The organism is Jannaschia seosinensis (assembly GCF_001408515.1).
Lineage (GTDB): Bacteria > Pseudomonadota > Alphaproteobacteria > Rhodobacterales > Rhodobacteraceae > Jannaschia > Jannaschia seosinensis.
The window spans coordinates 1-51,923 of the sequence record NZ_CYPR01000121.1; the positions used below are offsets into that span (position 1 = coordinate 1).

General features: G+C 65.2%; 58 protein-coding genes and 1 tRNA gene. 17 read left to right on the top strand and 42 right to left on the bottom strand.

Features of this window, described 5'->3' with window-relative positions:
• On the bottom strand, window positions 1–567 hold a 567-nt coding region (locus tag JSE7799_RS09610), incomplete at its 3' end, for a GTP-binding protein (RefSeq protein ID WP_144431640.1).
• A 214-nt stretch (window positions 568–781) separates the two neighbouring features.
• A complete protein-coding gene (locus JSE7799_RS09615) occupies window positions 782–3,091 on the bottom strand; it encodes a DNA topoisomerase IV subunit A (RefSeq protein WP_055663466.1) in 2,310 nt (769 codons plus the stop codon).
• Between the two features lie 200 nt (window positions 3,092–3,291).
• Between JSE7799_RS09615 and JSE7799_RS09620 the strand changes: the two genes are divergently transcribed.
• The 6 genes from JSE7799_RS09620 (at window position 3,292) to JSE7799_RS09645 (ending at window position 7,353) form a co-directional block, all read left to right on the top strand.
• The gene (locus JSE7799_RS09620; RefSeq protein ID WP_055663419.1) at window positions 3,292–3,819 is read left to right on the top strand and encodes an SH3 domain-containing protein; all 528 of its coding nucleotides are present in this window, start codon (window positions 3,292–3,294) and stop codon (window positions 3,817–3,819) included.
• Between the two features lie 79 nt (window positions 3,820–3,898).
• A complete protein-coding gene (locus tag JSE7799_RS09625) occupies window positions 3,899–4,720 on the top strand; it encodes an SDR family NAD(P)-dependent oxidoreductase (RefSeq protein ID WP_055663420.1) in 822 nt (273 codons plus the stop codon).
• Window positions 4,721–4,765: 45 nt separating this feature from the next.
• The gene (locus JSE7799_RS09630) at window positions 4,766–4,969 is read left to right on the top strand and encodes a twin transmembrane helix small protein (protein WP_055663421.1); all 204 of its coding nucleotides are present in this window, start codon (window positions 4,766–4,768) and stop codon (window positions 4,967–4,969) included.
• A 2-nt stretch (window positions 4,970–4,971) separates the two neighbouring features.
• The gene (locus JSE7799_RS09635; protein ID WP_055663422.1) at window positions 4,972–5,544 is read left to right on the top strand and encodes a cob(I)yrinic acid a,c-diamide adenosyltransferase; all 573 of its coding nucleotides are present in this window, start codon (window positions 4,972–4,974) and stop codon (window positions 5,542–5,544) included.
• Between the two features lie 124 nt (window positions 5,545–5,668).
• On the top strand, window positions 5,669–6,427 hold the full coding sequence (locus tag JSE7799_RS09640) for an electron transfer flavoprotein subunit beta/FixA family protein (RefSeq protein WP_055663423.1): 759 nt from the start codon (window positions 5,669–5,671) through the stop codon (window positions 6,425–6,427).
• Window positions 6,427–7,353 (top strand): electron transfer flavoprotein subunit alpha/FixB family protein, encoded by a 927-nt coding sequence (locus tag JSE7799_RS09645; RefSeq protein WP_055663424.1) that lies wholly within the window; start codon window positions 6,427–6,429, stop codon window positions 7,351–7,353. Before JSE7799_RS09640 ends, JSE7799_RS09645 begins: the two co-directional genes overlap by 1 nt.
• Before the next feature lie 47 nt (window positions 7,354–7,400).
• On the opposite strand, the gene JSE7799_RS09650 is transcribed toward JSE7799_RS09645, so the two are convergent.
• On the bottom strand, window positions 7,401–8,222 hold the full coding sequence (locus tag JSE7799_RS09650; protein WP_055663425.1) for a DUF6473 family protein: 822 nt from the start codon (window positions 8,220–8,222) through the stop codon (window positions 7,401–7,403).
• Between the two features lie 162 nt (window positions 8,223–8,384).
• Here JSE7799_RS09650 and JSE7799_RS09655 point away from each other — a divergent pair, with 162 nt between their 5' ends.
• Complete coding sequence (locus JSE7799_RS09655; RefSeq protein WP_055663426.1) at window positions 8,385–9,260, top strand: 3-hydroxybutyryl-CoA dehydrogenase; 876 nt, start codon at window positions 8,385–8,387, stop codon at window positions 9,258–9,260.
• Between the two features lie 557 nt (window positions 9,261–9,817).
• Here the strand turns inward: JSE7799_RS09655 and JSE7799_RS09660 are convergent.
• The 6 genes from JSE7799_RS09660 to JSE7799_RS09685 all read right to left on the bottom strand — a co-directional run bounded on the left by JSE7799_RS09660 (window position 9,818) and on the right by JSE7799_RS09685 (window position 14,502).
• Complete coding sequence (locus tag JSE7799_RS09660) at window positions 9,818–10,087, bottom strand: HPr family phosphocarrier protein (protein ID WP_055663427.1); 270 nt, start codon at window positions 10,085–10,087, stop codon at window positions 9,818–9,820.
• A gap of 38 nt (window positions 10,088–10,125) precedes the next feature.
• On the bottom strand, window positions 10,126–10,518 hold the full coding sequence (locus JSE7799_RS09665; RefSeq protein ID WP_055663428.1) for a PTS sugar transporter subunit IIA: 393 nt from the start codon (window positions 10,516–10,518) through the stop codon (window positions 10,126–10,128).
• Window positions 10,515–11,435 carry an RNase adapter RapZ gene (gene rapZ / locus JSE7799_RS09670; protein WP_055663429.1) on the bottom strand — a complete coding sequence of 307 codons (921 nt, stop codon included), beginning with the start codon at window positions 11,433–11,435 and terminating at the stop codon, window positions 10,515–10,517. Before rapZ ends, JSE7799_RS09665 begins: the two co-directional genes overlap by 4 nt.
• Window positions 11,436–11,565: 130 nt before the next feature.
• Window positions 11,566–12,009 (bottom strand): HPr kinase/phosphorylase, encoded by a 444-nt coding sequence (locus JSE7799_RS09675; protein WP_083480439.1) that lies wholly within the window; start codon window positions 12,007–12,009, stop codon window positions 11,566–11,568.
• A gap of 9 nt (window positions 12,010–12,018) precedes the next feature.
• Window positions 12,019–13,770, bottom strand: coding sequence for a sensor histidine kinase (locus JSE7799_RS09680; protein ID WP_083480445.1), 1,752 nt, complete (start codon window positions 13,768–13,770; stop codon window positions 12,019–12,021).
• Window positions 13,771–13,800: 30 nt separating this feature from the next.
• Window positions 13,801–14,502 (bottom strand): response regulator transcription factor, encoded by a 702-nt coding sequence (locus JSE7799_RS09685; protein WP_055663431.1) that lies wholly within the window; start codon window positions 14,500–14,502, stop codon window positions 13,801–13,803.
• Window positions 14,503–14,801: 299 nt separating this feature from the next.
• On the opposite strand from JSE7799_RS09685, the gene JSE7799_RS09690 reads away from it, so the two are divergent.
• Window positions 14,802–16,397, top strand: coding sequence for a phosphoenolpyruvate carboxykinase (locus JSE7799_RS09690; RefSeq protein WP_055663432.1), 1,596 nt, complete (start codon window positions 14,802–14,804; stop codon window positions 16,395–16,397).
• Window positions 16,382–16,900 carry a DUF3859 domain-containing protein gene (locus tag JSE7799_RS09695; protein WP_055663433.1) on the top strand — a complete coding sequence of 173 codons (519 nt, stop codon included), beginning with the start codon at window positions 16,382–16,384 and terminating at the stop codon, window positions 16,898–16,900. The genes JSE7799_RS09690 and JSE7799_RS09695 overlap by 16 nt, the downstream gene beginning before the upstream one ends.
• Before the next feature lie 4 nt (window positions 16,901–16,904).
• Here the strand turns inward: JSE7799_RS09695 and JSE7799_RS09700 are convergent, their stop codons facing one another.
• From JSE7799_RS09700 to folK, 12 genes are all read right to left on the bottom strand, one after another.
• Window positions 16,905–17,663: a sulfite exporter TauE/SafE family protein gene (locus tag JSE7799_RS09700; protein ID WP_055663434.1), complete on the bottom strand. Its 759-nt coding sequence runs from the start codon at window positions 17,661–17,663 to the stop codon at window positions 16,905–16,907.
• 179 nt (window positions 17,664–17,842) lie between these two features.
• Window positions 17,843–18,565 carry a DNA repair protein RecO gene (gene recO, locus JSE7799_RS09705; protein ID WP_055663435.1) on the bottom strand — a complete coding sequence of 241 codons (723 nt, stop codon included), beginning with the start codon at window positions 18,563–18,565 and terminating at the stop codon, window positions 17,843–17,845.
• The gene (locus tag JSE7799_RS09710) at window positions 18,565–18,894 is read right to left on the bottom strand and encodes a DUF1491 family protein (protein ID WP_055663436.1); all 330 of its coding nucleotides are present in this window, start codon (window positions 18,892–18,894) and stop codon (window positions 18,565–18,567) included. Before JSE7799_RS09710 ends, recO begins: the two co-directional genes overlap by 1 nt.
• Window positions 18,891–19,811 (bottom strand): GTPase Era, encoded by a 921-nt coding sequence (gene era / locus JSE7799_RS09715; RefSeq protein ID WP_055663437.1) that lies wholly within the window; start codon window positions 19,809–19,811, stop codon window positions 18,891–18,893. The genes JSE7799_RS09710 and era overlap by 4 nt, the downstream gene beginning before the upstream one ends.
• Window positions 19,804–20,487 carry a ribonuclease III gene (gene rnc / locus JSE7799_RS09720; protein WP_055663438.1) on the bottom strand — a complete coding sequence of 228 codons (684 nt, stop codon included), beginning with the start codon at window positions 20,485–20,487 and terminating at the stop codon, window positions 19,804–19,806. The genes era and rnc overlap by 8 nt, the downstream gene beginning before the upstream one ends.
• Entirely contained in the window at window positions 20,484–21,275 is a 792-nt protein-coding gene (gene lepB / locus JSE7799_RS09725) for a signal peptidase I (RefSeq protein ID WP_055663439.1), read from the bottom strand. Before lepB ends, rnc begins: the two co-directional genes overlap by 4 nt.
• Before the next feature lie 73 nt (window positions 21,276–21,348).
• Window positions 21,349–21,762, bottom strand: a complete 414-nt coding sequence (gene acpS, locus JSE7799_RS09730) for a holo-ACP synthase (RefSeq protein ID WP_055663468.1) — start codon at window positions 21,760–21,762, stop codon at window positions 21,349–21,351.
• Window positions 21,763–21,960: 198 nt separating this feature from the next.
• Window positions 21,961–22,701, bottom strand: coding sequence for a pyridoxine 5'-phosphate synthase (locus tag JSE7799_RS09735; protein ID WP_055663440.1), 741 nt, complete (start codon window positions 22,699–22,701; stop codon window positions 21,961–21,963).
• Complete coding sequence (locus JSE7799_RS09740; protein ID WP_055663441.1) at window positions 22,694–23,380, bottom strand: DUF2062 domain-containing protein; 687 nt, start codon at window positions 23,378–23,380, stop codon at window positions 22,694–22,696. The genes JSE7799_RS09735 and JSE7799_RS09740 overlap by 8 nt, the downstream gene beginning before the upstream one ends.
• A gap of 9 nt (window positions 23,381–23,389) precedes the next feature.
• Window positions 23,390–25,567 carry a RelA/SpoT family protein gene (locus tag JSE7799_RS09745; RefSeq protein WP_055663442.1) on the bottom strand — a complete coding sequence of 726 codons (2,178 nt, stop codon included), beginning with the start codon at window positions 25,565–25,567 and terminating at the stop codon, window positions 23,390–23,392.
• A 22-nt stretch (window positions 25,568–25,589) separates the two neighbouring features.
• A complete protein-coding gene (gene rpoZ, locus JSE7799_RS09750; protein ID WP_055663443.1) occupies window positions 25,590–25,943 on the bottom strand; it encodes a DNA-directed RNA polymerase subunit omega in 354 nt (117 codons plus the stop codon).
• 33 nt (window positions 25,944–25,976) lie between these two features.
• Window positions 25,977–26,561, bottom strand: a complete 585-nt coding sequence (gene folK, locus JSE7799_RS09755; RefSeq protein WP_055663444.1) for a 2-amino-4-hydroxy-6-hydroxymethyldihydropteridine diphosphokinase — start codon at window positions 26,559–26,561, stop codon at window positions 25,977–25,979.
• A 129-nt stretch (window positions 26,562–26,690) separates the two neighbouring features.
• Between folK and JSE7799_RS09760 the strand changes: the two genes are divergently transcribed.
• Window positions 26,691–27,254, top strand: coding sequence for a LabA-like NYN domain-containing protein (locus JSE7799_RS09760; protein ID WP_055663445.1), 564 nt, complete (start codon window positions 26,691–26,693; stop codon window positions 27,252–27,254).
• Here JSE7799_RS09760 and JSE7799_RS09765 read toward each other — a convergent pair.
• The 9 genes from JSE7799_RS09765 to def (JSE7799_RS09805) all read right to left on the bottom strand — a co-directional run bounded on the left by JSE7799_RS09765 (window position 27,251) and on the right by def (JSE7799_RS09805) (window position 32,910).
• Window positions 27,251–27,862 (bottom strand): trimeric intracellular cation channel family protein, encoded by a 612-nt coding sequence (locus tag JSE7799_RS09765; protein WP_055663446.1) that lies wholly within the window; start codon window positions 27,860–27,862, stop codon window positions 27,251–27,253. The two genes, JSE7799_RS09760 and JSE7799_RS09765, sit on opposite strands and share 4 nt — an antisense overlap.
• A 4-nt stretch (window positions 27,863–27,866) precedes the next feature.
• Entirely contained in the window at window positions 27,867–28,340 is a 474-nt protein-coding gene (gene rnhA, locus JSE7799_RS09770; RefSeq protein WP_055663447.1) for a ribonuclease HI, read from the bottom strand.
• Entirely contained in the window at window positions 28,337–28,795 is a 459-nt protein-coding gene (locus tag JSE7799_RS09775) for a DUF3429 domain-containing protein (protein ID WP_055663469.1), read from the bottom strand. The genes rnhA and JSE7799_RS09775 overlap by 4 nt, the downstream gene beginning before the upstream one ends.
• Before the next feature lie 343 nt (window positions 28,796–29,138).
• Window positions 29,139–30,089 carry a 4-hydroxy-3-methylbut-2-enyl diphosphate reductase gene (gene ispH, locus JSE7799_RS09780; RefSeq protein ID WP_055663448.1) on the bottom strand — a complete coding sequence of 317 codons (951 nt, stop codon included), beginning with the start codon at window positions 30,087–30,089 and terminating at the stop codon, window positions 29,139–29,141.
• 125 nt (window positions 30,090–30,214) lie between these two features.
• On the bottom strand, window positions 30,215–30,451 hold the full coding sequence (locus JSE7799_RS09785; RefSeq protein WP_055663449.1) for a hypothetical protein: 237 nt from the start codon (window positions 30,449–30,451) through the stop codon (window positions 30,215–30,217).
• A 4-nt stretch (window positions 30,452–30,455) separates the two neighbouring features.
• Entirely contained in the window at window positions 30,456–31,370 is a 915-nt protein-coding gene (gene fmt, locus JSE7799_RS09790) for a methionyl-tRNA formyltransferase (RefSeq protein WP_055663450.1), read from the bottom strand.
• Entirely contained in the window at window positions 31,361–31,873 is a 513-nt protein-coding gene (gene def / locus JSE7799_RS09795; protein WP_245624849.1) for a peptide deformylase, read from the bottom strand. Before def (JSE7799_RS09795) ends, fmt begins: the two co-directional genes overlap by 10 nt.
• Entirely contained in the window at window positions 31,870–32,328 is a 459-nt protein-coding gene (def, locus tag JSE7799_RS09800) for a peptide deformylase (RefSeq protein ID WP_055663451.1), read from the bottom strand. Before def (JSE7799_RS09800) ends, def (JSE7799_RS09795) begins: the two co-directional genes overlap by 4 nt.
• 63 nt (window positions 32,329–32,391) lie before the next feature.
• The gene (gene def, locus JSE7799_RS09805) at window positions 32,392–32,910 is read right to left on the bottom strand and encodes a peptide deformylase (protein ID WP_055663452.1); all 519 of its coding nucleotides are present in this window, start codon (window positions 32,908–32,910) and stop codon (window positions 32,392–32,394) included.
• An 81-nt stretch (window positions 32,911–32,991) separates the two neighbouring features.
• Here def (JSE7799_RS09805) and JSE7799_RS09810 point away from each other — a divergent pair, with 81 nt between their 5' ends.
• Window positions 32,992–34,179, top strand: coding sequence for a MalY/PatB family protein (locus JSE7799_RS09810; RefSeq protein ID WP_055663453.1), 1,188 nt, complete (start codon window positions 32,992–32,994; stop codon window positions 34,177–34,179).
• A gap of 136 nt (window positions 34,180–34,315) precedes the next feature.
• Here JSE7799_RS09810 and JSE7799_RS09815 read toward each other — a convergent pair whose 3' ends face one another.
• Together JSE7799_RS09815 and JSE7799_RS09820 are read right to left on the bottom strand one after the other, a co-directional pair.
• The gene (locus JSE7799_RS09815) at window positions 34,316–35,896 is read right to left on the bottom strand and encodes an alpha-amylase family glycosyl hydrolase (RefSeq protein ID WP_222101735.1); all 1,581 of its coding nucleotides are present in this window, start codon (window positions 35,894–35,896) and stop codon (window positions 34,316–34,318) included.
• A gap of 92 nt (window positions 35,897–35,988) precedes the next feature.
• Window positions 35,989–36,065, bottom strand: a tRNA-His gene (locus JSE7799_RS09820).
• Between the two features lie 232 nt (window positions 36,066–36,297).
• Here JSE7799_RS09820 and JSE7799_RS09825 point away from each other — a divergent pair.
• Window positions 36,298–36,483: a DUF6324 family protein gene (locus JSE7799_RS09825; protein WP_055663455.1), complete on the top strand. Its 186-nt coding sequence runs from the start codon at window positions 36,298–36,300 to the stop codon at window positions 36,481–36,483.
• Between the two features lie 70 nt (window positions 36,484–36,553).
• Here the strand turns inward: JSE7799_RS09825 and JSE7799_RS09830 are convergent, their stop codons facing one another.
• The 3 genes from JSE7799_RS09830 to JSE7799_RS09840 all read right to left on the bottom strand — a co-directional run bounded on the left by JSE7799_RS09830 (window position 36,554) and on the right by JSE7799_RS09840 (window position 38,634).
• Window positions 36,554–37,036: an MmcB family DNA repair protein gene (locus JSE7799_RS09830; RefSeq protein WP_055663456.1), complete on the bottom strand. Its 483-nt coding sequence runs from the start codon at window positions 37,034–37,036 to the stop codon at window positions 36,554–36,556.
• A 238-nt stretch (window positions 37,037–37,274) separates the two neighbouring features.
• Entirely contained in the window at window positions 37,275–38,033 is a 759-nt protein-coding gene (locus JSE7799_RS09835) for an alpha/beta fold hydrolase (protein WP_055663457.1), read from the bottom strand.
• A gap of 10 nt (window positions 38,034–38,043) precedes the next feature.
• Window positions 38,044–38,634 carry a 2-hydroxychromene-2-carboxylate isomerase gene (locus JSE7799_RS09840; protein ID WP_055663458.1) on the bottom strand — a complete coding sequence of 197 codons (591 nt, stop codon included), beginning with the start codon at window positions 38,632–38,634 and terminating at the stop codon, window positions 38,044–38,046.
• 260 nt (window positions 38,635–38,894) lie between these two features.
• Between JSE7799_RS09840 and JSE7799_RS09845 the strand changes: the two genes are divergently transcribed.
• The gene (locus JSE7799_RS09845; protein ID WP_055663459.1) at window positions 38,895–39,920 is read left to right on the top strand and encodes a ribose-phosphate pyrophosphokinase; all 1,026 of its coding nucleotides are present in this window, start codon (window positions 38,895–38,897) and stop codon (window positions 39,918–39,920) included.
• Window positions 39,917–41,032 (top strand): THUMP domain-containing class I SAM-dependent RNA methyltransferase, encoded by a 1,116-nt coding sequence (locus tag JSE7799_RS09850; protein WP_055663460.1) that lies wholly within the window; start codon window positions 39,917–39,919, stop codon window positions 41,030–41,032. The genes JSE7799_RS09845 and JSE7799_RS09850 overlap by 4 nt, the downstream gene beginning before the upstream one ends.
• Window positions 41,033–41,060: 28 nt before the next feature.
• Here the strand turns inward: JSE7799_RS09850 and JSE7799_RS09855 are convergent, their stop codons facing one another.
• Both JSE7799_RS09855 and cueR read right to left on the bottom strand, forming a co-directional pair.
• The gene (locus JSE7799_RS09855) at window positions 41,061–41,903 is read right to left on the bottom strand and encodes a DUF6692 family protein (protein WP_055663461.1); all 843 of its coding nucleotides are present in this window, start codon (window positions 41,901–41,903) and stop codon (window positions 41,061–41,063) included.
• 641 nt (window positions 41,904–42,544) lie between these two features.
• Window positions 42,545–42,937, bottom strand: coding sequence for a Cu(I)-responsive transcriptional regulator (gene cueR, locus JSE7799_RS09860; protein WP_055663462.1), 393 nt, complete (start codon window positions 42,935–42,937; stop codon window positions 42,545–42,547).
• A 136-nt stretch (window positions 42,938–43,073) separates the two neighbouring features.
• On the opposite strand from cueR, the gene JSE7799_RS09865 reads away from it, so the two are divergent.
• Window positions 43,074–45,533: a heavy metal translocating P-type ATPase gene (locus JSE7799_RS09865; RefSeq protein ID WP_055663463.1), complete on the top strand. Its 2,460-nt coding sequence runs from the start codon at window positions 43,074–43,076 to the stop codon at window positions 45,531–45,533.
• A gap of 11 nt (window positions 45,534–45,544) precedes the next feature.
• Window positions 45,545–45,979, top strand: coding sequence for a c-type cytochrome (locus JSE7799_RS09870; protein ID WP_370736651.1), 435 nt, complete (start codon window positions 45,545–45,547; stop codon window positions 45,977–45,979).
• Window positions 45,980–46,214: 235 nt separating this feature from the next.
• Here the strand turns inward: JSE7799_RS09870 and JSE7799_RS09875 are convergent, their stop codons facing one another.
• The 5 genes from JSE7799_RS09875 to JSE7799_RS09895 all read right to left on the bottom strand — a co-directional run bounded on the left by JSE7799_RS09875 (window position 46,215) and on the right by JSE7799_RS09895 (window position 50,641).
• Complete coding sequence (locus JSE7799_RS09875) at window positions 46,215–47,525, bottom strand: PQQ-dependent sugar dehydrogenase (RefSeq protein WP_055663464.1); 1,311 nt, start codon at window positions 47,523–47,525, stop codon at window positions 46,215–46,217.
• Between the two features lie 239 nt (window positions 47,526–47,764).
• Window positions 47,765–48,853 (bottom strand): molybdenum ABC transporter ATP-binding protein, encoded by a 1,089-nt coding sequence (modC, locus tag JSE7799_RS09880; RefSeq protein WP_055663472.1) that lies wholly within the window; start codon window positions 48,851–48,853, stop codon window positions 47,765–47,767.
• On the bottom strand, window positions 48,846–49,544 hold the full coding sequence (modB, locus tag JSE7799_RS09885; protein WP_055663465.1) for a molybdate ABC transporter permease subunit: 699 nt from the start codon (window positions 49,542–49,544) through the stop codon (window positions 48,846–48,848). Before modB ends, modC begins: the two co-directional genes overlap by 8 nt.
• 10 nt (window positions 49,545–49,554) lie before the next feature.
• Complete coding sequence (gene modA / locus JSE7799_RS09890) at window positions 49,555–50,340, bottom strand: molybdate ABC transporter substrate-binding protein (RefSeq protein ID WP_370736650.1); 786 nt, start codon at window positions 50,338–50,340, stop codon at window positions 49,555–49,557.
• Window positions 50,341–50,410: 70 nt separating this feature from the next.
• On the bottom strand, window positions 50,411–50,641 hold the full coding sequence (locus tag JSE7799_RS09895; RefSeq protein WP_306455411.1) for a winged helix-turn-helix domain-containing protein: 231 nt from the start codon (window positions 50,639–50,641) through the stop codon (window positions 50,411–50,413).
• A 617-nt stretch (window positions 50,642–51,258) separates the two neighbouring features.
• Here JSE7799_RS09895 and JSE7799_RS09900 point away from each other — a divergent pair.
• The coding region (locus JSE7799_RS09900) for a transposase family protein (protein ID WP_503089883.1) at window positions 51,259–51,923 on the top strand (665 nt) is incomplete at its 3' end.

Sequence of the window (51,923 nt, forward strand, 5' to 3'; positions counted from 1 at the left end):
CAGCTCACGAATGGAGTTCTCGCCGATCGTCTCGTCACGGCCTTCCATCGCCGCCAGGGCCGAGCCCTTGACGATCGGAATGTCGTCGCCCGGATAATCGTAGGACGACAGCAGCTCGCGGATCTCCATCTCGACGAGTTCCAGAAGCTCCTCGTCGTCGACCTGATCGACCTTGTTCATGTACACGACCATCGTCGGGATGCCGACCTGGCGGCCCAGAAGGATGTGCTCGCGCGTCTGCGGCATTGGGCCGTCGGCCGCGTTCACCACGAGGATCGCGCCGTCCATCTGCGCGGCACCGGTGATCATGTTCTTGACGTAGTCGGCGTGGCCGGGGCAGTCGACATGCGCGTAGTGACGGTTCTCCGTCTCGTACTCCACATGCGCCGTCGAGATCGTGATCCCGCGAGCCTTCTCCTCCGGCGCGCCGTCGATCTGGTCATAGGCCCGGAAATCGCCGAAATACTTCGTGATCGCCGCCGTCAACGTCGTCTTGCCGTGATCCACGTGACCAATCGTACCGATGTTCACGTGCGGTTTCGTGCGCTCGAACTTTGCCTTCGCCATGCTGGGCCCCTGATTTGAAAAAGAGGACCGAAAGGCCCCCGGAATTGCATCGGGCGCCGTCTAGCCGGATGGATGGTCGTTGGCAAGTCCGGCAAGCGGAGCGGCGGACCTCACGCTGCGATGCGCCGAAGGCCCTTGGGATATGCGGCGGTGATTAACGCGCTGACGCGCCTCGGATCAGCGCGCCGCCAAACACGATCCGCGGCCTGAAGCTTCAGGGGAAGCGGTTGTCGCGCGGGAAGCCACGTGGCGCCATCCGACCGGCCTGCGCCCGGGTCCCGACCCATTCGGACAGATCCTGCTGGTGGCGTATGCGTCCGGCCGGATCGGCCCATTTCAGCCCCTCGGCCAAGGTCAGCACCGTGACGTCCGACAGCCCTCCATCCTTGAACTTCTGCAGCCGAACGCCCTTGCCGCGTGGCATCTCCGGCAACTCGTCCAGCGGGAAGACGAGCATCTTCCGGTTCTCGCCGATGCAGGCCACGTGGTCGCCCTCCACGGTCACCGGCCGCAGGGCACGCGCGCCGCCGCGAACGTTGAGCACCTGTTTTCCGGCGCGGCGCATGGCGATCATCTCGTCCTCGGGCACGAGGAAACCGTCGCCCGCCGATGACGCCAGAAGCAGCTTCCGACCCGCCTGGTGGATGAACAGGTCCACGATCTCCGTCTCGTTGGGCAGATCGATCATCAGGCGCAGCGGCTCTCCCATGCCGCGCCCGCCGGGCAGCGTGCTGGCCTGCAGCGTGAAGGCCCGTCCGTCACTTCCCCAGACGATCAGGCGATCCGTCGTCTCGGCGTGAAACATGAAGGCCGGCCCGTCGCCGTCCTTGAACTTGAGCTCCTTGTCGAGCGGCTGATGCCCCGAAAGGCCGCGCACCCACCCCATCTTGGAGCAGACGACGGTGATCGGTTCCCGCTCGATCATCGCCTCGAGAGGAACGTCGGCAACCTCGATCGCCTCGGCGAATTCGCTGCGGCGACGGCCGAGTTCGGTTGATTTGCCGAAGGTCTTGCGGACTTCGCGCAACTGGTCTGCGATCGCCTTCCACTGCACCGCCTCGTTCGCGATGAGGTCCTCGAGCCCGGCCCGCTCCTCCCGGAGCGCGTCCCGCTCCCGCATTAGGGCCATTTCCTCGAGCCGGCGCAGAGCGCGCAGCCGCATGTTGAGGATCGCTTCGGCTTGAACGTCGGTCAGCGTCGGCTGACGCTTCGCGGGAAGCGGCGAGCGGTAATCGGCCTCGTCCCTCGCCCGCACATACCCCTCGCCCCACGGCTCCGCCATCAGGGCTTCTTTCGGGGCATCGTCATAGCGGATGATGTCGATGACCCGGTCGAGGTTGAGATAGGCCAGGATGAATCCCTCGAGCACCTCGAGCCGCCGGTCGATCTGCTCCAGCCGGTGACGCGCGCGGCGCAGCAGCACGTCGCGCCGATGGTCGAGGAACGCCTGAAGCACCTCGCGAAGGCCACATACCTTGGGCGTCACGCCGTCGATCAACACGTTCATGTTGAGAGAGAAACGGGTCTCCATCTCCGACTGGCGATAGAGGGTGGACATGAGCACGTCGGGATCGACGTTGCGCGATTTCGGCTCCAGCACGATACGGATGTCGTCGGCACTCTCGTCGCGCACATCGGCGAGGATGGGCACCTTCTTGGTCTGGATCAGCTCGGCCAGCTTCTCGATCAGCTTCCCCTTCTGCACCTGATAGGGGATTTCCGTCACGACGATCTGCCACTGCCCCTTGCCGAGATCCTCGACGCCGTGACGCGCGCGGAGCCGGAACGCGCCGCGTCCCGTGCGGTAGGCCTCGTGAATGCTGGCCTGCGGCTCGACGATGATGCCGCCGGTCGGGAAGTCCGGGCCGGGCACGTGCTCGAACAGGGTCTCGTCGCGGGCATTCGGCGATTTGATCAGGTGCAGGCAGGCCGCAATCAATTCGTCGATGTTATGCGGTGGAATATTGGTGGCCATGCCGACCGCAATACCGGCCGAGCCATTGGCCAGCAGATTCGGATAGGCGGCCGGCAGGACGACCGGCTCCTGCAAGCGGCCGTCGTAATTGTCGCGGAAGTCGACGGCGTTCTCGTCGAGCCCTTCCAGCAGCGCCTCGGCCGCCGCGGTCATTCGCGCTTCGGTGTAGCGGGATGCGGCGGGATTATCGCCATCGATATTGCCGAAGTTCCCCTGCCCGTGGACGAGCGGGTAGCGCACGGCGAAATCCTGCGCGAGCCGCGCCATCGCATCGTAAATCGCGGCGTCGCCGTGAGGGTGGAAATCCCCCATCGTGTCGCCGGAAATCTTGGCCGATTTCAGGAACCCGCCCGTCGAGGACAGCCGCAGCCGCCGCATCGCGTAAAGGATGCGCCGGTGCACCGGCTTCAGCCCGTCGCGCGCGTCGGGCAGCGCGCGGTGCATGATCGTCGACAGCGCGTAGGTCAGGTAGCGCTCGCCGATCGCACGGCTCAGCGGTTCCGACGTCACGTCGCCCGGTGCATCGGGAAGGTCATCCTGTTCACTCATGGCGGCCATGTATCCATCGCCCCAGTAGGGCACAAGCGCGACCGAACCATGTCCTGCCGCCGAACAAAGGCCACGTATTGCCGCGGCACGGCCCTCCTTGCCAGCGGCGAGCGTGGTAAGCTTGTGCGAACGGGAACCCCCCGGGGGCGCCTGCTGTTTGCCTGTGACACCGCTTTTTGAACGCCCCCGGGGGATCCGTCATGATCATGAAGATGACCTTCGCGCTCGCCGTCGCGATCTACGCAGGCTTCGTGATCTGGGGCGCGCCAAAGGCGGAGCTGGCGGATGGCGTCATCGCGGACCAGGAGGCGCCGATCGCCTCCGCCCACCAGCGCCCCGTGATCCTGACGGCCGCCGACGACGAGACGCAGGTCACGCGCGCCGCCGCCGATACGATCGTGCCTGACGCGGCAACGATTGCCGCTGCGCCCCCTGCCCCGAACGATCCTGATGCCGCCGCAAGCTGGATTGGTGAGCCGACTACCGTCAGCCTTCGTGAGCCGCCCGCCTCCGGTGCCGAAGCGACATCGCGTGCAACCCTCCGCGTGACCGGCAGCCGCGTGAACCTGCGATCCGGGCCATCCACGGGTAACCAGGTCGTCGACAGCCTGCCGGAAGGTACGCTGACCGAGGCTCTCGCACCGGAACGCGATGGCTGGATCGAGATCCGCGACTTGGCGACCGGCCGCACGGGCTTCATGGCCGCGCAATTTTTGTCATCGCAGTGATTGACCGAGATACGTGATCAAAAGGTGCGGCCGATCCGCGCTCTTTGCGTTCATGTGATCACCTGCTACCGGGCAGGATATGACCCGCACCCTCCTCATTACCGGCTGCTCGTCGGGCATCGGCCACCATGCCGCCCATACAATGGCTGCGCGCGGCTGGCAGGTCTTCGCCGCTTGCCGCCGGGAGGAGGATTGCGCCCGCCTGCGCGCAGAGGGATTGCCCGCGCCGCTGATCGATTACGAACGTCCCACGACGATCGAACGCGGGCTGGCGGAAGTTCTGGACGCGACCGGCAGCCGGATCGATGCGCTCTTCAACAACGGGGCCTATGCCATTCCAGGCTTGGTGGAAGATCTGCCGGTGGACGGCCTGCGCGCAATCTTCGAAGCGAACTTCTTCGGCTGGCACGACCTGACCCGGCGCGTGATCCCGGTCATGCGGCAACAGGGCGCCGGGCGGATCGTGCAGAATTCGAGCGTGCTGGGCTTTGCTGCGGCACCGTGGCGCGGGGCCTACAATGCGACGAAATTCGCGCTTGAGGGCCTGACCGACACGCTGCGGATCGAAATGCGCGGGACCGGCATCGATGTCGTCCTGATCGAGCCGGGGCCAATCAGGACCCGCTTTCGCGCCAATGCCGCAAAACAGTTCGAGCGCTGGATCGACTGGGAGGCATCAGCCCGTTGTGACGATTACGAACGCCTCATGGGCCGGCTTCACGACGACCGCGCCGCGAGGTTCGAGTTGTCGGCGGCGGCGGTGACGAAGGTGCTGATCCCCGCACTCGAATCCCCGCGACCCCGGCCGCGCTACCGCGTCACGGTTCCGACAAAGATCGCCGCCACGATGAAGCGCCTGCTGCCGACGCGGACGATGGACAGAATCGTCTCGAATTCATGATGTCGCGCCTTACGTTTCTCGACAATCCACACAACTGAGGTCTCCATGCTCGACGATCCCCTCTTCTACGTTGTGGGCGGCGCCTGCCTTGTCGTCCTTCTCATCCTGCTGACCGGGATCGGCGGTTTCGGCAAAGGGGGCGACTTCAACCGCAAGCACGCCAACCGCCTGATGCGCTGGCGCATCTACGCGCAGTTTGTCGCCGTCGCGCTGCTTGTGGGCTTCGTCTATCTCAGAACGAAAGGCTGACCATGGTCGTGCTATCGAAAATCTACACCCGCACCGGCGATGCCGGAACGACCGCGCTGGGCAACGGGACGCGGGTGCCGAAGGGGTCGGCGCGGGTCGAGGCATACGGCACCGTCGACGAGGCTAATGCCGCCATCGGTATGGCCCGCCTGCACGCCGAGGGCGACATGGATGCCCGGCTGGCCTTGATTCAAAACGATCTCTTCGATCTCGGTGCCGATCTCTGCCGCCCTGACATGGCAAAAGATGCGGAGGCGGAATATCCGCCGCTTCGCGTCGCCGAAAAGCAGGTTGAACGGCTTGAGGCGGAAATCGACGCGATGAACGACGCGCTGGAGCCGTTGCGCAGTTTCGTGCTGCCCGGCGGCTCGCCGCTCGCGGCGCATCTGCATCTTTGCCGGACGGTGACGCGCCGGGCGGAGCGGCTGACGGTAGACCTCGCCGCCGCAGAAGACGTGAACGCCGCGGCGGTGCGCTACCTCAACCGTCTCTCCGACTGGTTCTTCGTCGCGTCGCGGATTGCGAACGACGACGGCCGCGCGGACGTTCTGTGGGTTCCGGGCGCAAACCGGTAGCATCACGACCGTCGTCCCCGAAAACGACGCGTCACGATCGCTTACTGCGTCGTTTTCGGCCTGTCTCGCCTATGCCGCATGGGCTAGATCTCGACCCGATACGAAGTTCAAGGAGGAATGAGCGATGAAGATCCTCGTACCCGTCAAGCGGGTGATCGACTACAATGTGAAGGTCCGCGTGAAGGCGGACGGCTCGGGCGTCGACCTTGCCAACGTCAAGATGTCAATGAACCCATTCGACGAGATTGCCGTCGAAGAGGCGATCCGCCTGAAAGAAGCCGGCACCGTCGATGAGGTTATCGCAATCTCGATCGGCGTGAAGCAGTCGCAGGAGACGCTGCGCACCGCGCTTGCCATGGGCGCCGACCGTGCAATCCTGATCGTTGCCGCCGACGACGTCCACCAGGATATCGAGCCCCTTGCCGTCGCGAAGCTTCTCAAGGCGGTGATCGACGAGGAGAAGCCGGACCTCGTGATCGCGGGCAAGCAGGCGATCGACAACGACATGAACGCGACGGGGCAGATGCTCTCCGCGCTACTCAACTGGTCGCAGGCGACGTTTGCTTCCGAAGTGAAGATCGAGGGCGAAAGTGCCGTCGTCACGCGTGAGGTTGATGGCGGGTTGCAGACGATCCGGGTCAAGATGCCGACCATCGTGACGGTGGATCTGCGCCTCAACGAGCCGCGTTACGCCTCGCTGCCCAACATCATGAAGGCCAAGAAGAAGCCACTGGAGGAGAAGACGGCCGCCGATTACGGCGTCGACATCACCCCGCGGCTGGAAGTTCTCAAGACCACGGAACCGGAGGCGCGCAAGGCGGGCGAGATGGTCGCGTCGGTCGATGAACTCGTGGCGAAACTCAAGGAAGCGGGGGCGGTTTGATGGCGGTTCTTCTGATCGGTGAAGTGACGAATGGCGAACTCAACGTCGACGCCACGTCGAAAGCTTTGAGCGCGGCCAAGCAGATGGGCGACGTGACGATCCTCTGCGCCGGCGCGTCCGCCGCCGCCGCGGGCGAGACGGCGGCGAAGTTCGAGGGAGTGGCGAAGATTCTCGTCGCCGAGGATGCGACGCTCGGGCACCGCTTGGCGGAGCCGACCGCGGCGCTGATCGCGAACCTCGCTGGCGACTATTCCCATATCGTCGCGCCCTCCACGACAGATGCAAAGAACGTGATGCCGCGCGTGGCCGCTTTGCTCGACGCGATGATCCTGTCCGACGTGACGGGCGTGGTTGACGCCGACACGTTCGAGCGCCCGATCTATGCCGGTAACGCCGTGCAGACGGTCAAGACGTCCGATGCCAAGAAGGTCATGACGATCCGCACCTCGACATTCGACGCCGCTGCCGAGGGCGGGTCCGCGCCCGTCGAGACTGTCAGTGCGGTGGAGTCGCCGGACCTTTCGGAATGGGTCGAGGACAAGTTGGCCGAAAGTGATCGGCCGGAACTGACCTCCGCCGGACGGGTCGTGTCGGGCGGGCGCGGCATCGGTTCCGAAGAAGATTTCGCGCTGATCGAAAAATTGGCCGACAAGCTGGGCGCCGCCGTCGGCGCATCGCGGGCGGCGGTCGATTCCGGCTACGCGCCGAATGACTGGCAGGTTGGACAGACGGGCAAGGTCGTCGCGCCCGATCTCTATATCGCGGTCGGCATCTCCGGCGCGATCCAGCACCTCGCCGGCATGAAGGACTCGAAGATCATCGTCGCCATCAACAAGGACGAAGAGGCGCCGATTTTCCAAGTTGCCGATTACGGCCTCGTCGGCGACCTCTTCACGCTGGTGCCCGAGCTGACCGAGAAACTCTGATCAAGTCGATCGCCGGCATCCGGGAGACCGGGCGCCGGCGATCTCCGTCAAGCAGCCAATCCGTTTGCACGACGAACAACACGGGCCAGCGCCTCCGCAATACGGTCATGCCCGATTGGCGTGAGGGAACGCTCCGCAACCGGTTGATCTTGAACGGGGAATGACATGTTGTCGAGTTCGGCAGCACCCGGCAGATCGCTCACATCACATTGCACGACCTTGTCGAGAGACGGCTCCAGCGCCTGCATCATCTCGTGATTCACGAAGAGCGGTTCATCGCCCAGCCCGAGATCAGGCCCCCCCTCCAGCGACAGCAGCACGCGCTTGCCCGGAAGACGCGACAGCAGCAGTTGCATCCGCGCGACCCAAGCAGTGCGCAGTTCCCCCTCAATGAGAGCGAAACGCTGGGGCGACTTCCGCTGAAGCGTGGCGAGCATGTGCCGGGTGAACGCAAAATCGCTGAAATCGACATCCCGGAACAGACGGCTAAGCTGCTTGGACTGCTTCAGGAACCGGTCATTGCGCCGCGGATGGACCGTGTAGTACCGATTGGACATATTTTGGGCGCCCATGGCCTGAATTATGACGACCTCCGCGCGCGACAGGATGTTCATGAGCGCCTCGTCGAGGATGAAGGCATCGAGCCCGGCATTCGGCAGGCCCAGATTGACCACGCGGCGGCCCGTCCGCTCCGCCAACTGATCGGTGAACGGATCCTCCACGAAACGGCCGTAGACTTCACTGCCGCCGATGACCGCCGTGAAGGGCGCATCGAGCGAAACTGCCGGGCCGCGGAACACGCTGCGCGAACCTTCGTAGCGGCACGGATAGTAGTCCAGCCCGCCATCTCCCGGTCCCTCATAGCTCATGGCGGCAACGCTCCGATTCGTAACGATGCAGCGACGCTCGCATCTTGCTCTTACGGAAAGGTTGAACCCATCATTCGATGCGAATTGTTCGCACTCCACGCCGCCTTGCCGCGCCGCAAGCCGCTGCTATGGTCCGGCCAAACCTAAGCGGAGGCTGAACACATGGAGATCGAACGCGTCGGGGTCGTCGGGGCGGGGCAGATGGGCTCCGGCATCGCGCATGTCTGCGCTCAGGCAGGGTTCGATGTGATCCTGACCGATGTCAGGCAGGAGGCCCTTGAGGCGGCGATCGACGGGATCGGCCGCAACATGAATCGGCAAGTCGCGCGCGAAAAGATCACTCAGGCCGACCGCGACGAGGCGCTGGCTCGCATCGCAACGACAACGATGTTGACCGATCTCGGCTCGACGGACCTGATCGTCGAGGCCGCGACCGAGCGGGAGGAGGTGAAGCACGCCATCTTTGCCGAACTGGTCCCCGCGCTGGGGCCGCAGACGATCCTGACTTCCAACACCTCCTCCATCTCGATCACCCGGCTTGCCGGACGCACGGACCGCCCGGATCGGTTCATGGGGTTTCATTTCATGAACCCCGTCCCCGTGATGCAGCTTGTGGAATTGATCCGCGGTATCGCCACCAATGACGCGACCTACGAAGCCTGTCTCAAGGTGGTTGAGCGGCTGGACAAGACGGCCGCGACGGCCGAGGATTTTCCCGGCTTCATCGTCAACCGCATCCTCATGCCGATGGTGAACGAAGCCGTTTACACTCTGCACGAGGGTGTCGGCGACGTGGCGTCGATCGACGTGTCGATGAAGCTCGGAACGAACCATCCGATGGGTCCGCTTGAGCTTGCCGACCTGATCGGGCTCGACACCTGCCTGTCGATCATGGAGGTCCTGCACAACGGCTTGGGCGACACGAAATACCGCCCCTGCCCCCTGCTTCGGAAGTATGTCGAGGCAGGCTGGCTCGGACGCAAGACAAAGCGCGGCTTCTACGACTATTCCGGTGAAGCCCCCGTCCCGACGCGGTAGAGCGCAGAGAGTGCAGGCACATTCCTCGGCGGCACTGCGCCTGCAGTCGCACCACGGGCGCGTACCGTTCCGGGCTCAGCCCTTGTGGCGAACTGCATCTCGTACCCGAGCGTTCCCACATGTGGCCTCGTAGGAAAAGGGGCGAGGATCGCGGGGCCCGCCGCCTCCGGCCTGCCGGTCAAAAGGATGTGCGAGGGAATATCATCATCAGCATGCACCAGTCTGGTCAGACCGATCTCAACGATACCCTCAACCAGTTGATGTAAATCGTTTACCCCGATGATGCGCCGTCTCTTCTCGGGATTCTCCAAATCTTGTCGGCAGGCACTTCGATACAGCCCTATCATCCGCCGCCCGACACCCTAGCGCCCGAACTGCAGGGTCAGCCGCTGGCCGCCCCTGCCGCGTCGCCAATCCGTGAGCTGGATCGCGCCACCCATTCTGCAATTGAAGATGGGCGCGAAAGCGCGCTTAGAATCTTCCTGGGAGCAATCGAAATTATGCTGCACTCTTACGTTTGGTCGTAGCGCGGGCGGTGCGGGAAGCTCCCGCACCGTTCACATCTCCTCGCCGAACCTCGTCGCGATCAGTTCGCCAAGTGCATCGAGCATTGCTTCGGCCTCTGCGCCGGACGCCTCGACTTCAATCGTGGTGCCGCGCGACGCCGTCAGCATCAGAAGTCCCATGAGGGAGTCGCCCTCGGCCACCAGTCCGTCGCGCGCGACGCGCGCGCGGGCATCGAACAATTCCACCGTCTCCACGAACCTTGCGGAAGCGCGAGCGTGAAGTCCCTTTTCGTTGACGATTTCGAACCTGCGCGTCGGCATGCCCTACCTCTCAGTTTCCGCTCATGCGCAAAACACCATCAGGCCGCCGGACCTTGCGCGACGTCCATGTAACGGGTTCCGGCAGCTTTCGCCAACGTCACCGCCTCGTGCAAAGGCTTGCGCCGACTGCGGGCCAGTTTGATGAGCGCTGGAAGGTTCGCACCATAAAAAATCACCCGATCGTCCGGACGGCAGGCACACATCGAAAGATTCGAGGGAGAACCGCCGAAGATATCCGTCACGACCACGACGCCGTCTCCGTCGTCGACTGAATCGACGGCAGCGCATATCTCCGCTTTCTTGTCTGTCCGGTCGCAACTTGCGCCGACCGAGATGGCACGGAAGCCGTCCTGCGGACCGATGACATGCTCGACCGCACGCCGATATTCCTCGGCCAGCCCACCATGGGCGACAATGACAATGCCGATCATGCGGCGCCTTCCCCATGAGCCGTGTTTGCCGGCCCTGATGCGATCAGCGCTCCGGCGCGTCGATCGAGTTCCCGGTGCCGTTTAGACACCTGCCATCCACGCTCGGCAAGGGCGTCAGCCAGCATTTCCGTCACGGCAACGGAACGATGCCGCCCCCCCGTGCAGCCGAACCCGACGGCAAAATGCGCCCGCCCCTCCGCTCGGTATGCAGGCAGGAGCAGGATGAGAAGCTCCCGCATCCGCGTGAAAAACTCCGGAAAACGGATGTCCGAGGTGACGTGATCGCGGACCGCCGGGTCGTGCCCGGTCCCGTTCCGCAAGTGGGGCACCCAATGCGGATTTGTCAGGAACCGGACGTCGATCACCATATCCAGCCCCCGCGGAACGCCGCGCTTGTAGCTGAACGATTGCACCGAGACGGCAAGATTTCGGCCGTCGCGACCGAACCAGCGCAGGATTTCGTCCTTGAGGTCATGAACAGTCAGCGCGGTGGTGTCGATCACGACGTCCGCCTGATCCGCGACAGACGAGATCAGCTCAAGCTCGCGCATCACCCCGATTTCGGCATCCTCGGACGGAGCCATCGGGTGACGCCGGCGCGTTTCGGAGAAGCGGGAAATAAGGACCTCGCGACTACAATCGAGGTAAAGAAGCCGTGCAGCAATCGAAGGATCGGCACGCAAGCGCGCGGCAAGGGAGAGCAGGGCGTCGACGCTGAAATCGCGGTTCCTCACATCGATCCCGAGCGCGAGCGGCCGATCCATTCCGGGCTCCAGGAGCCGTGTGGTCAGCGACAGCGGCAGATTGTCGATCACCTCGTAACCCGCATCCTCAAGGACATGAATTGCCGTCGTGCGGCCCGCGCCGGAAGGGCCGGTGACAAGGATCAGGTCGATGGGCTCCGGAGAAACCGTCATGTTTTTCTCTGTTTGGATGCGGTGAAGATAGGGACGGCAAGCGGGGAAAGAAGGACGTTCACGATGTCGTGCGGCGACCGTTCCGGATCGGCACGATTGATCGCGCATGTCCGGTCTTGCGGCGTGGCTATCATCGTAGCCAGACCATCAATTTTGACGCGCAATCCGGTGTGGCGGGGTGCCGGATCATCGGCAGATCGACGCCCAGAGCGGACCAGGCTTCGGGTTCGGGCAGACGCGCACGCGAGTGGCTTAGGAAGACGATTGTGGTGCATTCCGCCGGAGGAGCGGCTTCAACGTCCCGCAGCCCGATCCCCCGCAGTTCGATGGCGGCCTTCGCGCCGGCCGGCCGGGAGAGATGGAGGCCCCCCCCCCTGCGCGACAGCACGACCAGGTCATCCGAAACGAGATCCGCGCCGAGGGCAATCAGACCGGCTGCGACGGATGATTTTCCCGAACCCGATGGCCCAAGGAGCAGCAGCCCCCGATTTGATATCGACAAAGCCGTTCCATGGATACTCGCCCGATCCCCGTCCAAGGGTGTCGGGCTTGGTGGCGACGGGAACGCGTCCATCGAAGGCAATCAGACCGGAAGGCCAACGACGAAGCGCGCTCCGAGCGGCTCCGACGTGATGTCCATGTCGGTCGGCCGGATGTTTTCGGTCCAGATGACGCCGCCATGCGCCTCGACGATCTGCTTGGAAATCGCCAGACCGAGACCCGAATGGTTCCCGAATTGCTTCTCCGGACGCTCCGAGTAGAAGCGGTTGAAGACTTTTGTAAGGGCGGCTTCGGGAATTCCGGGACCCGTATCCTCCACGACAACGAGAACGCGGTTTTCCCGACGGCGCATCCAGACCCGGACCGCATCCCCCTCCTCACAAAACGACATGGCGTTAGTGATGAGGTTGACGAAGACTTGGGCAAGCCGCGCTTCTAGTCCCATCGTCACAATTGGCTCACTGGGCAGGTCCGTGACGAAATCGATGTCCTGCGCATCAGCCTCTTGGGCATGATGGATGCAGAGGTTCGATATCATCTTCACCAGATCGAACGGCTCCTCTTCCTCCTTCACCAATTCGCTATCAAGCCGCGAGGCGTTAGAGATGTCCGAGACGAGGCGGTCGAGGCGACGCACGTCATGCTCGATCACCTCGAGAAGACGGATCCGCTGCTCGTCGGTCTTGGCGAGCCGCATCGTTCCGACGGCCGAACGAAGGCTTGCCAGCGGGTTCTTGATCTCGTGAGACACATCGGCCGCGAATTGTTCATTCGAGTCGATACGGTCGTAAAGCGCACCGACCATGCCGCGCAGAGCCCCCGACAGGCGGCCGATTTCGTCGGGCCGCGCGGTGAGATCGGGGATGCGGACGCGCTGCGGCGACATTTTGCGAGCGTTCTTGTCCCTACCGAGTTCGGCGGCCGCCGAAAGGTCCGAGAGGGGGTTCGCGATCGTCGAGGCCAGCACCAGGCTCAGGCCGATCGAGACGAGCAATGCGATGACGAAGATCTGCAGGAGTTGTTCCCGCTCGACCCGGACCAGCGCGTCGATCTCGCCCGCACGGGTCGTGACGGCGATCGTCCCGAGCGCCTGCCCGTCCGACGCGATCGGCGTCGCAACGGTAAACAGACGCCCTTCGTTTCCTTGATATCCTCGAATTGCCGATCCTGCGGGAGCAACCTCGGCGACGAGTTCTGCCGCGACATCCGCGGGGTTTGGTGCGGCTGGATCGTCCCGCACGAAGACAGCCGATGCGATTTCCCAAATGCCATTGAGCGCAGAGGTGAGGATCGTGGTCTTCTGCCGCGCCTCGCCGAGACCGTCCACGGCAAGCGGATCGGCATCCCCCGTCACCTCCGCCACCAACCGGCCTGCCGCGTCGAAGACGTGAACTTCCACGCCGACTGGCAGATCGATTCCCCGGAGGACGGCACTTACATCGACCCCGTCGCCCGATCCCAAACTGATCGAGGCGGCTTGCGGGAGAGACGCTTCGAAGATGTCGGCGATCAGCACCGCCTCGGTGACCAGACCTCGCTCCCGCTGAACCGTTAGGCTGTCGCGGGACGGGTTGAGGAACAGCACCCCCGCCACAAGCATCAGGATGGCCAACAGATTGAACAGGATGATCTTGCGCGCCAGCGGAGAGCGGTCGAGCGAGAAGAGACCCCGTCTGGCGCGGGCGGCGCTCAGTTCACGCTCCACGACGCCCTCCGGTCGCTCCCAATCTTCGCCGAGTACAACCTCTCCGGATCGCGACCTCCGGCCGTCCGGACCCGTCCGGCGACGCAGATCGAACCACCTCTTGCGCGGCGCGTCGGGGATTACATCCATGTCGGTCACGGAGGCCATCCTAGCGGGCCTTTACTCTTCGTTGTAGCGGTAACCGATGCCATAAAGCGTTTCGATCGCGGAAAACTCCGAATCCGCAGAACGCATTTTCTTCCGAAGGCGCTTGATGTGGCTGTCGATCGTCCGGTCATCGACATAGACCTGATCGTCATACGCCACGTCCATCAGCTGATCGCGCGATTTCACGAAGCCCGGACGTTGAGCAAGAGCCTGCAGCAAGAGGAACTCCGTCACCGTCAGCGTGACGTCCTGACCCTTCCACTTCACCGCATGGCGAAGGGGATCCATCGACAATTCACCGCGGATCATGACCTGCGTGTCTTCGGGTACATCGGTCTCGTCGGAAGCGATGGCTTCCTGCCGCCGCAGGATCGCGCGGATCCGCTCGACCAGCAATCTCTGGCTGAACGGTTTGCGGACGTAATCATCGGCCCCCATGCGCAGGCCGAGCACCTCGTCGATCTCGTCGTCCTTCGACGTAAGGAAAATGACGGGAACTGAAGACTTCTGGCGAACCCGCTGCAGCAGGTCCATGCCGTCCATGCGCGGCATCTTGATGTCGAACACACCAAGATCGGGCATCTGCCGTGAGAACGCGTCGAGCGCGCTCTGTCCGTCGTTGTAGGTCTCGACCTCGAAGCCTTCCGCCTCGAGGGTCATGGAAACCGACGTCAGGATATTTCTGTCGTCGTCGACGAGCGCGATCCGCGACATGTCAATGTCCTCTGGTTGCCTGTTTTACTGCCGTGTTTTTCCGCTACGTCGTCGAAAAGCCGCCCGAAGATCAACACAATTCGCGTCTCGAATGATTCGCCAACTCGATTGTGACCGCGATGCAGTTAAAAATATGTGAAACTGGAGCTTCGGCCGCGCAGGATGATTGCGCTAGCGGCTGCGTTTGTTGGCGCTAACTCCCCCTGCCCTGCCGGGGATGCTGTGTTAGCGTCGCACCTTGGGACGCCCGGGCGTGACACGGCATGCAACGGTGCGAAGCCCGCAAAAGGAGCGAGAGCATGACCGACCGCGTGAATCCCGCGCAGACCCTCGAGGCCCAAGGAATGACAGGGTTCGGGAAAGTGCGATACAACCTGCTTGAGTCGGCCCTGATGCAGGAGGCGTTGGCGCGCAAAGAGGGCACGCTCGGCATCGGCGGCACGTTCCTGGTCAGCACTGGAAAATTCACCGGCCGTTCGCCCCTCGACAAGCACGTCGTCCGCGACGCCACGACCGAAGATACGATCTGGTGGGACAACAACCGTCCCATGTCGCCCAAAGGTTTCGAGACGCTGCGCGATGACATGCGCGCGCACATGCAGGGCCGCGACACCTTCGTTCAGGATCTCTTCGCCGGAGCTGACCCGGCGCACCGCCTCGATGTCCGCGTCATCACGGAGTTCGCCTGGCACAGCCTCTTCATCCGTCACCTGCTTCGCCGTCCCGACGCTCAGGAACTCGCCGCCTTCGTGCCGGAATACACGGTCCTGAACTGCCCCTCCTTCAAGGCCGATCCGGAGCGTCACGATTGCCGTTCCGACGTGGTGATCGCGATGAACATGGGCACCCGCGAGATCCTCATCGCAGGCACGGAATATGCCGGGGAAAACAAGAAGTCGGTGTTCACGCTCCTGAATTACATCTTGCCGGAAAAGGGCGTGATGCCGATGCACTGCTCGGCAAACCACGCACCGGACGAGCCCGCCGAGGCCGCCGCCTTCTTCGGCCTGTCCGGCACCGGCAAAACCACCTTGTCGGCCGACCCCTCCCGCACGCTGATCGGCGACGACGAGCATGGCTGGTCCGAACGCGGCATCTTCAACTTTGAAGGCGGCTGCTACGCGAAGACGATCGACCTGTCGCGCGAGGCCGAGCCCGAGATTTTTGACACCACATCAAGGTTCGCCACGGTTATCGAGAACATGGTGTTCGACCCCGACACGCGCGAAATCGACTTCTCAGACAACTCGATCACCGCGAATACGCGCTGCGCCTATCCGCTCGACTACATCTCCAACGCCTCCGAGACGGGGCTTGGCGGGCATCCCAAGAACGTGATCATGCTGACCTGCGACGCGTTCGGTGTGCTGCCGCCGATCGCCCGGCTGACACCCGCGCAGGCAATGTATCACTTCCTGTCGGGCTTTACCTCGAAGGTCGCGGGCACCGAGCGTGGCGTGACCGAGCCGGAACCCACCTTCTCCACCTGCTTCGGCGCGCCCTTCATGCCGCGCCGGCCGGAAGTCTACGGCAAGCTCTTGCGCGAAAAGATCGCCGAGCACGGCAGCGATTGCTGGCTCGTCAATACCGGGTGGACCGGCGGCGCCTATGGCACCGGTTCCCGAATGCCGATCAAGGCGACCCGTGCACTGCTGTCGGCTGCGCTTGACGGAACGCTGGCTCACGGCCAGTTCCGCCGCGATCCCAATTTCGGCTTTGACGTGCCGGTCAGTTGCACCGGCGTCGACGACATCCTGCTCGATCCGCGGCGCACCTGGGCGGACAAGGATGCGTATGACGTGCAGGCGCGAAAGCTGGTGGACATGTTCGCCGCCAACTTCGAGAAATACGTCGATCATATCGACGAGGACGTAAAGGCATGCGCTATCGGCTGACGATCCTGATCTCGACCTGTGTCGCCTTGGCCGCTCCCGCGGCGGCACAGGTCCACTTGGTCGAAGCCGGCATCATCTGCCCGCGCCCGACCACCGGCGAGTTAATGGAAGCGCCGGGCACCGAGGCGGGGTTCATCCGCCAGATCGACGAGTCGCTCGTCTTCGACCTCCCGGACAGGATCGTTCCGACGATGGATCGGCTCAGCTTCGGCTTCCGGACCGGCGTAAAGCTGGGCACACCAAGCCAGATCGTGACCGTCGTCATCACACACCCGCCGATGGGCCCGCGTGACGTCACCCGCGAGGAGTGGGAAGACAAGATCCCTGCCGGAACCGAGAGCCTGAACCTCTTCACGTTCGAAAAAGAATACGAGAAGGTTCCCGGCCCCTGGACCTTCGAAATCGAAAAGGATGGCGAAACGCTGGTCGAGGTGCCGTTCACCGTCGTTGATGCCGGCGGCTCCTCCCGCGTCGAGGCAGCCTGTTTCCAGTTCCTGTCCTGATGGATCAGCCGAAAATGCCCCGGCGGATCAGATTGATCCCGGCCACGATCAGCACGATTAGAGTCACCTTGCGGAACAGCGCCTGATCCATCCGGTCCTGCAACTTGAACCCCAGCGACATACCGATCAGTGCCGCCGGCAGGAGCGCGGCGGAAAACCAGAACGTCTCCGCGTTCAAGATCCCCGACCGCAAATGCGCGAGGAACAGGACGACAGCGCCGGCCCCATAGATGACGCCTTGGACGACCATCTGCCGCGCCCTCGGCGTGTCGATCGCCATTAGGTAAAGCACCGTCATCGGCCCCCATGTTCCGGCCAATCCGCCCAAGACGCCGGAGACGAGGCCGATCCCCCATTCCGCCGCCGCGCGCCGCTCGGGCGGAACATGCAGGCGCACACCGCGAAGCTGCATCAGCGACAGGCCCACCACCGGCACCCCGAGGATGAGGTAGAATGCCCTGCGCGGGATGATCGTGACAAGTTGGGCCGTCAGGAAGATCGCCACCATCACGATCAGAAGGTAACGCCAATGCCGCTCCGCCGCCTCGCGTGCGGGCGTCAGACCCTGCCGCGTCACCTGCCAACCATTCGTCGCCAGCACCGACATGAGGATGCCCGCCAGAGCCAGCCGTGGATCCAGAAAGCTCGACAGGCCGGAGATCATGATGAGAGGCAGGGCGAACCCTACCATCCCCTTCACGAGACCCGCCGTGACCGCGATGAGAACGGCCGTAAGCCAGTCGGAGGAGGAGAGCGTGTTCATGCGGCCTGCCTACGCCGCCGCCCCGGGCCGCGCCAGCGCTGACGATGTGCTTCCCGAGCAAAGGACGTCTGATCGAGCGGGACAGCCGTGAGTCTCCGGGGCAACGCGAACGAAGCCCCGTTCCACGACTCGATCACCGCCAGCCAAGCGCCCGCCGGCCCCGCCTCGGACCGGCGCGGCTAAGCCTCGCCTCGGAGCGCGTCGACGAGCCGCGCCCGGGCCGCTGGCAAGGGGCGGTTGCCGAGAGAGGCGGCCACCTTCTCCGACAGGAAGAACCCGGTGAGGTCCAGCGCCGCAACCACCCGCGCCATTGAGGGCGGCGCTCCGGTCAGCATTTCGGGCAGCGCAAGCAGACGCGAGGCCCACTCCCCGGCCCCCGCCCTGCTGACGGCGCGGCCGCTGCGTGGGCTGACATAAACCAGATCCTCGGTCGTCCCCGTCGCCCCGCAAGTCCCGAGATCCAGCCGGAAGCCAGCCACCTCAAGCAGCGCCGCCTCCCAGAATACATAGTCGTTGAGCCAGCCCTCACCGCTCACGATCGCGTCGCACAGGTCTTCGGTGCGGATCTGGAACTCGGCCAAAGCCTCCCGCTCGGGCAGGACGAAGGCGCAGAGCGCGCAGGTCGCCGACAGCGCGGCAAGCCGCAGCGGATCAGACAGAACGCCGGCCGCGCGCGATCGCATCAGCTCGACGCTCCAGGAGCCAAGATGCCCCTCCAGTCGGGCGCGCCAGACTGCATCGAGTTGGTTGCCCGGCTGCAACATCGGCGCCTTTCGCCGCGAAACCCCGCCATGAACGACGCCCAGATGCCGGCCATGTTGCCGCGTGAACAGCTCGAGGATCACCGATGTCTCGCCATGTGGCCGAGCGGCGAGGACGATCCCCTCGTCGCGCCACTCCATCAGCCGAGCCCCTCCTCGTCGAGCAGATGACGCCCCGCCCGGTCCTCGACCTCAAGCACCCAGAGATCCGGGTCGAACGAGGCCTGACGTGTTACCGTAGCATCGCAATCCGCCTCATCCCCTTCGGCGAGGACGATCCAGGCCCGCTCTCCGGTCATCAAATCGAAGCTGCGCTGATGCACGACCGCACGCCCGTCGAGCGTGTTCAACTTCACGAGGACCGCGCCCGCCGTGTCGTCGCCGTGCCGTACGACGAAGCAGGGGATCCCGTGCAACTCCAGCCTTTTGCGGTAGGCGGAGACCCAGAACGACGCCGTCAGGCGACTCAAGTCGAGCTGTCCTTGAAATCCAGCCCCATCGCATCGAACCGCTCCGCCTCCTCAAGCCAGCCGGGCCGGACCTTCACCTGCAGGAACAGATGCACCCGACGTCCGAGGAACTCCTCGAGTTCGGCGCGCGCCGCTTGGCCGACGGCTTTCGTCGTCTCGCCCTTGCGCCCGAGGACGATGCCCTTGTGGCCATCGCGGATCACGTAGATCAACTGGTCGATCCGCACCGATCCGTCCTCCCGGTCCTCCCAGTTCTCCGTCTCGACGGTGAGTTGGTAGGGAAGCTCCTGATGCAGGCGCAGCGTCAGCTTCTCGCGCGTGATTTCTGCTGCGATCATCCGCAGGGGCAGGTCGGCGATCTGATCCTCGGGATAGAGCCACGGCCCCTCCGGCATGCGCGCCGCCAGGTCCGCCTTCAGGTCGGCCACGCCATGTCCCCGCTCCGCCGAAATGAGGAACGTCGCGTCGAACGGGAACCGCGCGTTCATCTTCTCCGTCAGCGCCAGCAGAACCTCCGCCTTCACGCGGTCGATCTTGTTGACGGCCAGAAGGACCGGCTGCCCGTTGCGCTGCCGCTCCGCCAGCGCGTCGAGAATGGCTTCGACCCCCTCGGTCAGTCCGCGATGCGCCTCGATCAGCAGGACCACCGCATCGGCATCGGCCACGCCTGTCCAAGCCGCGGCGACCATCGCCCGGTCCAGCCGCCGCTTGGGACGAAACAGCCCCGGCGTGTCCACGAAGACGATCTGCGCCGCCTCCTCCATCGCCACCCCACGAACGCGCGCGCGCGTCGTCTGGACCTTGTGCGTCACGATCGAAACCTTGGCCCCGACCATCCGGTTGAGAAGCGTGGACTTGCCCGCATTGGGCTCTCCGATCAGGGCGACAAAGCCCGCGCGCGTCGTCTCTTCAGCCATCGTCCACCTCACTCAGCAACGCCTTGGCCGCCGCCTGCTCCGCCGCGCGCTTGGAGGCGGCCTCTCCTTCACCGAAACGTCCATCCGCCAGCCGCGCGGCGATCCGGAAGACCGGCGCGTGATCCGGTCCGGCACGATTCAGCACCTCATAGCGCGGCGGCGTCATCCCGCGCGCCTGCGCCCATTCCTGCAACGTCGTCTTGGCGTCGCGAGCATCATGTTCGACCTGCGCGATCCGCTCGCCCCAAAGACGCAGCACCACCTCCCGCGCCACATCCAGACCCGCATCGAGATAGATCGCTGCGATCAGCGCCTCCATCCCGTCGCCCAGCAGCGCCGTCTTGCGCCGACCTCCCGTGACCTGCTCGGACTTGCCAAGCTTGAGCACCGCACCGAGGTCGATCTGGCGGGCGACATCCGCGCAAGCTTCCTTGCGCACAAGCGTGTTGAAACGCGGCGCAAGCTGCCCCTCCTCGGCCGTCCGGTCCTCGCCCATGACGGCCTCGGCCATCACGAGGCCGAGCACGCGATCCCCGAGAAACTCCAGCCGCTGGTTGTCGGGCCGCGTCAGCGATCCGATGGAGCTGTGCGTCATCGCGCGCACCAGTAGCTCGGGCCGCGCGAAGCGGTGCCCGATCCGGGCCTGAAAGGCGTCGAGCTCGCGCGAGAGCTTCAAACGATCTCCTCGAAGAACCGGTCTAGCCGCCAGGTCCAGAAATAGAGGATCCGGGATCCTGCCGATGAGAACATCACCCGATCCGCCCTGCCGATCAGGTTCTCGAAGGGAACGAAGCCGACCCCGCCGACCGACCGCGGCACCCGGCTGTCACGGGAATTGTCGCGGTTGTCGCCCATGAAGAAGTACTCCCGCTCTGGCACCACGAAGGCCGGCGTCGTGTCGGTGGAACTGCGGCCGATATTGAGGATGTGATGCGGGCGATCGCCACCGGGAAAGGTCTCGACGAACCGCTCCTTGACGCATTCCCCACCAAGGCCCACGGCATTCGCATCATTCTGACAGGCGGGCATGAGCTGCTGCGGGCCCTGCAACGCCTTGAGTTCGACGAAATCCGCAATCGGCGCCTGTTCGGCGGCTGCGCCGTTGATGTAGAGCACGCCGTCGCGCATCTGGATCGTGTCGCCCGGCAGGCCGACCAACCGCTTGATGAAATCGGTCCCGTTCACCGGATGACGGAAAACGATCACGTCCCCGCGCTCGGGCTCCTGTCCGAAAATGCGGCCCGAAATCGGACACATCGAGAACGGGCAGGAATGGCGGGAATACCCGTAGGCCATCTTGTTAACGAAGAGGAAGTCTCCGATCAGCAGCGTGTCCTTCATCGATCCCGAGGGGATCCAGAAGGGCTGAAAGAACAACGTGCGAAAGATGCCGGCGATGAGAAGCGCCCAGAAAACCGTCTTGAGGGTTTCAAGGAGGCCCTCCTTCTTCTCCGCCTTCGCCATTCGCTCGGTCCCTGCTGCCTGAGGGGTTGCACTGCCCCCTGCCCCGGTCGCTGTCAAGAACGCCGCCGGGCGCTCAGGCGAGGGGCCGCGCCTCGATCACGACAAATGCCTGCGCCCAAGGGTGGTCGTCGGTCAGCGAGACATGGATTACCGCCTCGAATCCTGCGGGCGTCATCTCGGCCAGACGGTTGGCGGCCCAACCGGTCACCGTCATGACGGGCTGTCCGGTCGGCAGGTTCGACACCGCCATGTCGCGCCATGCGATCCCCATCCGCAGGCCGGTGCCCAGCGCCTTGGAGCAGGCCTCCTTGGCGGCCCAACGCTTGGCGTAGGTCGAAGCCTCGCCACCCACTACCTTTGCCCGGCGCACCGCAACCGCCTTTTCCCGCTCCGAGAATACGCGATCGCGGAACCTGTCGCCAAACCGCTCGAGGACGCCCTCGATCCGCTCGATATTGGCGAGGTCGGTGCCAATACCCAGGATCATGAGCGACGCCACATCAGCATGCGGCCGTCTCGCGAAGGCGAAATTCTCGCAGTGAAGCGTGCCGCAACTTCTCCCGCTCGGCGGCTGGCGTGGCCACAGGCGTCCCAACCCGCCGACCAAGAGCCGACGGAGATACACGCAAAGCTTGCCAAAGCGGCGGGCATGGCTTCTCTTTCAATAACGTACGGCAAGCAGGAGCTATGCCCGCGCCGCATCCATCAGCCGGCGCATCTCTGCCATCGCCCCGTCGAGCCCGCGAAAAACCGCCTCGCCGATGAGGAAATGCCCGATGTTGAGCTCCACCACCTCGGGCATTGCGGCAATGGGCGCCACGCTGTCGTAAGTGATCCCGTGACCCGCATGAACCTCCAGCCCATGCTTCGCCGCGATCTGCGCACCCTCGGCAAGCCGGGCGCATTCCCGCGCGGCGTCGTCGTCGCGCCCCTCGGCCACCGCGTCGCAATAGCTGCCGGTATGAAGCTCCACCACCGCTGCGCCGACCTGCGCGGCGGCCGCGATCTGCTCCGGGTCGGCGGCGACGAAGAGCGAGACACGCGCGCCCATCTGGGTCAGCGGGGCGATGTAGGCCGTCAGCCGATCCCTGTCGCCCGCCACCTCCAGCCCGCCTTCGGTCGTCCGCTCCTCCCGCCGCTCGGGCACGAGGCACACGGCATGCGGCCGGACCTCCAGAGCGATACGCGCCATCTCCTCCGTCGCGGCCATCTCGAAGTTCAGCGGGATGGAAATTGCCTCCCGGATCGCGGCCATGTCGGCGTCGCGGATGTGCCGACGATCCTCGCGCAGATGCGCGGTGATACCGTCCGCGCCCGCCGCCTCGGCGGCCAGAGCGGCGCGCACCGGGTCAGGCACCGCGCCGCCGCGTGCGTTGCGGATCGTCGCGACATGATCGACGTTGATACCCAATCTCAGCCTATCCATTTGCCTCTCCCTTTGCGCTCTTCTCGGCCTTCAGGTCGGCCTTCGCCGAAGCCCGCTCCGCCGCCTTGCGCCGGATCTCGTCAAGCTTCACCTTCAGCTTGCCGCGCCGCCTCCGTTGATACGCTTCAATCAGCGGCAGACAGATCGTATAGGCGGCGATCCCGGTGAAGACACCCGGAACCAGTCCGCCGATAAGATAGGGCAGAAAGACATCGTTCCAGAAGATTTGCGTCGCGGTCCAGTTCACCGGCGCCCCGGTCATTGCCGACCAGCTGTTCCAGAACAGGGCCTCGCCCGCGCGAAAGAACTTGCCGAAGATGTTTTCGTCGACCTCGCCGCGCATCTCCGTGCCCAGCATGAAGTGACCGAGATTGAGCGATACGACCGCGATCGGCACATAGGTCAGCGGGTTGCCGAAGAACGTGCCCAGCAGCGCCGCCATCACGTTGCCGCGCACGATGACGGCCAACGCCGCGGCGACGAAGAAATGCAGCCCGTAGAACGGCGTGAAGGTCGTGAACACGCCGACCATGATCCCGCGGCTGATCTTGCGCGGCGTGTCGGGAAGGCGGCGCAAACGATGTTTGACGTAGAGCGCCGCCCTACCCCAGCCGCCATGGGGCCATAGCGCCCGCCAGACCGATTGCCTGACCGAAAGGGGATCGCGCCGCTTGAACATCTCCGACCGTCACATCACCGTCGCGTCGGGCCGTCGATGCGTCACCTCGCGCGAGGCGACCGTTCCCGTCCCGACGGGCACCGCACGATGACGCGACACCTGGGCCACGTCGCTGTCGGATTCCGTAGCGATGATCAACGCGTGCAGATGTTCCCGGTCGCGGACTTCGACGTCGATCAGCAAGCGGAAGAAATCGGGTTTGCGATCCACGAACCGCAGATCCGAGATGTTGGCGTTCTGCTCGGCGATCAGCATGCAGGTCCGGCCCAAAACGCCCGGCGCGTTCGAGATCGTCATGTCCAGCGTCACCGCATTGCGCGCGGCATGATGACCCGGCGACCATTTCAGGTCGACCCAGCGGTCGGGCACGTCCTCGAACTCCGCCATGCGGGGACAGTCGATGGCATGGACAGTCACGCCTCGCCCCTTGTTGGTGATCCCCACGATCCGCTCGCCCGGCACCGGCTGACAACAGGGCGCACGCTCGAAATGGGCCTGCGGGTCCAGACCGACGATGGCGTCCTCGCTCGAAACATCGGGAGCCGGCGGCGCCTGCGCGATCTCCGGCCAGAGCGTCGCCGTCACAGTCCTCGCACTGATCTCGGAGGCCCCGATCGCGGCCAGCAGATCTTCCGGCCCGTCTTGGTCGAGCGACTTGGCCGCCGTCTCCAGCGCCTTGTCGGTCACCCGCTTGCCCACCTGCGCAAAGGCGGCACGGGCCAGCTCGCGCCCCAGCCGCACCTGTCCCGATCGCCGTTCCGCCTTCAGGGCGCGGCGAATGGCGGATTTCGCGCGGCCCGTCGTGGCGATGTCGATCCAGGTCACCTGCGGTGTCTGCGCCTCGGCGGTCACGATTTCGACCGACTGGCCATTGCGAAGCCGCGTCCAGAGCGGGACGCGCATTCCATTCACCTTCGCCGCCACCGTCCGGTGCCCGATCCGCGTGTGGATCGCATAGGCAAAGTCGATCGGCGTCGCTCCGGTGGGAAGCTTCACGACCATCCCCTTTGGCGTGAAGCAGAACACCTGATCTGTATACATTTCGAGCTTCACCGCCTCAAGGAACTCGGCGTGGTCATGCGCCTCCTCGAATCGTTCGTTCATCGAGCGCAGCCATTCCGCCGGATCGACGGCAAAACGGTTTTCCGAGCGCACCCCGTCGCGATAGGCCCAATGCGCAGCCACGCCGCGTTCGGCCACCTCGTGCATTTCGCGGGTCCGAATCTGCACCTCGACCTGCTTGCCGTCGCGCCCGGAGACCGTGGTGTGGATCGAGCGGTATCCGTTGGATTTCGGCTGGCTGATATAATCCTTGAAGCGCCCCGGAACGGAGCGCCAGCGCTGGTGGATCACACCCAGAACGCGGTAGCAGGTCGCAGCGTCGCTGACGATCACGCGGAACCCGTAAATGTCGGACAAACGGCTGAAGCCGACGCGCTTCTCCTCCATCTTGCGCCAGATGGAGAACGGGCGCTTGGCGCGGCCCTTGACCTCGGCCTCGATCCCCGCGCGATCCAGCTCCAGCTCGATGTCATCGGTGATCCGCGCGATCACGTTTCCGTCTTCACGCTGCAGCGTCACGAAGCGGCGCAGGACCGAGTTGCGCGCCTCGGGGTTGAGGACGGAGAAGGAAAGGTCCTCAAGCTCCTCGCGCATCCACTGCATCCCCATGCGGCCGGCAAGGGGGGCGTAGATCTCCATGGTCTCGTGGGCCTTCTGGGCCTGCTTTCCGACGGCCATGTGCCGGATCGTCCGCATGTTGTGCAGCCGGTCGGTCAGCTTGACGAGGATCACGCGCAGGTCTTTCGACATCGCCATGAAGAGCTTGCGGAAGTTCTCCGCCTGCTTCGTCTCGCTCGATGTCAGTTCGAGGTTCGTCAGCTTGGTGACGCCATCTACCATTTCCGCGATCTCGGAGCCGAACCGGCGCGAGATCTCGGTATAGGTGGAGCGGGTATCCTCGATCGTGTCGTGAAGCAGCGCGGTAACGATGGTCGCGTCGTCCAGCCGCTGTTCGGTCAGGAGCCCCGCGACCTCGACGGGATGCGTGAAATACGGCTCACCCGAGCGGCGGGATTGCCCGGCATGCATTTCCGCTCCGTAGGCATAGGCCTCGCGGATCAGACCGGCATTGGTACGTGGATTGTAGGCGCGCACGAGGGCGACCAAGTCGTCCGCCTCGATCATCTCACGTGCGCCTCCGTCGCAATCAGGGCTGGCCTTGCGCCTCCATCAGCGCACGCAGCAGCTTCTCTTCGGACATGTCGTCCTGAGCCGGCTGATCCTTTTCCACACCCATCAGAAGAGCCATGGAATCCTCTTCCGGCTCGTCGACCTCGATCTGCGTCTGGTTCGATTCGATCAGACGCTCGCGCAGGGCGTCGGCGCTCTGGGTCTCCTCGGCGATCTCACGCAGGGCGACGACGGGGTTCTTGTCGTTGTCGCGATCCACGCTCGGGGCAGACCCCGTTGCGATCTCTCGGGCGCGATGCGCGGCGAGCATCACCAAATCAAAACGATTGGGAACCTTGTCGACGCAATCTTCGACTGTCACGCGGGCCATGTCGCACCTCTGTCAGGAGTCGGAACACGCCACTTACGCCCGTGGCCGCCGGGATACAACCCCATCCACCGGCCCGATCACGCGCATTTCACTACGTTTCGCAGCCGGGAGCGACGCTGCCATTGACGCCACGCTTCGTCCCGTCACCGGATGCCGCCATTTCGGCACCACCTCGGCTGCGGGGATCAGAACGAAAGACCGGTCCTGCAGGCGCGGATGCGGCAGGATGAACTCCTCCGGAGCCTCCTGCGCCTGACGGGCCGGCTCCAGATCCATCCAGCGTCGGACCGTCCTTGGATCGGGCCGAACCAACCCCTCCGCGCCGATCAGATCAAGGTCCAGCACGCGAGCGCCCCACCGGACCCGCCGGACCCGCCCACGTCGCGCCTCAAGCCTGTGGAGGCGCACGAGCATCGCCTCAGGCGGCATCGGTGCATGAACCAGCGCCACCGCATTCACGAAATCCGGCCCCGACCCCGGCGGCCAGGCTGGATTCCGCCAAAGCCGCGACACCGCCACCACCCGCCCCGGCAGATCGCGCAGCGCATGGGCGACTTGCCGCGCAGTTCCCGAAGTTGATGCAAAGGCATTGGCGCCGACTGCGACCAAGTGCTTCATTGGAAACTCCGGGTTTGCATATTTTATACTGCTGGTCCCACGTTATAATCCACAACCGGAAATGGCCGCTGTCGCGGTCGGTCCGGCGGGTGCCGCTTCGTCACGGCGGATCCGAAAGAAAGGGAAAAGATGTTTTACAGAGACGAGCGTTTGGCATTGTTCATCGATGGTGCAAACCTCTATGCGGCGGGGCGCGCACTTTCCTTCGACATTGATTACAAACTCTTAAGACAGGAATTCGCGCGCCGCGGCAAACTGCTTCGGGCCTACTACTACACCGCGCTTCTCGAAACCGAGGAATATTCTCCGGTCCGCCCGCTCGTGGATTGGCTGCAATATAACGGCTTCACGATGGTGACGAAGCCCGCGCGGGAGTTCACCGACGCTCAGGGCCGAAGGCGCGTGAAGGGCGACATGGACATCGATCTTGCGGTCGATGCGATGGAGACGGCCGCCCATGTCGATCACATCGTGCTGTTCTCGGGCGACGGCGATTTCCGCCCGCTCGTCGAAGCGCTTCAACGGCGTGGCACGCGTGTATCCGTCTGCTCGACCCTGCGCAGCCAGCCCCCGATGATTGCCGACGAGTTGCGGCGGCAGGCCGACAATTTCATCGAGCTCGATGAACTGCGCGACACGATCGGCCGCACCCCGCGCGATGTCGACGTGCGATCGGCGGCCGCGAACGCCTAGCGCGGCGGCCGCGGCCGGAACGCGGGCAGCCGCCAGCCGAAGCGGATCGATCCGGCCCGCAACGCGAAGGTCAGAGCGATACAGGACCCGAGCGGGACAGCTCCGGGCCCAACGGCCTCGCGCGCGGCCACGGCGGCCGCGCCTCCGGCCAGCGCGGCGGTGACGTAGAGCTCCCCCCGTGCCAGCACCAGCGGCAGCTCTCCCACCACGACATCGCGCATCAACCCGCCGAAGCATCCGGTCACGACGCCCATGACCAATTGGATCCAGATCGGAAGCCCGGCGCCATGAGCCACGCCCACGCCGGCCGCCACCGCGACCGAGAGCGCGACAGCATCGAACCACACGATCGCGGCCAGCCGCGACGCGAGGAGGTGATGGCTGAAGAACACGAGCATCGCCGCCCCCGCCGCCGCCGCCACGGGCAGCGGATCGACCAGCCAGAAGATTGTGCGATCCAGCAGCAAATCCCGCACCGTTCCACCCCCCACCGCCGTCAGGCAGGCGAGGAACACGAATCCCACCGGGTCGAGCTGCGCACGCGCGGCGGTGAGCGCTCCGGTGATCGCGAAGACCAGAACGGCGGCAAGATCGAGCACGGCAATCACACAATCAGCTCTTCGCGGCTTTCGGCGATTTCGGCTTGAACGGCGCCATTCCCGCGCGGGCGAGTGCATCGGCCCGCTCGTTCTCGGGGTGCCCGGCATGACCCTTCACCCACTCCCAGATCACGGTATGCCGCGCCTGCGCCGCGTCCAGGCGCTTCCACAGATCCTCGTTCTTTACCGGCTTCCGGGTCGAGGTGCGCCAACCGTTGCGCTTCCAGCCATGAAGCCACGCGGTGATGCCGCCCTTCACATAAGCCGAATCCGTCACCACGGTCAGCGCCGAGGGCCGCTCCAGCGCCTCGAGCGCATTGATCGCGGCCAGAAGCTCCATGCGGTTGTTCGTGGTTTCGGCCTCGCCGCCCTTGAGTTCGCGCTCCCTGACGACGGCGCCATCGCGCGACGCCACGAGAAGCGCGCCCCATCCGCCCGGCCCCGGATTTCCGGAACAGGCACCGTCGGTATAGGCGATCAGCTTCACCCGAACGCCACCGGCGCAAGGCAGACCAGAACGCCCGCCGTCAGGATCAGCCGCAGTTTCATCCACCAACGCGGCGCAAGTTCCTGCCGCCAGAACATGAAGTCGAGCAGGAGCACGCCGGCAAAGCCCGCCATCAGGCCAATCGCGGCCGAAACCGGCCCGCCGCCGGTCACGAAGAAGGCCCAGAGCGCGGGCAGCACGCTCAGCGCGTAGCCCGTCGCCGCGACCTGTCCCTCGGTGCGCGTGGCGAATCCCCACAGGACGCCGGACATGAAGCTCAGGATCACGGCGCCATAGAACAGCCCGACGTAAGGGCCGATGAACCGCGGACCGATCGTGGCCAACGTAAGTTGCGCCGCCGCATCCGAGTACATCGTGACGACGCCCCAGAAGAACGGCAGCAATCCGGCAAGACCGAGAAGCAGGGCGGAGCGGGGGATGCGCGCATCGAACATGCGGCGCAGATGCCACGCGGAACGACGGCCCGAAAGCCCCTTTGCCCGATGTGACGCCAACCGTCCTCCAATGGTCACGAAATTCGCTCCGCCGGCCGGCGGGCCCGCAGGCGGTTGCTTCACAAGAGTGGCAGAACTTGTGCAGTCGGTAAAAGCAATTCGCCGCCCGTTCGCCGCTTCACCCTCCAGAGCACCAAAGCGACTCCGGGGAGCAGGCCCCGTATCCGGCCTTGCCTTGGGAACAGCTCATCCCGCCATCACCTTGCGCCAGCCTTGCCCGCTCACGCGTGCAGGCAGCCGCCGGAACAGGGCGCCTAGAGAACAGACGATACCAAGCGCCGCTTCACGCGAGTTCCCGCAGCACACGAGGCACCTTGAACTCCACGTTCTCCTCGGCCGTCACCACATCGCGCATCGTCACCTCGTAACGTTCGCGCAGCGCATCCACGACCTCGTTGATCAGAACCTCCGGTGCACTCGCCCCCGCAGTGACCCCGATGGACGCGACGCCCTTCAGCGACCGCCAATCCACGTCCGCAGCCCGCTGCACGAGTTGTGCATAGCTGCACCCTGCCTTGGCCGCGACCTCGACCAACCGCTTGGAATTCGACGAGTTCGGCGCCCCGACAACCAGAATCGCATCGCAATCGGGCGCCATCGCCTTCACCGCCTCCTGACGGTTGGTGGTGGCGTAGCAGATGTCTTCCTTGTGAGGTCCGACGATAGCCGGAAACCGTGCCTTGAGGGCCGTCACCACGTCCGCCGTGTCATCCACGCTCAGGGTCGTCTGCGTAATGAAGGCCAGCCGCTCCGGGTCGCGCACCTCAAGTCTGGCCACGTCGTCGGAATTCTCGACCAGCAGCACCTCTCCCGGCGGAAGCTGGCCCATCGTGCCGATGGTTTCAGGATGGCCGGCATGGCCGATCATCACCATCTGAAGACCATTCTCGTGGTGCCGCGCCGCCTCGATATGAACCTTCGAGACCAGCGGGCAGGTCGCGTCGACATAAACCATCTCGCGCCGTGCGGCCTCGGCGGGAACGGCCTTCGGCACGCCGTGGGCGGAAAAGATCACCGGCCGGTCGGGCGGGCATTCGTCGAGCTCCTCCACGAAGACGGCCCCCTTCGCACGCAGACCGTCGACCACATAGCGGTTATGGACAATCTCGTGGCGCACATAGACCGGCGCCCCCCATTTCCCGAGGGCCATCTCGACGATTTTGATCGCCCGGTCCACGCCCGCGCAGAATCCGCGCGGCGCGGCCATGTAAATCGTGAGGGGGGGCTTAGTCATATGCACTCTCCTTACCGGTCACGTAAGGGTGTGAACCCTGATCGTCCAGTCCACCGGTCCGCAGATGTCGACACGCGCAATCCGTGGCCAGCGCCGATTCTGCGGCTGCCTTTCTTCGACCCGCCCTAGCGCCGCCAATGCGTCGGCACGATCACCAGCGCGCCGACCGAGGCCAGAACGGCGTTCAGCCCCGGCGCCCGAAACCCCAGCCCGAACATGAGCGTCACGAAGAAGAACACGAAGGCGCCGCCGACACAGATCACGATGCTCTGGACGATCCCGTTATGAGTGAAGCCCTGACGTTCGGACAGGTAACCGACGATACCTGCTATCACGACCGTTCCGATCAGGGTCGGGAACATCGGATCAGTCCGCCAGCCGGTCGCCGGGGGCGAGGCGTGCACCGTTGCGGTATTCCTGCCCGGTCATCGCGCTCTTGCCGCCCGGCTGGACCTCCAGAAGCTCGACCCCGCCGTCCCCCGTGCCGATCACCAGCCCGGGCGCATCCAGAACCTCGCCCACCGCACCCGGTCCGTCGACCACGCGCGCGCGCAACAGCTTCAGCCGCGCCGCGTCATGCTCCACCCAGGCGCCGGGGAAAGGCGAGAGGCCGTTGATATGCCGCACGAGCGTCTCCGCCCCCCAGGACAGATCAGTCCGCGCCTCCGCCTTGTCGATCTTGGCGGCATAAATCACGCCGTCCTCGCCCTGACCCACGGGCGAAAGCTGCGCGATCTGCGCCAGCGCATCGACGGCCAGCCGCGCGCCCATCCGCGACAGGCGGTCGTGCAGATCGCCGGTCGTGTCGGTCGGCCCGATATCCGTCGCCTCCCGCAGCAAAACCGGCCCGGTATCGAGGCCCGTCTCCATCGACATGATGCAAACACCCGTCCGGCGGTCGCCCGCCATCACCGCCCGATGTATCGGCGCCGCACCGCGCCAGCGCGGCAGAAGGGAGGCATGGACGTTGAGACAGCCATGCAAAGGCGCGTCCAGAACCGGCTGCGGCAGGAGGAGACCATAAGCCACGACCACCGCGATATCCGCCTTGAGCGCGGCGAAATCCGCCTGCACGTCCTCGCCCTTCAGCGACCGGGGCGTCCGCACCTCGAGCCCCAGCGCCTCGGCCCGCGCCTGAACCGGCGAAGGACGGTCCTTCTTGCCGCGGCCGGCTGGACGTGGGGGCTGCGAGTAGACGGCCACGATCTCATGCCCCGCCTCGTGCAGCGCCTCCAGAACCGGCACCGCGAAATCCGGCGTTCCCATGAAGATCACGCGCATTTGGCCGCCTTTCTGAGCACCATGTCCCGCTTGAGCTTCGACAGACGGTGAACGTAGAGCTTTCCATCCAGATGGTCGATCTGGTGCTGCACGCTCGTGGCCCGCAGCATGACAAACTCGTCCTCGCGCGCCCCGCCCGTCTCGTCCGTATAAGCCACGGTGACGGCACGGGGCCGCGCGACCTTGGCAGAGACGCCGGGCAGGTTCGGGGAGGCCTCTTCGTGGATACGCATCTGACCCGATGCATGCAGGATGCGCGGATTGGCCAGATACGTGATCCCGGTGCCGTCGCCGGCATCGACGATCGCCAGACGAAGCAGGATGCCCAGTTGCGGCGCGGCGAGGCCGACGCCCGGCATGGCGCGCATTGCGGCCTCCATCTCGGACCAGACCGCGCGCGTTTCGTCGTCGATCTCGGCGACGGGCGCGGCGGGTGTACGCAGACGGGGATCGGGCCAGCGCAGGAAGGGACGGGGTGTTCCGGTGAAGGGCGGCACGCTCACGCGGCCGCCTCGGGGTGGTCGAGGATCAGGACGCCGTCGAGATGGTCAATCTCGTGGCAGATGCAGGCCGCGGCAAATCCGGCGAACCGTTCCTCGCGCCGCCCGCCGGCCCCGTCGAAGGCCAGCGTGACCGAGGCCGGGCGGGCGACGCGCCGGGGCGTATCGGGGATGGACAGGCACCCTTCGATGTTCACCTGTTCCCCCACCCGCGCGACGATTTCGGGGTTCACGAAGACGCGGGGATCGGGCACCCCCTCCTTCCACGAGCAATCCATCACGAAAAGCCGCAACGTCACACCCACCTGCGGTGCCGCCAACCCCCGCCCCGGCGCGGCATACATCGTGTCGAGCATGTCGCGGGCGAGCGTGACGACATCGTTAACGGGCTCTTCGGTCACGGCGTCGCAGACGTCGCGAAGAACGGGATCAGGATGGATCACGATCGGGCGGATCATCGGGCAACGCCTTTGCGCAAGGAACGGAATGGCAGAAAGGCGCGCGGCCGCGCGATCGGTGCGCTAGCCACGCGCTCTCTCACGCTTCAGCTTGATCATCTTGCGGGTAATCATCTGCCGCTTCATCGGGCCGATATGGTCGATGAACAACACACCCTGCAGATGGTCGATCTCATGCTGGACACAGGTCGCCCAGAGGCCAGACATATCCTCGGTCCGCTCGGTCCCCGTCTCGTCGAGCCAGCGCACGGTGACCTCGGCGGGACGCGTGACCTCGGCGAATTGGTCGGGGATCGACAGGCACCCTTCCTCGTAGGTCGAGTTCTCGTCCGAGGCGGCGACGACCTCGGGGTTGAACATGATGAGGGGGCGCGGCGCCTCGTCCTCCTCCTTCATGCAATCGAGCACGATGAGCCGCGCAGCCACGCCCACCTGCGGCGCAGCCAGCCCGATGCCGGGCGCGTCGTACATCGTCTCGAGCATGTCGGAGGCCAGCGTCCGCAATTCGTCCGAGAGGTCGGACACGGGCGCGGCGACCTTCTTGAGCCGCGGGTCGGGGTGGATCAGGATGTTACGCTTCATCGCGCCCGATTTAGAGACCCCTCCCCCGCCTTGCAACCGGCGCGGGCGCGGGTCAGGGTCTGCACCGAAGGAGACTTGAAGATGACCGCACACGACCCCCGCTTCGACACGCTGATCGAGCGCCGAGGCAGCCACTGCGTCAAGTGGGACATGATGGAGAAAATCTACGGCGTCCCGCAACAGGATGGCCTCGCCATGTGGGTGGCCGACATGGACTTCCGCCCGCCGCAATGCGTGCTCGACGCGGTGAGCCGGCAGGTCGATCACGGCATCGTCGGGTATTTCGGCGACGACGACGCCTATCACGATGCGATCCGCTGGTGGATGCGTGAACGCCATGGCTGGGAGGTGGAGGCCGACGCGATCTTCACGACCCACGGCCTCGTCAACGGCACGGCGATGTGCGTGGACACCTTCACCGCGCCCGGCGACGGAATCGTTCTGTTCACGCCCGTCTACCACGCCTTCGCCAAGGTGATCCGCGCCAATGACCGTCGCGTGGTGGAATGCGAGCTGTCCTATGACGGAACGCGCTACGCCCCCGATTTCGAGGCTTGGGACGAGGTGGTGGAGCGGTCGAACGCCACGATGATGATCCTGTGCTCGCCGCACAACCCCAACGGCCGCGTCTGGACCCGCGCCGAACTGGAGGGTTTTGCCGCTCTCGCCCGGCGCCACGACCTGATCCTGGTTTCCGACGAGATCCATCACGACCTCGTCTTTCCCGGCACCACCCATGTCCCGATGGCGAACATCGCCGGGATCTCGGACCGCCTCGTGATGATGACGTCCACGACGAAGACGTTCAACATCGCGGGTTCCCATTCCGGCAACGTGATCATCCCCAACGAGGGCCTGCGCGCGCGCTTCGCGAAGCGGATGATGGCGCTCGGCCTGTCGCCGAACTCCTTTGGATTGTTCATGGCGACGGCGGCCTATTCCCCCGAGGGGGCGGCATGGGTGGACGACCTGATCGCGTATCTCGACGGCAACCGCCGGCTGTTCGATGCGGGGCTCGATGCGATTCCAGGCGTGAAATCCGTTCCGCTCGAGGCGACGTATCTGTCCTGGGTGGACTTCTCGGGCACCGGCATGCAGCGCGAGGAATTCACGCGGCGGGTGGAGAAGGATGCGCGGATCGCCGTCAACCACGGCACCACGTTCGGCAAGGGCGGCGATGCGTTCCTTCGCTTCAACATTGCGACGCCGCGCGCAAATGTCGAAGCGGCGGTCGAACGGATGCAGAAAGCCTTCGCAGACCTTCAGTAAGCTGCCCCGTCGATGCACTGCCGGGGAACGGAGTAGAGGGGCGGCGCAGGAGTTTGGTCGATATCGGCTGCGATCAGTTCGGCCGCCGGCATAGCCGGCAGGACGGGGCGCATATCCCCGCCCTCCCTCATGCGCCTCAAATGAGCCGCACGACACGTCCCTCGTTTGGACGCAGATCGTCTGTGGCCTCGTCGCCCTCCGTCGATAGCAAGACCTCTCCCTCGAACACCGCCGGGCGGGGCTGATCGGAAAAGTTCAGCGCGACGCCGATGCGGCTGTCTCCGTAGTTGCGCTCATAGGCAAAGACCGCGTCGTCGACGGAGACAGTCCGATAATCGCCGAGGGTGAGCGCGGGCTCCCGGTGGCGCAGGGCCAGCAGATCGCGGTGGAGGTTCAGGATGGAACCCGGATCACGGCGCAGGACGGAGACCGTGACTTCGGAACGCAGGTCCACCGGCAGCCAAGGCTCGCCCGTCGTAAAACCGCCGTGCGGCGCCTCCTCCCACGCGAGCGGCGTGCGGACCGGATCGCGTCCGTGCCCCTGCCCCGGAAGGTTGATCTCCCAAGGATCGACGACACGCTCGGGCGGAATCTCGACATTCTCCATGCCCAGTTCTTCGCCCTGATAAATCGTGGGCGTGCCGCGCAGCGTCAGCAGCATCATCGCCGCCACGGGGGCCTGCGCCCGCCCCGCGCGAGACGCCGACGCGATCCGCGCACGATCATGGTTGCCGAGAACCCAGTTTGGCCAAGCCCCGGCAGGCAACGCCGCCTCGTAGGCATCGACCAGACTCGCGATCACGAGCGGGTTCCACTCCGCCCCGATCAGCAGGAAATTGAACGGCAGATGAAAGCCGTCATGATCGTCGCCGTAAAAGCGGATCACCTCCTCGATCGTGCCATAGGCCTCACCGACGAACACCTTTTCCGGATGGTAGGTCCGGCCCAGCCGCCGCATCTCGCGGGCGATCTCGAAGGTTTCGGCTTGATACTTAGTATGCGTGCCGAGCAGCGAACGCGGCGGGCCGCCCTCGCCCTGCCAATTGGGGTTCGGGGGGTTGTCGCCGCCTTCGGGGTTGACGACCGCGTTCTCCACTGCGTCGACGCGGAACCCGTCGACCCCCCGGTCGAACCACGTCTGCAGCACGTCAAGCATCGCCGCCCGCGCATCCGGGTTCAGCCAGTTGATCGACGGCTGCTCCGGCAGGAAGGCGTGGTAATAATACTGGCCCGTCGCTTCGTCCAGGGTCCAGGCGGAACCACCGAATTCGGCGATCCAGTTGGTTGGCGGGCTGCCATCGGGCTTGGGATCGCGCCAGATGTACCAGTCGCGCTTGGGATCGTCGCGCGACGACCGGCTGGCCTGAAACCACGGATGCTGGTCGGAGCTGTGGCACGGCACGAAATCGAGAAGCAGCTTCAACCCGCGCGCATGAATAGCGGCGAGAAGGCTCTCGAAATCGTCGAGATTGCCGAAAACCGGGTCGATGCCGGTATAGTCCGACACGTCGTAGCCGAAATCCTTCATCGGCGACGGATAGAACGGAGAGATCCAGACGGCATCCACACCGAGATAGGTCAGGTGATCGAGCCGGGACTCGATCCCCTTGAGGTCGCCGATCCCGTCACCGTCCGAATCCATGAAAGATCGCGGATAGATCTGATAGATCGTGCCCGTCTTCCACCATTCGGTATCGTGCTTGTCCACCATCGTCATTTCCTCCTGACAGTGCAAACACTGGCGAACGGAAGCCGTTTCAGGTCAAGCCCGGAAAATCGGCACCCGAGAGGGCGGAAAATCGAGGGGAATGGTACCAGCGCCCCGGCTTGAACGGGGGACCTCCTGATCCACAATCAGGCGCTCTAACCAACTGAGCTACGCCGGCACGGGGGTCGACTTAGCGCCCGCATGCGGCCAACGCAAGGGTGCGAAACCGTCGGAAGCGGGTTCGGCGCACATTTTCAGGGTCGCATTGACCCCGGCCGCAAAACCGGGCGCGGCCTGGACATCGACGCACGGCTGTCCCGCCGCATCGATGCGGGTCGCGGCGGCAAATGTCGATGTCACCGACGGCATCGCACTTGCGCCGGGGCCCGCCTCGCGTCTAGAGCCGCGCCATGGGTATCAACGACGAATCCGACGTGGAGGCCAACCTCCAGATCGCGCCGACCGACCGCGGCATGGTGCGGCTGTTCGTGGAGAGTGGGGACATCGAGATTCCGATGGATTTCGAACCCGAGGACGCCTTGGAAATCGCCGAGGAAATCCGGGCCGCGGCCGCCATCGCGTCGGAACGAAAATAGACCCGGCTCCGCAAACGGCACCACGCTCCCCGACCCTTTCGAAAAACGCCTGACGCCGGACGCCGCGCCCTCAGCCGCCCCCGGCCAGCATCGGATCGCGCGCCCATTGCATCCGTGTCGCGGCACAGCGCGCGAAGCGGAGCGTCAGCGCCTTGCGCCGTGCGCCCGCCAATGCGGTCGCCTCGGGCATCCGCACGATTTCGGCGCCAAAGCCGTCGGCGAGGATCAACCCCGTCTCCGGCGGCAAGAGATCGACTGGAAAGTCCGGCCCCACCGCCCAGAAATACCGGTCGCACCACTCGAGATATCCCTGCCACTTCACATCGGAGGTGAAGTCGGCCCGGCTCGACTTGCATTCCACGGTCCAGAACTCGCCCTTGGGCCCGAGCGCCATCACGTCGAGCCGCTTGCCGCGTTCGGGCGAAAACTCCTCCAGACAAGAGAAATCGTGGTCCCGCAGGTGCCGGCACACGCCGCGCGCGAGCAGTTGACCCGGCTGCAGCGGGGCGGGCGTGGACAGGCAGGACGGGTCGGAACCGAGGTCGTTGGGCATGGGGCGCCATGTGAATGAAAGGTGAACGAATGTCCAGAGCGCGGCATCCCTTGTCCCCCGGCGCCGGGGCTCCTAAATGGGGGATGCGGTGCTTCTGCGCTTCTTGTCACAACGGCAAAATTCCGGTGGCCTTAAGCAATTCCGAGGGAGCTGGCTCTGATGTGGCCTTGGTCACGTTACCCGGCGCCCACCTGTACATACAGGTCCTCGGGAATGATTGCCCGACGGTTGCCGCGGTTCACCGCACCGGACCCGGTCCTTGATGGGCCGGGTCCATTTCGTTCCAGAACACCCCGATCCGCGCCGCAAGTTCGGCCGGTGCCTGCATCGGGATCATGTGACCTTGTCCTGCCGTCCCGCGCACCGCCCCCCGAAGCCGCGCGGCAAGACCGTCGGCGACGGTTTTGACGATCTCCGGCGGATCGCGCCGCGTCACCAGAAGTGTCGGCGGCGGTACGGCAGGTAGTCGCGACAAGATGCCATGCGCGTCCTCGGCGATGCCCGGCTCGCTCGCCGCGACGAGGGCAATGCGCGCGGCGATGTAGGCGCGTTGTGCGGGCTTCAGCTCCTCCCAAGAGCGCCCGTCGCCCCATAGGCCGGTGAAGACGCGCGCCGCCGCCTCTCCGTCGCCAGCCCGAAGCGCGGTCCCGTATGGAGCCAATTGCGCAAAATGGTCGGCCAAGACGTCCGGCTCTCCTGCGGCGAACATCACCGGCTCGACGAGGACGAGGCTGCGGATCCGGGCGGGCATCTCGACGAGCATGCGCAACGCAAGGCAGCCGCCATAGCTGTGGCCGATAAGGTCGAACCGGCCTTCGGGCGCCCGTGCGGCGGCAACGGCCAGCGCGTCGGCCATGTATGCGCTGCCCTTCCAGGGCGGCGCGGCTCCATGACCGGGCAGGTCCGGCGCGTACCAGCACCCGCCACACGCCGCCGCGACCCTGCGCCACGCCGCCCCCGAGGCCAGCATGCAGTGCAGCGCAAGGACGTTCTGCATTCGCCGGATCTCAGAGCGACGCCAGATGCGCGTCGAGATCCGCCAGCCGGTCCTGCCCCCAGAACCGCTCCTCGCCCACAACGAAGAACGGCACGCCGAAAGCCCCCGCCGCGACGGCTCGCTCCAGGTTGCGGGCATATTGCTCCGCCCCCTCCATCATGCCGCGATTGACGAGGCCGCGATCGAAGCCGGCCGCCTCCAGGCAATCGGCAATGATTTCGTCCTCGGCAATGTCGCGCTCTTCGGCCCAGCAGGCGCGGGTGAGGCCCGCGACCAGTTCCGCCACATCGCCCGATCCATCCGTGATTGCGGCGATCAGCGCATAGGAGGAGGGAGCAGGATTGGTCGGCCAATGCGCCGGATGCAGGTTGATCGGCATATCGGCCTTCGCGGCCTGACGCCGCAGCTCCTGCAGGCGGTATTCCTTCCGGCTCTCGTGACGCTCCTTCGGCGGCGTCCCCCCCGTTCGCGCGAACAGCGCCATGACGTCGAGCGGATAGTAGTTCAGCGTTGCCCCGTGCTTGGCCGCGATTTCCGCCGGGCGCGTTCCGCAAAGGTAGGTGTAGGGCGAGATGGTCGCGAGGTAGTAGTCGATCTGCATGGCATGTCTCCCTGTGCGCGCCGCGAAACGTAGGACGCCGGATCACGGGCAGCAATCGGTCGAGCCGCGATACCTGCGTTGACGAGCCGCAAGATCCGCTCGGGACTGGTGGCGGAACAAGCAGGCCCCGAGCCATGGCGGATCGGGCACGGTTCGGGCTGCAGACGGCACGGCGCGCTTTGCCCTCCCGCCTCCGGGTGATACGCGGGACGCGACCTCCAGGGGCCGCGATTCGGACGCCCCGCAGCGAAGGACCGCCCATGCCCAGCCCCGAACCCAAGCTCATCGCCGGAAACGCGAACCGACAACTCGCCCAGGCCATCGGCAGGCGCATGTCGATGCACCGCGGCATGCAGATCGGTCTGGTGGATGCGCGGGTGGAGCGGTTCAACGATCAGGAGATCTTCGTCGAGGTCTACGAGAACGTGCGCGGCGAGGACATGTTCATCGTCCAGTCGACGTCGAACCCGGCCAACGATAACCTGATGGAGCTTCTGATCATCGCAGATGCGCTGCGCCGTTCGTCGGCCGCGCGCATCACCGCCGTCATTCCCTATTTCGGCTATGCCCGACAGGATCGCCGCACCAAGGCGCGAACGCCGATTTCCTCTAAGCTGGTCGCCAACATGATGGTCAGCGCCGGCATCGAGCGGGTTCTTACGATGGATCTGCACGCCGCGCAGATCCAGGGGTTCTTCGACATTCCCGTCGACAACCTCTACGCCTCGCCGGTCTTCGCACTCGACATCCTGCACAACTTCAAGGGCGCGATGGACGAGGTGGCCATCGTCTCGCCGGACGTGGGCGGCGTGGCCCGCGCGCGCGAACTGGCGCAGCGGATCAGCGCCCCCCTGTCGATCGTGGACAAGCGCCGCGAAAAGGCCGGCGAGGTCAGCGAGATGACCGTGATCGGCGAGGTCACCGGCAAGAAGGTGATCATCGTCGACGACATCTGCGACACGGCGGGGACGCTGTGCAAGGCGGCAGAGGTGCTGATGGATGCGGGCGCGACCGAGGTGCATGCCTACATCACCCACGGCGTCCTGTCGGGGCCGGCCTGCGACAGGATCACGAAGTCGAAACTCAAGAGCCTCGTGATCACCGACTCGATCCAGCCGACCGCCGAGGTCAAAGCCTGCGAGAACATCCGCATTGTGCCGATCGCGCCGATGCTTACCCAGGCGATCCTGAACATCTGGAACGGCACCTCGGTCTCGTCGCTCTTCGATACCGCTACGCTGGAGCCGATCTACGAGCCGCTCTATCCCGGCCTCGCCTTCGAGTGAGCGCACCGTTCGAGATCTTTCTCGCCTGCCCGCCGGGCCTCGAGCCCGTCCTCGCCTCCGAGACGCGCGATGCCGGGTTCGACGACGTGACCGAGGTGCCGGGCGGCGTGACGCTTTCGGGCGGCTGGCCGGAGGTGCGGCGCGCCAACCTAGTCTTGCGCGGCGCGGGCCGCGTTCTCGCGCGGATCGGCGCCTTCCGTGCATTCCATCTGGCTCAACTCGACAAGCGGGCGCGGAAGTTCCCGTGGGGCGATGTGCTGCGTCCGGACGTGCCGGTCGCCGTCGAGGTGGCGACCAATCGCAAGTCAAAGATCTATCACGCCGGTGCCGCGCAGCAGCGCATCGAGACCGCGATCGCCGAGGAGTTGGGCGCACCGATCGGCTCGGGTGGCGTCAGCGTTCGCGTCCGGATCGACGACAATCTCGTAGTGCTCAGCATCGACACGTCCGGCGAGCCGCTGCACAAGCGCGGGTTCAAGGAAGCCGTCGGCAAGGCCCCGATGCGGGAGACGATGGCGGCTCAGTTCCTGATGCAATGCGAATTTTCGGGAGACGAACCCGTTCTTGACCCGATGTGCGGCTCCGGGACCTTCGTTCTGGAGGCGGCGTGCATGGCCGCGGGGCTGCTGCCGGGCCGGGCGCGGTCCTTTGCCTTTGAGCGGCTGGCGACGCATGACGCCGGGGCTTGGGCGCGGGAGCGTGAGGCTCCGCCCGCCACCCTGCCCCCGCTCGTCTTCCACGGCTCCGACCGCAATGCCGGCGCCTTCGCGGCGGCACAGGCGAATGCGGAGCGGGCCGGCGTGGCCCCGATGGTGCGGTTCCAGAAACGGGCCATAAGCGAAATCGTCCCGCCCGATGGCGCACCGGGTCTGGTGATCTGCAACCCGCCTTACGGCACCCGGATCGGGGATCGTCAGAAGCTTTATCCCCTCTACAAGGCGCTCGGCGACGCGCTGCGCGACAGGTTCACAGGGTGGCGCGTCGGGATTGTGGCGACCGAGGCGAATCTCATCGGCGCAACCGGTCTGCCCTTCGCCCAGCCCGGCCCGCCGATCCCGCATGGGGGGCTGAAGGTGCGGCTTTGGCAGACTGGGCCGTTGCCCCGAGGCTGACCGCCGCCACGCCTCCAGACGCGCGTGATCACGCCGCTTCGCATGACCAGAATCCGCGGTACCCGATGGTGAGCCCCCGCTCCATCTGGAAAACCAGCTCGGCGTCGGAGCGCCAGTTCGCCTCCTCGCCGAGTTCGCGGACGGCCACCACCGCGCCGTCGGTCGCATAGGTGGCCCCGTCGCCCTCGAGGGGCACGATCACGCCGTTGATCTTCATGACCCCCGCGGCGCCATCGGCCGATGTCCACAGGATCGGATCCGCTTCCGGCGAACGGTTGAACCGGCACCCCCCGACATCGAGCACCCCCGAAGCATCCGCAGCCGAGACAGGCGAGGGATCGAGAGAGGCGATCTGCGCGCGCGCAATCGCGTCGTCGATGGTGCCGACCTCGGCCGGGGGATTCTCGTAGATGTCGCGAACGACGTTCCCGTCGGCGATGTCGGCGATGAGGTATCGCATCTCCGCGATCTCGCGCCGCTGGGCCGCGATGATGTCATCGGCAAGCTTTCGCACCCGTGCATCCTCGATCTGCGCACGTTCGGACGTCATGACCGCGATCGAGTGGTGCGGGATCATCGCCCGCATGTAATTCGGGCCGCCGACGGTGACCTGGCTGCGCACCAGCCAGAGCATCAGTGCGAAGACGACGACGGAGCCCGCGAAGATCGCGATGTTGATCTTCTTGTTGGAATACATCCCGAGCATGTACGACAGCATGATCACCGCCATGGTCGCGCCCATCATGATCGCCATGTAGGTCCGCGTCTCTGAAAAGAAGAGATGCTCCCAAGCGTAGGTGTTGAGATACATCAGGATGAACATCACCACCGTCGAGGTGAGGATCATCAGCCCGAACCGGACATAGGACATCGGTGCGCTCCCGCTTTTTACGAAACATCATCAGGACAACGGGCTTCTGGTGCTGGAAGGTTCCGTCAGGCAGCGCGGATGCTCGTTGTCACCCTGCCTACTGCACGATCCGCCATGTGGCAGCGCCGCACCCTTCTCCGGCTCGCTTGGCCATAACGAAACCGGGCGTCACAGAAGCACAGCGGCACCATCCTCTGCGCGCGGTTGCCGAAAATGCAGCTCGTAAAGGTGGATGGCATGAGCCCTGATCCTGTCGTTGCGCAGTCGAAGGGCTTGCCGTGTCGCATTATGCGAGAGTGCGACCTGCTACTTCAAAGGCGCCGTTGAACGCCGACACCCATCTCTTCTGCGCCAATATCGCAAAGCTTGGCCGCCATGCTCTCGGGCGCAGCCGGACATGGCGGCGACACCTCTACCACGCTGGGCGCGCGCCGTCTGCCGCGAACCAGACGCGAGAGCATCTGGGATGCAATGTTCAAACACGCGCCCACGATCAATGCCGGCCAATCTGCTCTCAAAGGAAGCCATGCTGATGACACTGATTGGTTCCAGCTACGCGGTCGATGCGTCGGCGCGGTTTCAGACCGCGAAAACATTCCCCACTGCAGGTAACGCATCGCAGGTCCCGCTGGCGGCCAACCTCAACGTGCGATCTCCGCGAGATCCTCGAGGATGGGGCAATCCGGGCGGTCGTCCCCGTGACAGCGTTCCACCAAAGCGGAAAGCGCCCCCCGCATCTGTTCGAGCTCCGCAATCTTGCGCTCAATCCGCGCCAGCGTGTCGCGCGCCAGAGCCTTCACCTCGCCACTCGCCCGCGTCCGGTCCTCGTAAAGCGACAGCAGCATGCGGCAATCCTCGATCGAAAACCCGAGCGACCGCGCACGCGCCACAAATTTCAGCTTCTGAAGATCCATGTCGCCAAAGGCCCGATAGCCGTTCGCCCCACGTGCCGGGGCCACGAGGCCGATATCCTCGTAGTAACGGATCGTCTTCGCCGGGAGGCCCGTCTCGCGGGCCACGTCGCCGATGTTCATTCCTCGTCCTCCGATCGCGTGCAGAATGGGACCTTCGTCACCCATCGCATCAACTTGTCATTTCTTGCCTTGACCTTCTAGTGGCTGGAACACCCATATCCCCGATCAGTCCGCCACGTCCGAGGGAGAAACAGCCATGTCGGCTCATGACGCCACGCCACCCGTCGAAGGCAAGGAGGCCGTCACGCGCGACCCCGTCTGTGCGATGCTCGTGAACCTGGGTGCGGACAAACCCACGGCGGCGCATGACGGGCACGTCTATCACTTCTGCTCCGAAAGCTGCCGAAGGAAGTTCGAGGCCGATCCCGAAGGGTACCGGACCGCGACGGATCCCGTCTGCGGCATGGATGTAGCACGCGCGGCCGCCGATCACGTCGCCAGCCATGCCGGCGAGCGGTTCTACTTCTGCTCCGCCAGATGCCTGTCGAAGTTCGAGGCCGAACCCGAACGATATCTCGCCGACCGTCCCGCGCCGGACCCCATGCCCGCAGGCACGGAATATACCTGCCCGATGCACCCCGAGATCGTGCAGGACCATCCCGGTGACTGCCCAAAATGCGGCATGGCGCTGGAGCCGATGACACCGTCGCTGGATCACGAGCCGAATCCCGAATTCATCGACTTCAAGCGCCGTTTGTGGATCACGGCGCCGCTGGCGCTCGCCATCTTCATCCTCGAGATGGGGGTTCATATCGGCCTGCCCTTCGCGGACTGGACCGGCCACCGGGCATTCGGCTGGATCCAATTCGCGCTCGCCACGCCCGTGATCTGGATCTGCCGACCGTTCTTCAAGCGCGGCTGGGCGTCGGTCGTCAATCGAAGCCCAAATATGTGGACCCTGATCGCGCTGGGCACCGGCGCGGCCTACCTGTTCTCGATCGTCGCGCTTCTGGCACCGGACATCTTCCCGCCGGCGATGCGGTCGGGGATGGAATCCTATCCGGTCTACTTCGAGGCGGCGGCGGTGATCCTCGTGCTGGTTCTCCTCGGGCAGGTGATGGAGCTTGCCGCCCGGGAACGCACCGGCGATGCGATCCGCGCATTAATGGACCTGGCCCCGAAGACCGCGCGCCGGGTGACGGAGGCCGGCGACGAGGACGTGCCGCTCGCCGATCTGCAGACGGGCGACATCCTGCGGGTCCGCCCCGGCGAGAGCATCCCGGTCGACGGCACCGTGACCGAGGGACGTTCCGCCGTGAACGAGAGCATGATCACCGGCGAACCCGTTCCCGTCGAGAAGACCGAGGGCGACGTCGTGACCGGCGGCACGATGAACAAGTCCGGCAGCTTCCTGATGCGGGCCGAGGCCGTTGGCGCCGACACCACCCTCAGCCGGATCGTTGGAATGGTGGCCAAGGCGCAGCGGTCGCGCGCCCCGATCCAAGCCGTGGCCGACCGGGTGGCCGGATATTTCGTGCCCGCCGTCGTGGCCGTGGCCGTGATCGCCTTTCTTGCATGGTCGCTCATCGGGCCGCCCCCTGCCCTCTCCTATGCCTTCGTGACCGCGGTCAGCGTGCTGATCATCGCGTGCCCCTGCGCGCTCGGCCTCGCGACGCCGATGTCGGTCATGGTCGCTACGGGGCGCGGTGCGAATGCGGGCGTGCTGATCCGCGATGCCGAAGCGCTCGAACGGTTTGCCAAGGTGGACGTGCTGATCGTCGACAAGACCGGCACGCTAACCGAAGGAAAGCCGACGTTGACGGATGTCGAGGCGGTCGACCTGCCCGAAGCGGAGTTCCTGACGCTCGTCGCGGCGCTGGAGCGCGGGTCGGAGCATCCGCTCGCCGAGGCGATTGTCTCTGGGGCCGAAGAACGCGGCGCGGATCGCAGCGACAGCACGGAGTTCGAGGCCGTGACGGGCAAGGGAGTCCGCGGCCGCGTGGGCGACCGGCACGTGGCTTTGGGCAACGCGGCCCTGATGGCGGACCTGGCGGTCGAGACCGGCCCGCTCGCCGCCCGCGCGACAGAACTTCAGACCAAGGGGAAGACGGCGATGTTCGTCGCCGTGGACGGCCGGATCGCCGGGCTCGTCGCGGTGGCTGACCGGGTGAAGGAGACGACGCCCGCCGCGATCCGGGCCCTGCACGAAGCCGGGCTGCGCATCATCATGGCGACGGGCGATGCCGGCCCCACCGCCGAAGCCGTCGCGCGGCAACTCGACATCGACGAAGTCCATTCGGAGGTCAGCCCGGAGGACAAGCACGCGCTCGTTGAACGGCTGCATGCGGAGGGGCTCTCGGTCGCGATGGCGGGTGACGGGGTCAACGACGCGCCGGCGCTGGCCAAGGCCGATGTCGGCATCGCCATGGGCACGGGCGCGGACGTCGCGGTGGAAAGCGCGGGCATCACGCTGGTGAAAGGCGATCTCGGCGGCATCGTCCGCGCCCGTCGTCTGGCGCAGGCGACGATGCGGAACATCCGCCAGAACCTGTTCTTCGCCTTCGTCTACAATGCCGCGGGTGTGCCGCTGGCCGCAGGGCTGCTTTACCCGTTCTTCGGCCTGCTCCTGTCGCCGATCGTGGCGGCCGCGGCGATGAGCCTCTCCTCCGTGTCGGTTATCGGGAACGCGCTGACGCTGCGCGGGGCACGATTGTGAAGCGCATCGTGATTCCTTCGCTCGCCGTCCTCGCCGCCATCGCCGCCGCTGCGGGCCTTTGGTCCGCGCGCGGAGGCGGAGAGGTCGCCGCACCTCCCGCCGCGCGGATCGCCTTGGGAGAGGAGCTCTATGCCGAGAATTGCGCGGCCTGCCATGGTGCGAACCTCGAAGGGCAGCCGAACTGGCGCGTCGCCGACCCTTCCGGCCGCCTGCCCGCCCCGCCCCACGATGCGACCGGACATACCTGGCACCATCCCGACGACGTTCTGTTCCGCATCGTCCATGACGGCAGCGCGGCTGTCATCGGCGACGGCTACGAAAGCGACATGCCCGGCTTCGGCGACATCATGAGCGACGACGAGATCCGTGCGGTGCTCGATTTCATCAAGTCGACTTGGCCCCAGCGCGCACAAACCTATCAGGCGGAAATCAGCCGTTCGCAGTGAACTCATCCTCGGCCCCCGAAGGCACGGCAGCGTCCGGAGCCGCCAATTTCGGGGGAGAATGGAGTTTCAGCCGGCATCCCCGGCGCCTGCGATTTACGACAAATGCGCGACAGGCGGGCCTCGTACGGAGCCGCCTCGACCGCAGAGAATGCGGGACGGGACACCGCAGCCCCGCGAAGCGCGAGGACGTCCGTGCACGGCCGCGCCGTCAGGGGACGGCGCGGCGGGCTCTAGGTCAGTTCGGCGTGAGCTTGTGGATCATGCCCTCATCTATTGCGGCATAGAGACTGCCGTCAGGTCCCAGAACGAGCGAGCGGAAGCGGCCCGCTTCCATCGGCAGGGTCATCTCGGTGACGTCGATGACCGCCGTGCCGTCCTCGTCCAGCTCGATCACGTCGATGCGCTGTCCGATCGGCGTGCCGCCGAACCCGATGCCGAGAAGCCCGACCACGAGACTGCCGTCCCAGTCGCCCCATTGCTCGCCGGTCAGGAACTCCGCGGCGTCCGTGCCCTGCGACCAGCCGTTGTTGTTCCAGATCGGCGGCATCGCGTCGGGATAGGTTTCGAAGTCGGTCATCGGCATGAAGGCCGCGCGCTCGAATCGGTTCATGCCTTCCATCTGGTTGGGCATGTACCCGCAGTAATCATCGGGACAATCGCCGCGCCCGGCCATGTTGGACCGCGGATCCCAGCCGCCATTGCCGCCGTTGACGAGAACCGTGATCTCGTCGGAGTGCCAAGGACCGTGCTCGGCGATGATCGGCGTGTTGGTTTCCGGGTGGAAGGCGATGCCCTGCACGTTGCGATGCCCGTAGGTATAGGTTCGCTTGTCGAAACCTTCGGGCGGGTTGTTTTCGGGTGCGGCATTGCCGTCGGTGTCGATGCGCAGCACTTTGCTGCCCATTATCGTCGGGCTTTGCGGGATCTCCGGATTGTGGTTATCGCCCGTCGTCAGGTAGAGATACCCGTCGCCCGGATTGAACCGGACACGACCGCCGTTATGCGCGCCCGGGCCGCCGAACGGGTGGTCGGTTCCCTCGACCTTGTATGGAACATCGTCGACGATATCGGTCCGATCCGCCACGTCGGTGAAATCCTCGTTCACAGTGAACCGCATCAGCCGGTTCGTTGGCGGGTCGGACATTTCCGAGGTCGCGTAGACGTAAATCCTGCGGTTCTCGTCGAAGTCGGGATCGATCGCGACGCCCATCATGCCGGCCTGCCCCTCGCAGAACAGATCTTCCGCGGTCGAGGCGTAGGGCTGACGCACGCCCTCTCCCGCGGTGACGTCCATTCCCAGCAGGGCGTTGACGTCGCCCGACGGCATCCGAACCGACAGGCCTTGGCACTTCTCGGTGAAGAACATCGTTCCGTCTTCGAGGAACGCCATGTCCCACGGGTTCTCCAGATCTTCCAGCACCACGCTGTGTTGAAGGCTGCTGGTATTCATTCCGGTCTGCGCGGAGGCCGGCGAAACAAGCGCCGCGGAAGCGGCGACGAGTGCGATGAGCGACAACTCGGATCGGCCGAGTGTTCTGTAGGACATGCTGTTCCTCCCTTGGAATAACTGGGCCCGGCCGCTCTCCTCCGAACGGCGCAGGTGAACATCAGCCTAACGGGATTTCCGACTATCTCAATAGTCGTAAACGGAGCGCCCCCGACGGAGGTGGCAGCTCCCGCACCGAACCCGAGGGCACGCTGAAAGCGCCCGCCCGTGCGCACCGTGTTCGCAATCCGGCGCCGAAGTCGCTCCGACCCAGCGGATGGCCTGCCTCCTCGCCGGGATCAAGAGCCCGTCACCCCGATATCCGTCGGCGCCACGGCCACCGTCTTGACGACGCCGTAGGCCCGTTGCCCCACACCGATCTCGAGCTGTGCGGCGGAGCGGCGGGTGATCCGCACGAGAAGGCGGCCGGCGGGCGTCGCAAGCGCCACGAGCACCCCGGGCCCCTGTCCCTGCCGCACGTCCTCGACGACCCCAGGCAGGATGTTCAGCGCGGAGAGCCCCTCGGGCTGAAGCCGCGACAGGATCACATCGTGCGCCGCGATACGCACCCTCAGCTTGCGGCCCACGGGCTGTTCCACACGCGGCAGAAACAGCCGCACGCCGCCGGCATCGAGTTCGGTCAGCCCGTCGGCATGATGGGCCACCACGGTCGCGGTCAGGACAGAGCCCGCCTCTCGCGCGCCCGCGGGCAAAATGGCGGGATCGCTCAGCACCTCGGCCGCCGATCCGCGCCGGATGATCCGGCCCGCCTCCATCGCCACGACCGTCGTCGCGAGCCGGGCGACCTCGGACGCCGAATGGCTGACATAGAGGATGGGCACGGCGACCTCGTCCCTCAGACGCTCGAAATAGGGAAGGATCTCCGACTTCCGGGCTTCGTCGAGGGCCGCGAGCGGTTCGTCCGCAAGGATCAGGCGCGGCGCCGACAGGAGCGCGCGGCCGATGGCGACCCGCTGCTTCTCCCCGCCCGAAAGGCCGCCCGAGCGGCGGTCGAGGAGATGGCCGATGCCAAGAAGCTCCACAACCTTCCCCGCATCCTCGCGCGGGGTCCGCCTCGACGCGAACCATGCCCCGTAATGCAGGTTTTGCCGGACGGTCAGGTGGGGAAAGAGCCGGCCTTCCTGGAAGATATAGCCGAGCCGCCGGCGATGCGGGGGCAGCCGGATGCCCCGGTCGGTATTCAGAAGCACGCGGTCTTCGGACACGATGCGTCCCGCATCCGGACGCAGGAGGCCCGCCACGGCATTCACGATGGTCGTCTTGCCCGAACCGGAGCGTCCAAAAAGCGCCGTCAGCCCGGGCGGTGCCTCGAAGCGGGCGTCGAGCGTGAAATCCGGATAGGCGTGGCGGATCGAGACCTCAAGCATCGCGGCCTCCGACCCGCGCGGCAACCCGGCGCCCGATCATCTCCGACAGCAGAAGCGCAACCATCGCCACCGCGACAGAGACGAGGACGAGCTTCATCGCCGAACTCTCGCCACCCGGCACCTGCAGAAAGGCGTAGATCGCCGAGGGGATCGTGCGCGTCTGGCCGGGGATGTTCGACACGAAGGTTATGGTCGCGCCGAACTCGCCCATTGCCTTTGCGAAGGCGAGAATCGCCCCCGCGACGATGCCCGGCAAGGACATCGGCAGCGTGACCGTCAAAAAGACCCAGGTCGGCGCGGCCCCCAGCGTCGCCCCGGCCTGCTCAAGCTTCGCATCGACCGCTTCGAACGAAAGACGGATGGCGCGTACCATAAGCGGGAACGCCATGATGCCAGCCGCGAGCGCCGCGCCGGTCCAGCGGAAGGCGAAGACGATGCCGAATTCGGCGAGCAGCCCTCCCACCGGCCCTTGCGTCCCCATGACCAGCAAAAGCAGATAACCCGTCACCACCGGCGGCAGGATCAGCGGCAGAAGCACGATGCCATTCAGAAGCTGCTTTCCCGGAAACGACCATCGCGCCAGCGCATAGGCCACGAAGATCCCCAGAGGCAGGCTGACCAGCGTCGCCCACACCGAGACTTGGAGCGAGAGCGCGACCGCGCGCCACTCCTCGGGGCCGAGCCAATTCATCACGTCCCCCCTAATGCGGCACGACCACAAATCCATGCCGTTCGAACGCCGCACGCGCCTCCGGTCCACGCAGATAGTCGAGGAACTCCGTCTCGGCGGGCACATCCCGGTTGGCAAGGTTGGCGGCCGGATAGACGATTGGCGAGTGGCTGTCCGGCGGGAAGGTGCCCACGACACTCACGGCATCCTCGGCGACAGCATCGGTGGCGTAGACGATACCGAAGGGCGCCTCTCCGGTGGCCACGAAGGCCAGCGCCGCGCGCACGTTGTCGGATTGCGCAACCTGCGCCGCGACGTTCGGCCAGAGCCCGAGATTTTCGAGCGCCGCCTTGCCGTAGATCCCGGCGGGAACCGCTTCAACAAGCGCCATGGCCAGCCGCCCTTCGCCAAGAAGCCCGGCGAGCTCCAGGTCGGGCGAGATGTCGACCTCTTCCGCGTCGCGCCCGGGAGCGACAAGTACGAGCGAATTGTTCAGCAGATCGAAGCGCGTGCCCGGCTTGAGCAGGCCATCCTGCTCCAGCTCATCCATCCAGCCGGGATTGGCCGAGATGAAGATGTCCGCAGGCGCACCCTGCTGGATCTGCCGGGCAAGCACCGAGGAGCCGGCCAGCGCGACCACGACATCGTGTCCCGACGATGCCTCAAACCGTTCTTCGATCTCCGCCATGGCATTCGCCATGCTCGCCGCGGCGAACACGGTGATCTCGTCCGCGGCGGCCGGCGCCGCGACCGCTCCGACAAGGATCGCGACTCTGGACAGTCGGTTCGCCCGACAAATCAACGTCGCTTCGGTCACGTGGCGTCCTCCCGGATGCGCGATATGTTTCGTCGGGACGATCGCCAGAGTGGTGCCGGTCGTGCAAGCGCTATTTGCGTTCGGGAATATCGTTCAGCATGGCCCGGAGCCACGTGACGTGCGGCTCGCCCGCGCGGCGCGCCTCCGCCTCGAGCGTCCGAAACTCGGTCATCACGACTTCTCCCGCCTCGGTAACCTGCGTTCCGCCGCCCTTTGCCCCGCCTCGTATTCTGCGCACGAGCGGCTCCTGGAACATGGCATTCATCGTCTCGACAAACTGCCATGCGCGCTTGTAGCTCATGCCCATCAAGCGGCCTGCGGCGGCTCAAGCAGTTCCGCCTTGCCTAACCCGATCATCTCGTGCGGGCCGAACACGATACGAATGCGGAATTGCGGCTCAATATCGATCTCGGTCATGTGTGCACATTGCGCCCTCGGTCATGTGTGCACATTGCGCCGGTGTTGCGGTGCCGGGCAAGCCAGCAATCGCTGCGCCCGGGTAGGAGAGCCACATCGCATAGAGGCGAAAGTCGGCGGGCGCATGCGCAGCAACGCCACCAAAGGGAAGCCGAACGGTTTTGGCACTCCGTTGCAGGCGGACCAGATTCTGGTTCTGCAGTTTGACGGAGCAGGCACGCTCACTGAGTTCAGCCTTTCAGCTGCATCTCCGTCCCGCGCCCTTGTAGCGTTTGTGCTGAAATAGGGGTGAGCCTTTTACTTCAACAGCATCAACGGGAGCGGGACTGCAGGAACCGCAAAAGGCCAGCCGCACGCCGCACGGATATGCGCGGCATTCCGTTGTGCCGTCGATAAAGCGGCAGAACCACCCAGACTACACGACACAGCCGTTTTTGGGGTGGCCGAGACCGGCAAGAGAGATTCTTCTGGTGGACTCGACCTCGCCAAAGGAACGGTCCCTTGAATATCCGTGCTCTCGCCGATCTCCAGAAAACGCTAACTCCGCATGTGCCGTTGGGCAAGTCACGGCTCGAGACGCTCTGCATGATCCTGCTTGGCATGATCAGCGCCCGAACGGTGAACCTGACGCATATCGCGAGCGAGCGGCCAAGTCGCGCCATGGTTGCATCGACCTATCGCCGTCTGCAACGCTTCTTCCAACACGTGTGCCTGCCCGAGGATTGGAGCGTGGGCATCGTGATCTCGCTGCTCGGCAATCCTCGCCCTTGGCATCTGTGTCTTGACCGCACCAACTGGAAGATCGGCAAGACCGACGTTAACGTCCTCGTGTTGGCCGTCATCACGGCCAGGTTCCGTGTCCCGTTGATGTGGACCATGCTCCCGCATTCCGGCAACAGCACGACCGCTCAGCGCATCGCGCTGATGAAGCGGTATCTCGCGTATTTCGACGCCTCAACCGTTCGGATGCTGCTGGCGGATCGCGAGTTCATCGGTCAGGAATGGTTCACTTTTCTCGTCGAGCAGGAGATCCCCTTCGCGATCCGCATGAAGGAGGGCCAGATAGTCCGTACCAACGGCCGCGAGCTGAACCTGCGCTCCCTGCTGTCACGGTGCAGGGGTGTGCGGGGCTTCACGGCCGTCCTGCCTGGCAGAGCGAATCACCC

Excerpts from the sequence above, each read along its gene's own strand:
- JSE7799_RS09700 (WP_055663434.1), bottom strand. The coding sequence starts at position 17,663 with ATGAACACGCTCTCCTCCTCCGACTGGCTTACGGCCGTTCTCATCGCG.
- JSE7799_RS09875 (WP_055663464.1), bottom strand. The coding sequence starts at position 47,525 with ATGTCCTACAGAACACTCGGCCGATCCGAGTTGTCGCTCATCGCACTC.
- ispH (WP_055663448.1), bottom strand. The coding sequence starts at position 30,089 with ATGACTAAGCCCCCCCTCACGATTTACATGGCCGCGCCGCGCGGATTC.
- acpS (WP_055663468.1), bottom strand. The coding sequence starts at position 21,762 with ATGATCCTGGGTATTGGCACCGACCTCGCCAATATCGAGCGGATCGAG.
- JSE7799_RS09865 (WP_055663463.1), top strand. The coding sequence starts at position 43,074 with ATGTCGGCTCATGACGCCACGCCACCCGTCGAAGGCAAGGAGGCCGTC.
- JSE7799_RS09835 (WP_055663457.1), bottom strand. The coding sequence starts at position 38,033 with ATGCAGAACGTCCTTGCGCTGCACTGCATGCTGGCCTCGGGGGCGGCG.
- JSE7799_RS09685 (WP_055663431.1), bottom strand. The coding sequence starts at position 14,502 with ATGTCGCGGATCGCGCTCGTCGACGACGACAGAAATATCCTGACGTCG.
- JSE7799_RS09660 (WP_055663427.1), bottom strand. The coding sequence starts at position 10,087 with ATGCCGACGCGCAGGTTCGAAATCGTCAACGAAAAGGGACTTCACGCT.
- cueR (WP_055663462.1), bottom strand. The coding sequence starts at position 42,937 with ATGAACATCGGCGACGTGGCCCGCGAGACGGGCCTCCCGGCGAAGACG.
- JSE7799_RS09630 (WP_055663421.1), top strand. The coding sequence starts at position 4,766 with ATGCTCGACGATCCCCTCTTCTACGTTGTGGGCGGCGCCTGCCTTGTC.
- JSE7799_RS09810 (WP_055663453.1), top strand. The coding sequence starts at position 32,992 with ATGACCGCACACGACCCCCGCTTCGACACGCTGATCGAGCGCCGAGGC.
- JSE7799_RS09760 (WP_055663445.1), top strand. The coding sequence starts at position 26,691 with ATGTTTTACAGAGACGAGCGTTTGGCATTGTTCATCGATGGTGCAAAC.
- JSE7799_RS09775 (WP_055663469.1), bottom strand. The coding sequence starts at position 28,795 with ATGTTCGATGCGCGCATCCCCCGCTCCGCCCTGCTTCTCGGTCTTGCC.
- JSE7799_RS09665 (WP_055663428.1), bottom strand. The coding sequence starts at position 10,518 with ATGATCGGCATTGTCATTGTCGCCCATGGTGGGCTGGCCGAGGAATAT.
- lepB (WP_055663439.1), bottom strand. The coding sequence starts at position 21,275 with ATGGCGAAGGCGGAGAAGAAGGAGGGCCTCCTTGAAACCCTCAAGACG.
- recO (WP_055663435.1), bottom strand. The coding sequence starts at position 18,565 with ATGGAGTGGCGCGACGAGGGGATCGTCCTCGCCGCTCGGCCACATGGC.
- JSE7799_RS09675 (WP_083480439.1), bottom strand. The coding sequence starts at position 12,009 with ATGGACGCGTTCCCGTCGCCACCAAGCCCGACACCCTTGGACGGGGAT.
- modC (WP_055663472.1), bottom strand. The coding sequence starts at position 48,853 with ATGCTTGAGGTCTCGATCCGCCACGCCTATCCGGATTTCACGCTCGAC.
- rapZ (WP_055663429.1), bottom strand. The coding sequence starts at position 11,435 with ATGACGGTTTCTCCGGAGCCCATCGACCTGATCCTTGTCACCGGCCCT.
- JSE7799_RS09735 (WP_055663440.1), bottom strand. The coding sequence starts at position 22,701 with ATGGATAGGCTGAGATTGGGTATCAACGTCGATCATGTCGCGACGATC.
- JSE7799_RS09830 (WP_055663456.1), bottom strand. The coding sequence starts at position 37,036 with ATGCCCAACGACCTCGGTTCCGACCCGTCCTGCCTGTCCACGCCCGCC.
- JSE7799_RS09845 (WP_055663459.1), top strand. The coding sequence starts at position 38,895 with ATGCCCAGCCCCGAACCCAAGCTCATCGCCGGAAACGCGAACCGACAA.
- JSE7799_RS09615 (WP_055663466.1), bottom strand. The coding sequence starts at position 3,091 with ATGAGTGAACAGGATGACCTTCCCGATGCACCGGGCGACGTGACGTCG.
- era (WP_055663437.1), bottom strand. The coding sequence starts at position 19,811 with ATGGCTGAAGAGACGACGCGCGCGGGCTTTGTCGCCCTGATCGGAGAG.
- JSE7799_RS09645 (WP_055663424.1), top strand. The coding sequence starts at position 6,427 with ATGGCGGTTCTTCTGATCGGTGAAGTGACGAATGGCGAACTCAACGTC.
- JSE7799_RS09635 (WP_055663422.1), top strand. The coding sequence starts at position 4,972 with ATGGTCGTGCTATCGAAAATCTACACCCGCACCGGCGATGCCGGAACG.
- def (WP_055663451.1), bottom strand. The coding sequence starts at position 32,328 with ATGATCCGCCCGATCGTGATCCATCCTGATCCCGTTCTTCGCGACGTC.
- JSE7799_RS09625 (WP_055663420.1), top strand. The coding sequence starts at position 3,899 with ATGACCCGCACCCTCCTCATTACCGGCTGCTCGTCGGGCATCGGCCAC.
- JSE7799_RS09855 (WP_055663461.1), bottom strand. The coding sequence starts at position 41,903 with ATGTCCTATGTCCGGTTCGGGCTGATGATCCTCACCTCGACGGTGGTG.
- JSE7799_RS09825 (WP_055663455.1), top strand. The coding sequence starts at position 36,298 with ATGGGTATCAACGACGAATCCGACGTGGAGGCCAACCTCCAGATCGCG.
- JSE7799_RS09745 (WP_055663442.1), bottom strand. The coding sequence starts at position 25,567 with ATGATCGAGGCGGACGACTTGGTCGCCCTCGTGCGCGCCTACAATCCA.
- JSE7799_RS09620 (WP_055663419.1), top strand. The coding sequence starts at position 3,292 with ATGATCATGAAGATGACCTTCGCGCTCGCCGTCGCGATCTACGCAGGC.
- modB (WP_055663465.1), bottom strand. The coding sequence starts at position 49,544 with ATGAATTGGCTCGGCCCCGAGGAGTGGCGCGCGGTCGCGCTCTCGCTC.
- JSE7799_RS09785 (WP_055663449.1), bottom strand. The coding sequence starts at position 30,451 with ATGTTCCCGACCCTGATCGGAACGGTCGTGATAGCAGGTATCGTCGGT.
- JSE7799_RS09740 (WP_055663441.1), bottom strand. The coding sequence starts at position 23,380 with ATGTTCAAGCGGCGCGATCCCCTTTCGGTCAGGCAATCGGTCTGGCGG.
- JSE7799_RS09840 (WP_055663458.1), bottom strand. The coding sequence starts at position 38,634 with ATGCAGATCGACTACTACCTCGCGACCATCTCGCCCTACACCTACCTT.
- JSE7799_RS09650 (WP_055663425.1), bottom strand. The coding sequence starts at position 8,222 with ATGAGCTATGAGGGACCGGGAGATGGCGGGCTGGACTACTATCCGTGC.
- JSE7799_RS09815 (WP_222101735.1), bottom strand. The coding sequence starts at position 35,896 with ATGACGATGGTGGACAAGCACGATACCGAATGGTGGAAGACGGGCACG.
- JSE7799_RS09680 (WP_083480445.1), bottom strand. The coding sequence starts at position 13,770 with ATGGATGTAATCCCCGACGCGCCGCGCAAGAGGTGGTTCGATCTGCGT.
- JSE7799_RS09690 (WP_055663432.1), top strand. The coding sequence starts at position 14,802 with ATGACCGACCGCGTGAATCCCGCGCAGACCCTCGAGGCCCAAGGAATG.
- JSE7799_RS09640 (WP_055663423.1), top strand. The coding sequence starts at position 5,669 with ATGAAGATCCTCGTACCCGTCAAGCGGGTGATCGACTACAATGTGAAG.
- rpoZ (WP_055663443.1), bottom strand. The coding sequence starts at position 25,943 with ATGGCCCGCGTGACAGTCGAAGATTGCGTCGACAAGGTTCCCAATCGT.
- fmt (WP_055663450.1), bottom strand. The coding sequence starts at position 31,370 with ATGCGCGTGATCTTCATGGGAACGCCGGATTTCGCGGTGCCGGTTCTG.
- def (WP_055663452.1), bottom strand. The coding sequence starts at position 32,910 with ATGAAGCGTAACATCCTGATCCACCCCGACCCGCGGCTCAAGAAGGTC.
- JSE7799_RS09655 (WP_055663426.1), top strand. The coding sequence starts at position 8,385 with ATGGAGATCGAACGCGTCGGGGTCGTCGGGGCGGGGCAGATGGGCTCC.
- JSE7799_RS09695 (WP_055663433.1), top strand. The coding sequence starts at position 16,382 with ATGCGCTATCGGCTGACGATCCTGATCTCGACCTGTGTCGCCTTGGCC.
- JSE7799_RS09895 (WP_306455411.1), bottom strand. The coding sequence starts at position 50,641 with ATGAGCTACAAGCGCGCATGGCAGTTTGTCGAGACGATGAATGCCATG.
- folK (WP_055663444.1), bottom strand. The coding sequence starts at position 26,561 with ATGAAGCACTTGGTCGCAGTCGGCGCCAATGCCTTTGCATCAACTTCG.